Here is a 57,671-nt window from a genome sequence, read left to right as displayed (position 1 = left end):
GGCAATAAGTCATTTCGCGACGTCTTCTGAAAAATATCTTTCTAGGCGAAGCATAGCCTCATAGGCGGTAATCCGTGGACCGTTTCTGTCGCGTTTTTTCAAGAAACCTCTCACACCAAGGATGCGTTTCAATCAGCAGATTGCAGGTAGTCGGCCCAAGCATTCATCACCTCGCGTCTTCGATCAAGCGCATTTCCACGGCGATAAGCTCGTTCGGCTTTGTTTTGAATTGTGTGGGCTAGAGCCTGCTCGATTATCTCACGAGGAAAGTTGGTTTGGTCGCCAGCCCAGTCTCGGAAAGTAGAACGGAACCCGTGAGTTGTAACGTGGCCAAAGCCCATTCGACGGAGTAACATTGCCATCGCCATGTTGGAACGTTGCGCGCCGTTGATCGAGAATACTAGATCGGTAGCCTTGAAACTTTGCGGAATTAAGCTTTTCAAAACATCGATCGCAGCGGGGGAGAGCGGGACGACGTGTTCTTGTGCCGCTTTCATACGCGTCGCCGGGACGGTCCACGTCGCGACATCTGGGTCAAATTCGGCCCACGTAGCTCCTAGTGCCTCGCCACTTCTGGCTGCAGTAAGGATAGTGAACTCGAGGCATCTTGCAGCAGTCGCTGTCCTGACTTTTAGTTGAGAGAAGAATGCGGGAGCTTCGGAATAAGGGAGCGCTGCATGATGTCCCGTGGGACCTTTGATTGGCTTGGTAGCACAAGCGCCAAGTGCCCTCGCCAAGCCGCAGGGTTCACGGAATCAGAAGGTCGTAAGCCGCGAACTTTTGCCGCATCTAATACCTTTTCGATCCGCCCCCGAACGCGCTTTGCGGTTTCGGCTTTGGTCAGCCAAATCGGTCGTAGAACGGCGAGAAGTGCGTCGGTATCAACGGCCTCAATAGGCAGCGGGTTGAGGGCGAAGGCATGATCGCGAAGGCTGTTGCGCCATTGTTTGCGATGCACCTCGCTTTTCCATCCGTCTTCGACCGTGCTGATATATTCGTCAGCGAAGGCGCCAAACGTGACAGGCTTCTCACTGTCCGCGGGAGCCACACGCTTGGCGGATGCCAGTACGCCGCGTGGGTCGCGACCCACCGCCACCGCTTCTCGCATGTCGTTTGCTATCTTCCTCGCCATTGCGAGCGTGAGGGCCAATGCGGAGCCCAGTCCAAGCTCGGTTCGCTTACCGGCATTCACATACATAAAAGCCCACGATCGGGCACCGGACGAGGAGATGCGAAGGTACAACCCCCCTCCGTCAGCATGCCGGCCGGGGGTTTTGAGTGCAGCCACCTCGCGGACGGTAAGCCTATTCATTCCTCGTGCCATGATACCGCCTCTAATGTGTTGCCCACTCCGTCCCCACTTTTTTGCCCACTTGTCGTACGGCTGTCAGCGAGCAGCGGTGAATAAGTACGAACGATCAACCTGCGGTCCTCACCCTTAGCTGGCTGTGAGGAGACCATTATTGCACATCGGCGACCTTTCGCGAACGATGGAGCAGCGGTGGCTCTAAGGACTCCGTCTCCGCCAGCCGGTCTGCTCTGACAGCGATCGTATCGCCCTCCGGGCCGAGGCGTCTGATTTGCGGGCTATCTTCGGCAGCAGCGATAGCGTGATGCAGCGGATGCTTGCCCGACGCTGTTGTGGAGCGTGTGGGCTTTCAGCACGCCGGACCTACCATTTCGTCCGCAGCGTCAGCCCGTAGGTGCGTGGGTCGCCCAGCGTGCCGGTGATCGCGCCGGTATTCGCCGCCGACCGTGACAGGAAATAGGCCGCGTCGGTGATGTTGCGGCCCCAGAGCTGGATGTCGAACCGGCCGTCGAGCGCGCGGATGCCGAAGCGGACGTTGACGAGACCATAGCTCGGGATGGTCGAATAGCGGCTGAGGCTCGCGCTGGTGTTGGTGCTGCTGCGATAGCTGTAATCCGATCCCAGATAGAGTTCGGTGTCATGGCCTTCGGTCGGTGCGATCGGCACCTTCACCTCGCCGCCCGTCGACGCCGCCCATTTCGAGACGCCGGGCAGGCGGCGGCCGCTGAGATCGCAGATCGTCTGGCCGGTGATCTCGATCGGGCAGGGCGCGTTGGCATAAGAGACATAGCGCGCATCGTCATAGGTGCCCGAAGCATAGGCCGACAGCCAGCTCGCCGGTGCGATGCGCACGTCGCCCTCGAAACCACGGGTGCGGACCTTGGCGGCGTTGGTGAAGAAGCTGACGCCGTTGCGCTCGATGTCGACGATCGTCGTCTGATAATCCTTCACGTCGGTCCAGAAAGCGGCGGCATTGGCGGTGACGCGACCGCCCGCCCAAGCCGTCTTCAGCCCGGCCTCGTAGCTGTCGATCGTCTCGGGGCGGATCACCGGATTGGCGGCGAACTGGCCGGTGGTGGTGATGTTCGCCAGATTGAGGCCGCCGAATTTGTTGCCGCGCGCGTAGGTGACATAAGCGAGTACCGGGCTGGCGACCTTCCACGACAGCGTTGCCTGACCCGACAGACGCCCTGCCTCGGTCGATGCCGCATAGGCATTGGCGACACCGTAGCGTGCCCGGATCGTCTGTGCCGCCGCCTGTTGCGCCGGCGTCAGCGCGGCCAGCGAGGCGCCGGTCGCGCGCTGGTCGAAATAACCCGACTTCGTCTCATAGGTATAGCGCAGTCCGGTGGTCAGATCGACCGCGCCCGTGACGTGCCAAGTCGTCTGCGCGAACGCCGCATAGCTGTCGGTGACCGGTCGCGAGTGGCTGACGACGTCATAGCCGTTGAGCGCGGCGGCGCCGACCGCGGCATTGGTGGTCGGCGCGAGGAACCAGTCCGCCGCGCGGCTGCCGTACAGATTGACCGCCTCCGCTGCGATCGACTGATAGAGATAATAGAGACCCGCGACGTAATCGATCCGGCGGTCGCGGTTCGAGGCGATGCGTAATTCCTCGCTGACCTGCTTCTGGTTGTTGCTCTGATGGAAATCGGCGCCGGCGTCGAGCGACGTGCTGTCGCCGTCATTGTGCGGATACCAGTTCCAGGCGCGATATGCGGTGACCGAGGTCAGCGTCGCGTCGCCGAGATCGAAATCGGCGGTGACGTTGATGCCGTGCTGGTTCATCTTGTAACGCGGATCGGCATTGGCGTCGGTGGTGCGCGCCGCAATGTCGGTCGACACCGGCGAATAGCCGAGCCGGGCGGCGCGGTCGTAGTAATTGTTCGCGAAGACCGTGCCATTGTCATAGGTGCGGATCGCACCGAGCAGGATGCTGCCGGCGGTGAACGAGGATTGCCGTCCCCAATCGGCGATCAGGCGCAGCTTGACGCGGTCGGTCGGCTGGAACAGCAATTGACCGCGCAGATTGAGGTCGTGGAAGTCCTGGCCATAGCGGCCGTCGAAGCGGTTGAAGGTGAACCCGTCGCGATCGGTCTTCGACAGGAACAGCCGCCCCGCCAGCGTATCGGTCAGAGGCCCTGCGATATAGGCGTGGACCTGGCGAAAGTCGTAATTGCCCAGCGATGCGTCGCCGCCGGCCTCGAGATCGAAGGTCGGCGCTTTGGTGGCGACGACGATCGCGCCGGCCGACGTGTTCTTGCCGAACAACGTGCCCTGCGGGCCGCGCAACACCTCGATCCGATCGAGATCGGCAAGATCGAAGACGGTCTGCCCGGGCCGCGCGAGATAGACGCCGTCGAGATAGACGCCCACCGCCGGTTCGAGCCCGTCGTTATAGACCGCGACATTGTTGCCCAGCCCGCGGATGTTGATGCTGGTGTTGCGCGGATTGGTGTTGGTGACGACCAGACTGGGGGTGAGCTGCTGGAGGTCGCGCAAGTTGTAGGTGCGGGTCGCCTCGATCTGCGCGGCGCCGAACGCGTTGATGGCGATCGGCACGTCCTGGCTGCGTTCCGGTCGCCGGCGCGCGGTGACGAGGATGTCGCCGGTCGCACCGCTGCCCGCTTCGTCGTCCTGTCGTTCGGTGTCCGGTGTGGCGGCTTGCTGCTGCGCGAAGACGGGAGCGGCGGTCAGTACGGCACTGGCGAGAAGGAAGGACCGGACGAAGGGCGTGGACATGGGGCGGCTGTGCTTTCGTGGCGCTGGCGCGGCGGCTGCCGCATCCCCTTTGGGTAGAAAGATCACCGGCTGTAACGAAAAGCATGAATCCCCATCGGCTTGGTAGGAAATCTTTATTGAGGCTTCGGGGGCGGTGGCTATGCGTGCGTGGACCATCGCAAGGGAGCAAGCATGACCGTCAGACAGATCCTCGCAGCGACGTCGGCGTTGGTCGCGGTGGCGGGCGCCGCGCCCGGCGTTGCGGCCGGGCAGGCCACGTCCGCTGCCGTGTCGCCGGCCCCGGCGGCGCAGCGCCAGCCCAACTTCCTCGTCATCGTCGCGGATGATCTCGGCTGGTCGGATCTCGGCGCGTTCGGCGGCGAGATCCAGACGCCCAATCTCGATACATTGGCGCTGTCGGGCGTGCGCTTCACCGGCTTCCATACCGCGCCGACCTGTTCGCCGACGCGATCGATGCTGATGAGCGGCGTCGACAATCACGAGGCGGGGCTCGGTACGATGGCCGAGTTGCTCGGCGATGCGACGCGCGGGCGGCCGGGATATGAAGGCTATCTCAACGACCGCGTCGCCTCGATCGCCGAATTGTTGCACGCCGGCGGCTATGTGACGGTGATGGCGGGGAAATGGCATCTCGGGCTGACCCCCGAGCGCGAACCCGCCGCGCGCGGATTCGAACATAGCTTCGCCCTGCTCCAGGGGCTGTCGAACCATTTCGGCGAGGATCAGAACGCCGCCTGGGCCGCCGCCGGCTATGCGCCGAGTTATCGCGACGACGGCAAGCCGGCGGCGCTGCCGAAGGGCAGCTATTCGGCGGATTATTTTGCAGATCGGTTGATCGGCTATCTCGACGGTGCGGCGCGGGCCGGCGATGCGCGCCCGTTCTTCGCCTATCTGCCGTTCACGACGCCGCACTGGCCGCTGCAGGCGCCGGCGGAGACGATCGCCAAATACAAGGGACGGTACGACGCGGGCTATGAGGCGTTGCGTGACGCGCGGCTCGCACGCCAGAAGCAGCTCGGCCTCGTGCCCGCCGATGCCGTCGCGCATGCGAAGGAAAAGGTGCCCGCCTGGTCGTCGCTCGGCGCCGAGGGGAAGGCGATCGAGGCGCGGAAGATGGAAGTCTATGCGGCGATGGTCGACCGGATGGATCAGAACGTCGGCCGGGTGATCGCTGCGCTCAAGCGGCTCGGCCGCTATGACGATACGATCATCCTGTTCTTCGCCGACAATGGTCCCGAGGGCAATGTCATCGAGGCGCCGAGCCCGCGGTTCAAACCGGCGACGCCCGGCGCAGCCGCGGCCGACGCCCCGAAGCAGCCCGAACCTGCATTGGGCATCGACAACAGTCTCGCCAATATCGGCAGGGGCAGCAGCTACGTCGGCTACGGACCGGGCTGGGCGCAGGCCAATTCGACGCCGTCGTGGCTGGTCAAGGGCTATCCGACCGAGGGCGGCATCCGGGTCAGCGCGTTCGCGGCGGGACGCGGTGTCAAGGGCGGCGGCCGCATCGCCAACGCCAATCTCGACGTCCGCGACGTCGCGCCGACGCTGCTCGATTATGCGGGGCTGCGCCAGCCGCAGCACTTCGCCGGCCATCCGATTCTGCCGCACGAGGGGCACAGCCTGCGCCCGGTGCTCGCCGCGGAGGCGGCCAGCGTGCGCACCGCGCAGGAGCCCGTCGGCTACGAATTGTTCTTCCGGCGCGCGCTGCGCAAGGGCGACTGGAAGGCAGTCTACCTGCCGGCGGGTACCAACCGGTATACGCGGCAGGGGGTGAGTACGGGACGCTGGCAGCTCTTCAACGTCGCCGCCGATCCCGGCGAGACCAGGGATCTCGCGGTGGCGGAGCCGGGCAGATTGACCGAGCTGGTCGCCGCTTATGATGCCTATGCCAAGGCGAAGGGGGTGGTGCCGTTGCCCGCGGCGGAAACCGCCGCCGCTCCGGCGGCGCGGCCGTGACGCGCGGGGGTGCGCTGCTGCTGGCGCTGGTCGCGCTGACCGGGATCGGCGCGCGTGCGCCGGCGGTGACGGCGCGCTGCCTGACCGGGGACGCCCGCGTCTTCATCCCGGCGGGTGCGGTCCTGCTCGGCGAGGATGGCGACGGGCGGCCGGGGCAGGCGACCCCGGTCGCCGCCTTCTGGATCGATGCGCATGAGGTGACCAACCGCCAGTTCGCCGCCTTCGTCGCGGCGACCGGCTATCGCACCCGCGCCGAGCGCGACGGCGCGTCCGCGCTGTTCGTGTCACCGGCGCAGCCGGTGTCGCTCGACGACGCATCGCGCTGGTGGCGGTTCGTCAAGGGCGCCGACTGGCGGCATCCGCAGGGGCCGGGCAGCGACCTGTCGGGCAAGGCGGACGAGCCGGTCGTCCATGTCGACCGCGACGATGCGGTCGCTTATGCCGGTTGGGCCGGCGGCGCGCTGCCGACCACCGAGCAATGGGAACGCGCCGCGCGGGGCCGTCAATATGCCGGTCGCGCGCCGATGGATTGGGCGTTCCCCGGCGGCAAGCCGCGCGCGAACGTGTGGGAAGGCGTCTTTCCGGTCCGCGATACCGCGGACGACGGCTATGCCGGCCTCGCCCCGGTCGGATGTTTCGACGCCAACGACTTCGGCGTGTACGACATGGTCGGCAACGTATGGGAATGGGTCGCCGGGCAGGATGCCGTCGGACTGGTGAAAGGCGGCAGTTTCCTGTGCGCGGTCAATTACTGCGCGAATTTCCGCCCGGCGGCCTATCAGGCGCAGGAGCATGATCTACCGACATCGCATATCGGCTTCCGCATCGCGTATCGGAGTGAGCGGGCATTCTGAATACTGACGTGAAGGGGCGATATATGCCGACCCAAAAGTCGTCGGTTTGATCGCCTAAGCCGCGTCTCGCAGCGTCTGCAGCACGGTATGGATCACCGCCTTCTCACTACCCGCTGCCGCCGTCTCCAATTGCTCCTCGAGTTCTGCCGCACGTACGCCGAGGTCCTTTTGCCCGAACATCGCAGCGGAGCCCGCCAGCTTGTGGAGCAGTCCGGCAAGCTGCTTGACCCCCTCGTCATCCACCCGATCGTCGTCGTCGAGCCGCTTGGCGAAGGCGAGCAGTTCCGCCATGCGCGCGTCGAAGCGCGCTTGCAGCGCCGGACTGATCTTGAACGTCGGCGTGACGAGGACCTTGGCGGGCACGGAGCGCGTCCATTTCTGGACGGCGCGAGTGAGGATCGCCAGATCGAGCGGCTTGGCGAGATGATCCTGCATCCCGGCGTCGAGGCATGCGGCGACGTCGTCGGCATAGGCATTTGCGGTCAGCGCCACGATCGGTAGTCGATCGGCGGTGATCCCCGCGGACCGTATCGCCCTGGCGGCGTCCAGCCCGTCCATGACGGGCATCTGCACATCCATCAGCAGCAGATCGAAGCGCGCATCGGCGGCGGTCGCCGCCTGTACGGCGCGCAGACCGTTGTCGACGATGACGCAGTCGTGGCCGAGCCGCGACAGCATCGCCTTCATCAGGACCTGATTGACGTCGTGATCTTCGGCGAGAAGGATGCGGAGCGGGCGCTGCTCGGTCGTTCGGGCGGCGATCGGCATCGCTTCCCGCTCGTCGGATTGCGTTGGCAGCAGCGGCAGGCGAAGCGTGAACGTCGTGCCGATCCCCTCGTCGCTGGTCAGTTCCAGGCTGCCGCTCATCAACGCCGCGAGCTGCTTGCTGATCGCCAGGCCGAGACCGGTCCCGCCGAACCGCTTCGCCGTGGAATGTTCGGCCTGGGTGAACTGGTCGAATACCGCAGCCTGCCGATGCGCGGGAATGCCGATGCCGGTATCCTCCACGGCGACCTCGAACATCGGCCGCCCCTGTCCCTCGACACCGTATGCGCGCAGGCACACGCTGCCTGCCGGCGTGAATTTCACCGCGTTCGCCAGCAGGTTCAGCGTGACCTGGCGTAACCGCAGGCCATCGAGCAGCACGCAGACCGGCAGCGCATCGTCGATCTCGACATCGAGCTGAAGACCTTTCTGGGAGGCGGCGGGCTGTACGAGCTTGATGCAGTTGCGCAGGGCATGGCGCAGATCGATGGGCTCGGGTGAGATCTGCATTTGCCCTGCCTCGATCTTGGAGAGATCGAGAATGTCGTTGAGCAGCCGCATCATCGCCTTGGCGGAGTCGACGATCAACTGCGCCTGATGGCGTTGCTCCGTCGATATCTCGCTGTTGAGCAGCAGGTCGGCGAAGCCGAGAACACCGTTCATCGGCGTTCGTATCTCGTGACTCATATTGGCGAGGAAGCTCGACTTGGCGCGGACGGCGGCTTCCGCATGCTCGCGCGCCGCCTCCAGTTCGGCTTCGAGGCGCTTGCGCTCGGTGACGTCGCGCAGCGACGTGATGATCTCGCGTGGTTCGCCGGTCGCGGGATCGCGGACGAGGCCGGAATGCGCCTCGATCCATAGCTCGTAGGCGGGCGTATCGATCCGCTTCGCGCGGTAGGCACGCACGCCGCGATCGACGGTGCCGGTGACGAGCGCGCTATGGAACGACTGCATTTCCGCGCGATCGTCGGGATGAACCGAGGCGCCGAGCCGCTGCCCGACCAGCACGCTGGCCTTGATCCCGAACAGCTGCTCGACCGATGGCGACGCGTAGATGCAGCGGCCTTTGAGGTCGACGCGCAGCACGGCATCGGTGGCGTTCTGCGCGAGGAGCGACAATTCCGACTCGGCCATCTGACGACGCAGGATGTCTGCCTCGAGCCGCTCGTTCACGATGCGCAAGGCGTTAAGCCGCCTCCAGCGGTCGTGGTAGACGAGCACGGCGAGCAGCACGATGAGCAAGCCGCTGACCATCAGCCCCGCCTGGATCGGTGCGCGGAAATTTTCGGCGTGCTTCAGCCGGATGGCGAGCAGGCGCCGCTCTTCCGCACTGATGCGCTTGATCAGGTCGATCAGGGCGGCGGTCGCCACATGGCTCTCGGGGCTCGCCATGATCCTGGCCGCGTCGCTCGCCTTGCCCTGCCGGGTCAAGGCGATGGTCTCGCCGATGTCCTTCAGCCTGGTGTTGGCGATCTTGGCGAACGCCTCGACCCGCGCATGCTGATCAGGATTGTCGTTCGTCGATCGGCGAAGCGTCGCCAATTGCCGCGGCACCTTGCGCGAGATTTCGGCGAGCGTGTCGCCGGCCTGCGCGTCGCCGAGGACGAGGGCACGCCGATACACTTCCGCCCGCAGCAGGTCGACGCGGACGTCGGACAGATGCTCCTTGACGACATAGGTATGGCGAACCCAGGCGTCGGCCTTCTGCTTCTCATGGACCAGCCAGAGCCCGGAACCCGCACAGCAGATCAGCAGGACGAGCGCGACGACGAGCGCGACCTGCGACCTGATCCTCTCCGTGTACATGCCCGCGCCTCCCGTGAGACGTCGTCTCTATGGCGGGATTGGTTAAGGCCTTGTTGAACCATTGCTTCTTAATGATGGACGCGCGGGTTCAGGGTGGCGCGTCACTTTGAACCCCCAATGTCGAAACCTGGAGCGAGACACGAATGGCCCGGATTATCATCGCCGACGACGACGAGATCGTCGGTGAAATCGCCCGCGATGCGCTCATCTCGGCCGGCCACGGCGCCGGGCTCGTCCTCGATGGTGGCGAAGCGCTCAAGATCATCAAAGCGAGAAAGCCCGATCTGGTGATCCTCGATTGCAACATGCCGGGGCTGGCGGGCGTCTTGCTGGTGCAGGAGCTGCGCAAGAGCGCTGCCTTCGCCGATCTGCCCGTCATGATGCTCACCGGGCGTCAGGGCCAGCGCGACGAGGAGCTCGCGCGCTTCGCAGGCGCCAACGATTATATGAAGAAGCCGTTTGACCCCGACGAACTGGTGTTCCGGGTCGAGCAGCTTCTTGCCAAGGCATAGGACCCGGGCTCGGATTCTCCATGTCGGAAATGACGAACGTGTCGCCACGCGGGCACGACGGGTCTCATCGCGGTTCGCCACGTCACGACGTGTCTTTCATGCCCGCTAAGCTTCGGGGCCATATGGCGTTTGCCGTGATACGGACGGTCTCGTGCCATCCATTGACACAAATCGCGCACATGCGCAGGGCCGGATCATGACTTCGCGCCTCTCCTGCAACGTATCGCTGACGCCCGAGCTGAAGAGCTTCATTTCGAGCAGTTTGGCCACGGGCGATTATGCCAACGTCAGCGAAGTCGTCAGGGCGGGCCTTCGCGCCCTGCGCGATGGCCAGGGGCCGATCGCTCGACCTGCGATACAGGGTTGGCCGGTGGCCGGAGGTGAGTGCGGGACGCTGATCCGCAATCGCGATTGGAGCCGTACCACGCTTGGCGCGCCCGAAGGTTGGCCGCACGAGATGCGCGCGACCATCTCCAACCTCGTCAATTCGCCGATCGCAAAGGTCCTGATGTGGGGACCAGATCACATCATGTTCTACAACGATGCCTATCGGGAGATCGCCGGTGATCGGCACCCGCTCGCGCTCGGTACGCCGGTGGCGGAGGCCTTCCCCGAGGTTTGGGACTGGAATGGCCCGGTGCTGGCCGCCGTCCTCAAGGGCGAAACGCAGTCCTATCTCGATCAGCCGATCGTCTTCGAGCGTCCCGGTGGCACACAGACACTGATGCTCGGCCTGTTCTACACCCCCGTGTACGATGCCGATGGCACGCCCGGCGGGGTGCTCTGCACGATCATCGACAACAGTGCGCGCGTCGCCACCGAACGCAAGCTGGCGGCGAGCGAGGCCGAACTGCGCCGCATCGCGGACGCGGTGCCGATGTTGGTATCCTACGTCGATCGCGAGCATGTCTACCGCTTCGCCAATGCCGACTATGAGGCCTGGTTCGGCATCGCTCCCGAAGCGATGATCGGCAAGCACGTCCGGGAGGTGATCGGCGAGGAGGCGTATCGTTCGCGCGCGGCAGACCTCGATCGGTCTCTGGCGGGCCATGCGGTGATCGCCGAAACGGTGCTTCATCACCGTGACCTCGGCCCGCGCCAGACCGAGATCCGCTACGTGCCCCACGTTGGCGACAACGATACGACGGTCGGCGTCTACATCCTCGGCATCGACGTCAGTGACCGCGCCGAGCGCGAGCTGGAGATCAAGGCCAGCAACAGCCGGTTCCGCACTGCCATGGAAGCGGTTCACGGCGTGCTCTGGACGAACAGCGCCGACGGTCGCATGGTCGGCGAACAACCCGGCTGGAGCGCGCTGACCGGGCAGAGTCCGGATCAATATCAGGGCTTCGGCTGGGCATCGGCCGTCCACCCAGACGACTCGGCAGGGACGGTCATCGCCTGGAACCAGGCGGTGACGACCCGCAGCATGTTTGTGCACGAGCATCGGGTGTGCCGCTACGATGGCGAATGGCGGACCTTCGCCATTCGGGCATTGCCCATTCTCGATGGTGCCGGCGAGATCAGGGAGTGGGTGGGAGTCCACACCGACATCTCGCACCAGCGCGCAGCGGAGGCGAGCCTGCGGGAGCATGCGGAGAGTCTGGCACGCCAGGTCCGGCATCGCGAGCGCGCCGAGGATCAGCTTCGGCAACTCAACGAAACGCTCGAAAGCCGCGTCATCGATGAGATCGCGGAACGCCGCCAGGCAGAGGTCAAGCTCGCCCAGGCGCAGAAGATGGAGACCGTCGGCAAGCTGACGGGCGGCGTCGCGCACGACTTCAACAATCTGCTCCAGGTCGTCGGCGGCAATCTCCAGCTGCTCATGCGGGATGTGGCGGGCAACGAGCGTGCCGAAAAGCGCGTCGCAAACGCGATGGCCGGCGTTGCGCGCGGCGCGAAGCTCGCGGCCCAACTGCTCGCCTTCGGCCGCCGTCAGGCACTCGAGCCCAAGGTCGTCAACGTCACTCGCTTCGTGCAGGGGATGGACGACATGCTGCGTCGCGCGATCGGTGAGGCGATCGAAGTGGAGACCGTCTTCTCCGGCGGGCTGTGGAACACCTTCATCGATCCCGCGCAGATCGAGAACGCGCTGCTCAACCTTGCGATCAACGCACGCGATGCGATGGAAGGCCGCGGCAAGCTGACCATCGAATTGGCCAATGCTCACCTCGACGACGCCTATGCGCGCTCCCACGACGAAGTAACGCCGGGCCAATATGTCATGCTGGCGGTCAGCGATACGGGGTCGGGCATGTCGCCCGAGATCATCGCCAAGGTGTTCGAGCCGTTCTTCTCGACGAAGGCCGAGGGCAAGGGGTCGGGCCTCGGCCTTTCCATGGTCTATGGCTTCGTCAAGCAGTCGGGCGGCCACGTGAAGATCTACTCGGAAGTCGGCGAGGGCACCACGATCCGGCTCTATCTGCCGCGGGCGACCGAGGTCGAAGACGTCGAGGTCGTCAGCGATGCAGGACCGATCACGGGCGGCACGGAAACGGTATTGGTGGTGGAGGACGACGAAGAGGTTCGCGCCACCGTCGTCGAGATGCTGACCGATCTCGGCTACCGGGTCCTCAAGGCACCGGAAGCGACGAGCGCGCTCGCGGTCATCGAGAGCGGGGTTGCGATCGACATGCTCTTCACCGACGTGGTCATGCCGGGGCCGCTGAAGAGCCCGGAACTCGCCCGCAAGGCGCGCCAGCGCCTGCCCGACCTCGCCGTGCTGTTCACCAGTGGATATACCGAGAATTCGATCGTGCACGGCGGCAAACTCGACAAGGGTGTCGAACTGCTGTCCAAGCCATATACCCGCGATGCGTTGGCTCGGAAGTTTCGCCATGTGCTGGCCAATCAGCGCCAGCGGGGGCAGGCGTCTATCCCGACGGCTGCCGTTCCCGAGCTCGTCACCGCCTGCTCGGCACCGATCGCCTCGACGCCGACGCTACGTCGGACGGCGCTGCTGGTCGAAGACGACGACCTGATCCGCGGGAACACCGGCGAGATGCTGGAGCAGGCCGGCTTCGTCGTGGTAGAAGCCGCCAGCGCCGAGGAGGCGTTGATGGCGCTGCAGACCGCCCCCGTCGACGTGCTCGTGACCGACCTCAATCTCCCGGGAGCGTCCGGGCGTGAGCTCGCCGAAAAGGCCCGCGCATTGCGCCCCGACGCTACCGTCGTGTTCGCGACCGGCGATCCCGGAGCGGTTGCCAACGAGATCGACTGTGTCGTTCTGGCCAAGCCGTACAACGCCGAAGCGTTGATCGCGGCCATCGCCACCCACCCCGGCACTGAGCCTGCCGCGAGCGCCCTCACGGACATGGCCGCTCGCTGATGTGCCTGATGCCCGGGTGTTCCCCGACTTTGAACGCTCGTCCATCTTCGCAAGCGATCGGCTGGTCCCCATGTCATTGGCACCTGCCGCCTTTCCCAAAGGCCTCTTCTAAGACGGTTTGAGCCGGTTGGCGCGGCTCACCTGAATCCCCTCTTTCGCCCATCCCGCCCGTGATTTGCATATGTCCTTCGATGGGCCGGGTTGAGGCATTGCCGCGGGCAGGTCAGCGAAGAATTTGATACAATAGACGTCCCGGCGCTGATCATACTGCGCCTTATAGTCGTCCGTTATGGTCGTGATCCGGCGTGGCATAGCCGCGGCGCCGGTCGATAGCGATGCGATCAGCGTGACCGCCGCAAAAGCCTTGCTCGTGTTGGTCGGTATCATATCCGGCCCCCCGTAAACGCCCGCCACCAGTCCGCGGCGGCTCTGTCCAGAGGTGCAAAATGTGTGTCATACGAGTAACACACCTCGTCTCTCGGGGGGATGGGACCGTGCCTCGTCGCTAGCCACTATTATATGACGAAAAACGCCAAGCTTTGGCGTGCATGCCATCTACTGCAAAGGTGGATCGACGTCAGGAGCCGCTACAATCACGATGTGATCCCGAGCTACCATCATGCCTCGCCTTCCCCCCGCCGAGGCGGGCGTAGAGGGTCGGCAGCACGAACAAGGTCAGCAGCGTCGCCGAAACGAGGCCGCCGATCACGACGGTGGCCAGCGGCTTCTGCACCTCCGCACCCGCACCATGGCCCAGCGCCATCGGCACGAAGCCGAGGGACGCCACCAGCGCCGTCATCGCGACCGGGCGAAGCCGGGCGAGCGCACCGTCATGCGCGGCCTGAACCCGGTCCATGCCCCGGGCCATCAGGTCGTGGATCGACGACACCATCACGAGGCCATTGAGGACGGCGATCCCCGACAGCGCGATGAAGCCGACCGCCGCGGACACCGAAAACGGCATACCCCGCAAGGTCAGGGCCAGCACGCCGCCGACCAGCGCCAGCGGCACGCCGGTGAAAACGATCGCTGCGTCGCGTACCGAGCCGAGCGCGCCGTAGAGCAGCAGCATGATGGCGGCGAAACAGACGGGTATGACAAGCAGCAGCCGGTCGCGGGCCGAGGCGAGGTTCTCGAACTGCCCGCCCCATGTGACGTAGGTCCCCGGCGGCATCTTCACCTGCGCGTCGATCGCCGCCCGCGCCTCCGCGACGACGCCGGCGACGTCGCGGTCGCGGACGTTCGCCTGGACGACGACGCGGCGCTTGCCGTTCTCGCGGCTGATCTGGTTCGGCCTGTCGACGACCGCGATATCGGCCACCGTCGACAGCGGCACGAAGCCGCCGGCCGACGTCGGCACCGGCACCTGCGCCACCTCGGTCAGGTCCGACCGGGACGCGTCCGACAGGCGGATCACGACCGGGAAGCGCCGGTCGCCCTCGAAGATCACGCCCGCCTCGCGACCGCCGATCGCGGCGCTGACGGTATCCTGCACGTCGCCGGCGGTGACGCCGATCCGCGCCATCGCCATGCGGTTGGGGCGGATGTCGAGCATCGGCAGCCCTTCGGTCTGTTCGACCCGCACGTCGACGGCGCCGCGCGTCTTGCGCAGGATAGCGGCGATGCGGCCGGCGGCGTCGGTCATGCCGCCGAAGTCGTCGCCGAAGACCTTCACCGCGATGTCGCCCCGCACGCCTGCGATCAGTTCGTTGAAGCGCATCTGGATCGGCTGGGTGATCTCATAGGCGTTGCCGGGCAGCGTCGAGAGCCGCTGCGCCATGCGCTCCACCAGCTTTTCCTTGCCGAGACCGGGGTCGGGCCACTCGGCACGCGGCTTCAGGATGACGAAAGTGTCGGTCGCGTTCGGCGGCATCGGGTCCGAGGCGATCTCCGACGTCCCCGTCCGCGAGAAAGCGAAGCGCACCTCGGGCTGGCGGGCGAGCATCTTCTCGATCCGAAACTGCATCGCCTGGCTCTGGTCGACCGAGGTGCCGGGGATGCGCACCGCCTGAACGAGGATGTTGCCCTCGTCGAGCTGCGGCAGGAATTCCTGTCCCAACGTGGTGAAGGCGACGCCGGCGAGCGCGAGCGTACCGATGGCGACGCCGAGCGTGGCCCCCGGTCGCCCCATCGCCTTGCCGAGGCCCGGCTCGTAGCGGCGACGCAGCCAGCCGATGATCCGGCTCTCCTTCTCGTCGACCGGTCGGCCGAGCAGACAAGCGATCGCCGCCGGTACGAAGGTCATCGACAGGATGAACGCGAAGACGAGCGCGATCATGACGGTGAGCGCCATCGGCTCGAACATCTTGCCCTCGACGCCGGTGAAGGTGAGCAGCGGCGCGTAGACGAGGATGATGATCGCCTGACCGTAGACGGACGGGCGGATCATCTCGCGCGCCGATGCCGCGACGAGGTCGAGGCGCTGCCGGAGCGGCAGCGGCGCGGGGCGGCCGTGCTGGGCATCGCCGAGCCGTCGCAGCGCGTTCTCGACGATGATGACGGCGCCGTCGACGATCAGGCCGAAGTCGAGCGCGCCGAGGCTCATCAGATTGGCCGAGACGCCGGCGCGCAGCATGCCGACGCTGGTCAGCAGCATGGTGATCGGGATCACCAGCGCCGCGATCAGCGCCGCGCGGACATTGCCGAGCAGCGCGAACAGCACGACGATGACGAGCAGCGCGCCCTCCGCCAGGTTGCGCGCTACGGTGGCGATGGTCGCGTTGACCAGCTCGGTGCGGTCGAGCACCGGCTTGACGACGACATCGACGGGCAGCGCCCGGCCGATCTGCTTCAGCCGTTCGCCGACCCCGGTGGAGACGGTGCGGCTGTTCTCGCCGATCCGCATCACCGCGGTGCCGACGACGACCTCATGGCCGTTCTCGGATGCCGACCCCATACGCAACGCCTGTCCGGTACGAACGGTGGCGATCTGGCTGAGCAGGATCGGCACGCTTTCGCGCGTGGCGATCACCGTGCGCGCCAGTTCGTCGGCGTTGCGGACGCGCCCGTCCACGCGAACGGCAAGGCCTTCGCCGTTGCGGTTCACGACGCCAGCACCGGCGCTGCTGTTGTTGCGCTCCAGCGCGGTGGCGAGATCCTGCAGCGTGATCCGCATCGCCGCCATCCGCTGGATGTCGGGGACGACGAGATATTGTTTGGTGTAGCCGCCGAGACTGTCGACCCCGGCGAGGCCGGCGCTGCTCTTCAGCTGCGGCGTGACGATCCAGTCCTGGACGGTGCGCAGGTAGGTCGCCTTGTCGGCGGCCGTGACGAGGTGGTCGCCCTCGGGCGTGATATAGCTGCCGTCCTTCTGGAGCCCGGGTTCGCCGTTGCGGTGATTGACCTCGTCGAGCTCGCGATACTCGACCGTCCACATGACGATGTCGCCGAGTCCGGTGGCGATCGGTCCCATCTCCGGGTTCACCCCGTCGGGCAGGGTCTCCGCGGCGGTGCGCAACCGCTCGCCGACCTGCGCCCTCGCGAAATAGATGTCGGTCCCCTCGTCGAAGACGGCGGTGACCTGCGCGAAACCGTTGCGGCTGAGCGACCGGGTGTATGCGAGGCCGGGAATGCCGGCGAGCGCGGTCTCGACGGTGAAGGCGACCTGCTTCTCGATCTGGTCGGGCGAGAGGGCGGGCGCGACGACGTTGATCTGTACCTGATTGTTGGTGATGTCGGGGACGGCGTCGATCGGCAGCCGCTGGATCGCGAACACCCCGGCGAGTGCCGCGGCGACGGTCAGCAGCAGGACGAGCCAGCGCTTTTCGACGGCGAAGGTGACGATGCCGGCGAGGACGGGGCGGGCGATCATGGCCTAGTCCTCGTCCTTCGCTTGCGCCTTGCCGAGTTCGGCCTTGAGCGTGAACGAGTTGGTCGAGGCGATGCGCTCCTCCCCGGTCAGCCCGGCGGTGACGCTGACCGAGCCACCGTTGGTGCGGCCGAGCGTCACCGGCATCGCCTTGAACCCGGACGGGGTCCGCACGAAGACGTGCGGCCTGTCGCCGATCATCTGCACCGCGGCCGACGGCACGGCGACGCTGCGATCGCTTTTGGCGGGCAGCAGCACGGAGACGCTGGCGGTCTCGCCGACGCGCCAGATGCCACCGGCGTTGTCGATGGTGGCGATCACCGGCACGAGACGGGTGGTTTCGTCGAGGATCGGCGAGACGAAGGTCACGCGGCCGTCCTGACGCCGTCCGGCAGACGTGACCTCGACGCGGGTGCCCGGCGCGACGTGACCGGCATCGGCCGGTACCAGCGACATGGTCACCGACACTCTGGCCAGGTCCGCGACCCGGAAGATCTCGGCGTCGGCGGCGATCTGCTGGCCGAGCGTCGCGGAGCGGGCGATCACCCGGCCGGAGATCGGCGAGCGCACCGTGATGCGGTTGAGGGCGCCCCCGCCCCCGCCCGTGGCCGACAGCTGCTGATTGGCGAGACGCAGCGCGATGTCCGCCTCGGTCGCGGCGGTGCGGGCGGCGACGAGGTCCTGTTCGGGCGACACGCGTTCGGCGAACAGCCGCTGCTCGCGGCGCAGATTCGATCGTGCGAGGGCGGAGCGAGCCCGCGCGGCTGCCACTTCGGCGTTGAGGCTTGCTGCCTCCCGGCTCTCGATAACGGCCAGCGTCTCGCCGCGGCGGACCGGCTGGCCGAGGTTGCGGGTCAGCGCGACCAGGCGGCCGCCGATCGCGGCCGACACGACCTGCACGCCTTGCGGGTCGCCCTCGATGGTCGCGGGAAGCTCGATCGCCCCGGCGACGCCGCCGACGGTCGGACGGGTGACCTCGATGCCGGCGTCGGCGATCTGCTGCGCCGAGAGCGTGGCGGTCGTCGGATCGCCGCTGGCCGCTCCCTTCGTCTCGCCTGCCTCACTGGCGTTCTCGGCGGGCTCGGCCGAGCGGCCGCAGCCGGTGACGGCGAGGGTCAGGACCGCCGGCATCGCGGTCTTCAGGATGCGGTTCATCGGTGATCGTCCTTGGAAAGCGGCGCGGCGGCGGTCAGCCGTTCCAGCCGTGCCTGCGCATCGTGATGGGCGGCGAGCGCGTTGATCGCGGCCGTGCGGGTTTCGAGCAGCGTGCGCTCGGCATCGAGCAGGTCGAGCTGTCCGAACTTGCCCTCGCGGTAGCCGATGCGGGCGATCCGGGCGGCCTCGGTCGCGGCGGCGAGTGCGGGTCCGGTGGCGTTGCGCGCCGTCGTCGCGGCGTTCTCCGCCTCGGCCTGCGCCGTGGCCACGTCCTGCTCGGCGTCGAGCAGCGCGACGCGCCGCCGTGCGTCCGACTGCTCGCGCTGCGCTTCGGCGAGGGCTATGCTCGCTCGCCCGTTGTTGAAGACGTTCAGCGGGATGGAGATGCCGAACACGGCCGCGACGTCGTTGGTCTGTTCCAGCCGGCGGGCACTGGCACTGACCGTCAGATCGGGCACGCGCTGGCTGCGCGCGAGGCGGACCTGAGCCGTGGCCGTGTCGAGGTCGGCACGCGCCGCGGCGACGGTCAGCGATGCCGACGGCGTCATGGGCCGCGACGGGCCGACCGAAGACACCGCGTCGAACCAGCCGCCATCGAGCCGGCCGACCGGCACGCCGACCAGCCGGGCGAGATTGTCGGAGGCCACCGCCGCCGACCGGCGTGCCCGTTCGAGCGTCCCCGCGGCGGCGATGCGCGCCACGTCGGCGCGCTGCTCCTCGAGCGGTGATGCGCGACCGGCCTGCACCCGGACGCGGGCGGCGCGCAGGACCTCGGCGGCGATGCCGACCTGATCCTCCGCGATCCCCACCCGACGCTGGGCGGCGGCGGCGGCGGTGTAGGTCTGCGTCACCCGCAACCGCAAGTCGGCGCGCGCGATCTCCGCCTGCAGGCCGGCACGTCCGATCTGCGCGTCGGCGACGGCGATGCGGGCGCCACGCTTGCCGCCGCGCTCCACCGGCAGCGCGAGGCCGAGCGTCGTCTCCGACGAGCGCAGTCCCCGATAGAGGCCGGTGCCCGCGACGTTCTCCGCCTCGCCCACGATCGACGGATTGGGGCGGAGGCCGGCGAGGCGGCGCTGCGCTTCGGCGGCACGGACACCCGCGGCCGCCGCGTCCCGGAACGGCGACGACGCGCCCGACCGGTCGATCGCTTCGGACAGCGTGAGGATCGGCATTGCGGCGGCGCTCTGTTCGGTCTGGGCCTGCGACGACGATGCGCAGGCACCGGCGGCCAGAACGGCCGCGATGATGCGATGCATGAATTGCTCCCGACGGTAGTGACCCGGACGCGCATGCGCGCGCGCCCGATCGACGCGTCAGGCCTGCGGCGGTCGGAGGCCGGCTTCCGTGTCGTGTCCGCTCAGCGCACGGCTGCGCACTGCGAGCGGTATCGTCGATGCGACGAGCGTCCGGCCGATCATCGTCCCGACGACGGGCGTGTCCGCGTGGTGCTCGTGGCAGCTGGCGTGATGGTGGGGGTAGGCCTTGTCCGCGTCGGCAGGCACCTCGTCGCCATCGCCCGGTGCATGGACGGCCGTCTCGGTCCTGCTCATCTCGACGCCGCCTGCTTCCGCGGCATGCGCCATCCCGGCCCAGGCCGTCAGGACCAGCATCAGGCACGCCAGGAGGGGCACGAGCTTGCGCATGGCTGTGCCTAGCATTCTGCCGGCACCGTGTAACCCTGTTCGGCAGCCACCCTCTCGTCCGAGGTTCTGCCGCAACCGCCGCAAGCCATGGCCGTCGTCCTTCGCGAAGTGCGTCCGACAGGCTATATGCACCCTGTAGCTACTACAGGGTCAAGCGAATGATGTGGTTCGTCGTGAAGTCGCTGCTCTCGGGTGTGATCGTCGCCACTGTATCCGAGGTAGCGCGTCGCAGCCCGGGGTTCGGCGCTCTCGTCGCTTCGCTGCCGCTCGTCTCGATCCTCGGCATGATGTGGCTGTGGCACGACACGGGTGATCCCGATCGCCTGGCAGCCCATGCGAGCGCGACCTTCTGGTATGTGCTGCCATCGTTGCCGATGTTCCTCGTCATCCCGTTCCTGATCCGCAGCGGCGTGCCTGTCTGGTGGGCTCTGGCCGCCGGGTGCGCGGTGACGGTACTGCTCTACTCAGCGATGACGGTGTCCGCCTCGAAGCTGGGGATCGCGCTGTGACCCATTTGACGATCGGCAAGCTCGCCAGGGAGACCGGTACGACGGTCGAGACGATCCGCTATTACGAGCGGGTCGGGCTGATCGCCGCCCCGGCGCGGACCGACGGAAACTATCGGTCCTTCCGTCCCGATGATCTGGAGCGGCTTCGCTTCATCCGGCGGACACGGGACCTTGGCTTCTCGCTGGAGGAGGTCCGCGCATTGCTGGACATGGCGGTAGAGCGGGATCAGGATTGCGGCGAGGTCGACGAACTGGCCAAACGGCATTTGAACGCGATCGACCAAAAGATCGCGGACCTCGTCGCGTTGCGACGCGACCTCGCCAGCGTCATCGCGCGCTGCGCCGGGGGCACGGTGGCGGATTGCCAGATCCTCCAGACCTTCTTGCCACGGCTCCCCGGCAAGAGCGGGCCGGGCACGGCGAGTTGACCGTCACTGTCCTGACATCGGTCGGGACATCGCCCGATCTCGAAACACCTAACGCTTCGCCACGCCGGTCGATTGCCGGATGATGAGCTCGTGGCGATGGCTCCGGCATAGGATCGGGGGCGTGTCCTTGAGCTGGGCGACGACCATATCGGCGGCGGCGACCGCCATGTCGAACACCGGCTGGCGGACGGTCGTGATCGCCGGCCAGGCGATGCGCGCGACTTCCGAGTCATCGAAGCCGGTGATCGACACGTCGCCCGGCACCGTCAGCCCGGCCTCCAGCGCCGCGATCAACGCGCCGACCGCCATGTCGTCGTTCTGCGCCAGGATCGCGGTCGGCCGATCGGCGCGGGCGAGCAGCGTCGTCGCGGCGGCATGGCCGCTTTCATAGGTGTAGAAGCCCGTCGCGATCCGCTCCGGGGCGATGGTGATGCCGGCCGCGGCGAATGCCTCGGCGAAGCCCTGCATGCGCGCGTCGGCCGAGGCATGGGTGGGATCACCGGTGATGATCGCGATGTCGCGATGGCCGAGGCCGATGACATGGGCGGCGATCTCGCGCGCGGCGGTGACGTCGTCGATCAGGTTGCTCGGTCCCGCCTCGATCAGGCGGGTGGGTGCGATCCGCGCGAAGCGGATGCTCGCCGCGGTCAGATCGGCCATGATCCGTTCGCTGTCGGAGGCCGGCGGCGCCAGCACGACGCCATCCAGCGCCGCCGAGCGGAGCAGCCCGACCACGTCCGCTTCGTGCGCCGAGATCGATGCGATCGGAATGACGACGAGCCGGTAATGTTCGTCACGCAACCGCTCGAGCACGCCCTTCTGCAGATCGACGACGTAACTGGGCGAGGGGTTTTCGTAGACCAGGCCGATCAGGTGCGAACGGCGCTGAACCAGCGCGCGCGCGAGCATGTTGGGATGGTAATTGACCGCCGCCGCGGCTTCCTTGACCCGGCGGATGATGTCTTCGGTCACATGCGGCTGGCCGTTGAGCACGCGCGATACCGTCTTGATCGACACGCCGGCGTGGCGGGCGACGTCGACGATCGTCGTGCGGTGATGTCCCTTGACCATGAGGCGGTGTACGAAGCGTCGTCGCTTTGGTCCACTCTGGATGGCGCCGCTTGGATGGCGGCATGCTGTTGACAACGTCGGACAAATTGTATCGAATTGTCTCTGCCGCCAACGAGCGGGACGGGGAGAGAGACCATCCACTACGTCGACTTGCAGACGTTGCAGCGGACGCCCGGCGCGACCTGGTATGAGGAAGTCGTCCGCCGCAAGCCGATCGTATGAGGCGTGGCATGGCATTCGCCATCGCGGATGACGCGCGGCTGACCGCCTCGGCGATCGGCGCAGAACGCGAACCGCTGCTCGATGCCGCGGGGCTGCTCGCCGATCCCGCCGCGCTGGTCGATGTCGCGGCGGCGAGCCGCTTCACCCCGGCTTATGGCCCGACCGGCGGCTATCCCGGCCTGCGGGCGGCATTGCCGGACGCCTATATCCGGTCGGTCGTCGACGTGCTGGTCGGCCCGATCGCCGAGGCGTTCGGGCTGGGCGCGGTTCGTCCGAGCCGCGCACAGGGGGCGTTCTCGCTGGTGACGCTGGCGCCGACGGCCCTGACACCACCGCAGCGGTCGCCGCACGTCGACTCGGTCGACCCGGCGCAATTCGCGATCCTCCATTATCTGTGCGACGCCGGCGTCGGTGGCACCGCCTTTTATCGCCATAAGGCGACGGGGTTCGAGCGGCTCGATGATCGCCGGCTCGCCTCCTATCGGGCGGCACGCGCGACCGAGGCCGCCCCGGACGGCTATGTCGACGACGGCGCACCCTGGTTCGAGCGGACGATGCAGGTCGGCGCCGCGTTCAACCGGGTGATCGTCTATCGCAGCTGCATCCTCCATTCGGGAACGGTGCCGACGCCGGATCGGTTGAGCGCCAATCCACGCAGCGGGAGGCTCACCGCCAACATCTTTTTGACTCTGGCTTCGGTCTGATCCGTCCGCGGCCGATGACGCCCAATGTTGTTTTGTCGCACATAACAAAATCGCAACAAAACGTCGCGATTTGGTATACTTTTATTGCTATTGACAACGTAGGACACGACAGTAGGTCTTGGCCCCGAGGCAAGCCAGGGTCGCCGACGACAGGCGGCTGCTTGACCGTAAAGGGGAGGAAGCATGAGGGGATTTTCGCCATTGAGGGCGCTCGTCTGCACGACATCGGTCGGCGCGATCGCATTGTGTCTCACCACGCCCGCATCGGCCCAGGTCGTCGGCGGCGGTGACGACAGCAACGCGCCCGCCACCAATGCGCAGCCGGGGTCCGAAGACGCGCCGCGTGCCGCGCAGGACGGTGCCACCACCGCCACCGCGGAAGGGTCGGGCGAGGACATCGTCGTCACCGGTATCCGCGCGTCGCTCAATCGCGCGATCGACATCAAGCGCAACTCGAACGGCATCGTCGACGCGATCTCGGCCGAGGACATCGGCAAATTCCCGGACACCAACCTCGCCGAATCCCTGCAGCGGGTCAGCGGCGTGTCAATCAACCGCGTCAACGGCGAGGGCGCCGAGGTGACCGCCCGCGGCTTCGGCGGTGGCTTCAACCTCGTGACGCTCAACGGCCGGCAGTTGCCCGCGACCAATTTGCAGGGGGTCGGCGGCGACCAGAGCGTCGACTTCGCCACCGCGACCGGCCGTTCGTTCGACTTCGGCAACCTCGCGTCGGAAGGCGTCAGCACGCTCGAAGTCTACAAGACCGGGCGCGCCGCCATCCCGACCGGCGGCATCGGCGCGACGATCAACGTCATCACCCGCAAGCCGCTCGATTCGCGGCAGTCGGGCCTGTCGGGGTCGATCGGTGCGAAGGCGTCGTACGATACCAGCATCTCCAAGGACGAAGACGGCCTGGCGAAAGTCACGCCGGAAGTGTCCGGTCTTTTGAACTGGAAAAATGATAGCGATACCTTCGGTGTCGCGCTGTTCGGCAGCTACCAGAAGCGCAACTCGGCCGCCGCCAGCTCGACGTCGAACGCCTGGAACATCCGGACGATCGACAATCCCGGCGACATCTTCGGCGCCAATACGGTGATCAACAACCGCCCGCCCGCGGGCAGCCTGATCGCCTTCCCGAACGATGCGCGCTACCATTTCTCCGAATCGACCCGCGAGCGCATCAACGCCTCGGGCGTCATGCAATTCCGCCCGGTGGAAAGCCTGCTGCTGACCGCGGACGTGCTGTGGGCGCAGAACCGCCAGAACGAGGCGCGGCAGGATCAGACGAACTGGCTCAACCGGCCGTTCGGCACCGTCACCTTCGACAACAGCCCGGTGCCGACCGCGACGGTCATCTCGCAGGCGGTGCCCGATCCCAAGGACACCGGCTACGAGCAGCAGTTCCGCGCCACCAAGGACAAGCTGGAGGAATATGGCCTCAACGCGGCGTGGGACGTCAGCGACAAGTTCAAGCTGGTCGCCGACATCCAGCATTCCAAGTCGCAGGCGCTCCCCGACGCATCGAACGGCGCGAGCTCGACCCTGTTCTCTATGGGTGCGAACGTCGTCAATGGGCAGACGATCGACTGGTCGCGCGGCTTCCCGCAGGTCAGCGAGACGATAAACGACTGTAATGCACTGTCTTCCAACGCCGGACCGGGCCGCGTGATCGGCAATTGCAACGGCCAGCTCGACGCCGGCGATCTCGGCACCCAGGTCGCCCGCACCAACTCCGCGCGGCAGATCCAGACGATCAATCAGGCGCAGCTCGGCCTCGGCTGGGATCTCGGCGGCGGCAGCAAGGCCGAATTCGGCGGCAGCTACATCGATTCGAAGCTCCGTTCAACGCGGACCCAGACCACGCAGACGCTGGGTGACTGGAGCATCAGCAATCCCGGCGAGGTCGAGGCGCAGGCCGCAGGCCTGATCAAGACCTTCTGCCTCGTCTGCAAGTTCGATCACTTCAAGCCCGGCGTCACCGGCCCTGGCCTCAATGCCTTCCGCGGCAATGCGGTGGCGCTGAACAACATCTTCTCGCCGCTCTACGCCGCGCGCGGCAATCCCGTCACCGCCGGCTCGGCGAATGACGACAGGATCGAGGAGAAGATCGCCTCGGCCTATGGCCAGCTGACCTGGAAGGGCCAGATCGCCGGTGCGGATGCGACCATGGTCGTCGGCGCACGCTACGAAGTCACCAAGGTGAGGGCGTTCTCGCTGGTCAACGGACCGTCGGCGATCATCTGGACGTCGGACAACGACTTCAACGTGCCGGGCTCGTCGGCGGCGACGCCGCTGTCCGGCCGCGGCAGCTACGACAATCTGCTGCCCGCGATCGATTTCCAGATCTCGCCGTTCGAGAACGTCATCACCCGCGTCTCGTTCAGCAAGACGATCGCACGCCCGTCCTACGGCGATCAGTTCGTCAGCTCGACCGCCGCTGCCGGCAGCCGCGCGACGCTGTTCGGCGGCCAGCCGAATGGCACGACGGGCAACCCGAACCTGCGCCCGCTCGTGTCGGACAATTTCGACATATCCGCGGAATGGTACTTCAAGTCGTCGAGCTACCTGTCGGCGGGCTTCTTCGACAAACGGGTGCGCAACTTCGTCGGAACGGGCTTGTCGAACGGCAATCTGTTCGGCCTGCGCGACGCCACCACCGGAGCGGCAGGCTCGCGATCCGGCACGGCGGCCGAGGCGCTCGGCCGGCTCGGCCTCGACCGGACCGACATCAACCTGTTCAGCTATACGGCCCGGCTGGTCCAGAACGGCGGCAACGTCGCGCAAACCGACGCCGATATCCGCGCCAACAGTTCGGGCACCTCGGTCAACGGCGGCTATTTCGACCAGCTGTCGCGCTCGGTCGACATCACGCCCGACGCCAACGATCCGCTGGCGATCTTCTCGATCGCCTCGCCGATCAACAACCGCGACGCGGAAATCTACGGTGCCGAGTTCGCCGGCCAGTATTTCTTCGGCCGGACCGGCATCGGCGTCGCGGCGTCCTACACGTTGGTGCGCGGCAATGTCGGCATCGACGTGCTGGCCGCGCCGACCGCGGATCAATTCGCCTTGCTCGGCCTGTCCGACACGGCGAACGCCTCGCTGATCTACGACAAGAACGGTCTGTCGGCGCGCCTGACCTACAATTGGCGCGCCAAATACCTGTCGGAGATCGGCCGTGGCGGCACCACCGATCGCAATCCCGTCTTCTTCGCGCCGTATAGCAGCGTCGATGTCAACGTCAGCTGGGACATCAATCAACAGATCGCCGTCTCGCTCGAAGGTATCAACCTGACCAGCGAATCGGTGCGCAGCTACGGACGCTCGGAAAACCAGACCTTCTTCGCGCAGGAAAACAAACCGAGACTATTGCTCGGCGCGCGCTATCGGTTCTGAACTTATCATCGATTATGTCTCCCCTTGGGGTCGCTCTTCGGAGCGGCCCATTTTTTTGGAAGACGCTTGCTGACCCGGACGATGCACGGTACGCCATCGGCAGGGACAGGATCACGATTTACCAAGAGAGATGCTGACGGCGATGAACCGCGTGCTGCTCAACAATATCGATCATGCCGATCTGCGCGTCGCGATCCGCGCTGGCGCGGCGTTCGGCGATGGCGTCAACCAACTGCCGATCTTCCCGTCCGAATTCGAGGAGGCGCAGCGCGTCTTCCCGATCATCTTCCGCGAGGAGAACGGGGCTCTACAGCCGTATGCGCTGCTGGGTCTCGACCGTGACGAAAACCTGTTCCTCGCGGGTGATCGCTGGACGAGCGACTATGTCCCCGTCTTCCAGCGCCGCGGGCCGTTCTCGATCGCCGTCGGCAAGACGGCCACGGGCGGCGACGACGAACCGATGGTGCATGTCGATCTGGACGATCCGCGGGTCGGCGCGCCCGACGGCCTGCCCCTGTTCAAGGAGCATGGCGGCAACGCGCCGCTGCTCGACCATATGACCGACGTGCTGCGGACGATCTTCCAGGGTATGGAAACGACCGCGGCGATCTGCGCGGCGTGGCGCGACGCGGGACTGTTGCGCGCGATCACGCTGCAGATCTCGCTCGACGAGGATCGGACCTACGAGGTGCCCGATATCCTCACCGTCGACCGTCAGGCACTCGCCGGTCTGTCCGGTGAAGCGCTGGAGCGTCTGCACCGTCACGGCCTGCTCGAAGGCGCGATATTCGCCGCGGCATCGCTCGGCAACGTCCAGCGGCTGATCGCGCTGAAGGCCGCGCGGCAGGCGGGCCGGTGAGCGCCGCCGCCATCACCGACCGGCGCGTGGCGGAGGTGGCGGCCACGGACGCCGCTTTCGATCCCGACGCCCTCGTCCGGCGCGGCGAGCCGGTGATCGTGCGCGGCCTGGTGCGCGACTGGCCGCTCGTCGCCGCCGGCCGCCAGGGCAATGCGGCGGCGGCGGACTATCTGCTGTCCTTCTACAGCGGTCGACCGGGTGTCGGCTACACCGCGCCGGCGGAAGCGGGCGGCCGCTATTTCTACGACGAGAGCCTGACGCGCCTCGATTTCGCGGCGGAGCGCGTCGATCTCGCCGCCTATCTCCGCCGCATGCTCGCCGGCACGGAGGCGGGCCCCGCATTCTATGTCGGCTCGACCGATCTCGGCCAGTTCTTTCCCGGCCTCGCAGCGGCCGGCAACGACCTGGCGCTGGACGAGGCGGCGTTCGGGCAGGCGTTGCGCAGCATCTGGATCGGCACGCGCACGACCGCCTCGGCGCATTACGACATGTCGAACAACATCGCCTGCGTCGCCGTCGGCAGGCGGCGGTTCACGCTCTTCCCTCCCGACCAGATCGCGAACCTCTATCCCGGTCCGCTCGAGCCCACGCCGGGCGGGCAGGTCGTCTCGCTGGTCGACTTTCGTGCGCCCGATCTCGATCGCTTCCCGGCCTTTGCCGAAGCGCGGCGGCATGCCCGCGTCGCCGAGCTGGAGCCGGGTGACGCCGTCGTCTACCCCGCTTTGTGGTGGCATCACGTCGAGGCGCTGTCCGACTTCAACGTCATGATCAATTATTGGTGGAATACGGCGCCGGCTTTCATGGACTCGCCGATGACGACGATCCTGCACGCGATGCTAAGCCTGCGCGACCGCCCGGCCGCCGAAAAGGCGGCCTGGGCGGCGATGTTCGACTATTACGTCTTCGGCGAATCCGGTCGTGCCGCCGCGCATCTGCCCGCGCCGGCGCAAGGCGCGCTTGCCCCGCTCGACACGCGTGCGGCGCGCCTGCTGCGCGCCCAATTGCTGCAACGGATCAACCGATGAACGGGCCGGCGACGCGCCGCCGCATCGTCATCGCCGGCGGCGGCACCGCAGGCTGGCTGGCGGCCGCGATCCTGACCCGCCAGCTCGGTCCCTTCGCCGACGTCACGCTGGTCGAATCGGACGAGATCGGCACCGTCGGGGTCGGTGAATCGACCATCCCGACCGTCCGCGCCTTCCACGCGCTGATCGGCGTCGACGAACGCGAATTCATGCAGGCGACCGGCGCCAGCTTCAAACTGGGGATCTCGTTCGAAAATTGGGCGCGCGAGGGGGACCGCTACATCCATTCGTTCGGCGATGTCGGCCAATCGACATGGATGAGCGATTTCCACCATTTCTGGCTGGAGGCGCAGGCGCGCGGCGTCGCCGAACCGTTCGGGTCCTATTGCTACGAGCATGAGGCCGCCGCGGCCGACCGCTTCGCCGTCGGCGGGACGCCGGCGCTCAACTACGCCTATCATTTCGATGCCGGCCGCTATGCGCGCTTTCTCCGCGGCAAGGCGGAGGCGAACGGCCTGCGCCGGCTCGAAGGCAAGATCGACCGGGTCGTCCGCGATACTGAAAGCGGCGATATCACCACGCTGATCCTCGACGACGGCACGGCCGTCGCCGGCGATCTGTTCTTCGATTGCACCGGCTTTCGCGCGCTGCTGATCGGCGAGGCGCTCGGCGTCGGGTTCGAGGATTGGGGCGACTGGCTGCCGACGAACCGCGCGCTGGCGATGCAGACCGAGGCAACCGGCCCGGCGCGTCCCTACACGCGGGCGATCGCGCACGATGCCGGCTGGCGGTGGAAGATCCCGCTGCACCATCGCGTCGGCAACGGGCTGGTCTATTGCGCCGACTATCTCAGCGACGACGCCGCGCACGCGCGCCTGTTGGCGACGGTCGAGGGCGCGGCGCTGATCGAGCCACGGCTGATCCGCTTCCGCACCGGCCGGCGCAAGGCGGCGTGGCAGCACAATTGCGTCGCGCTCAGCCTGGCGAGCGGGTTCGTCGAACCGCTCGAATCGACGAGCATCCACCTCATCATGATCGCGCTGACCCGCTTCCTGCAATTGCTGCCGAGCGAGCGGCCAAGCGCCGCGGCGATCGCCCGCTTCAACGTTCAGGCCGCGCAGGAGATCGAGGGCGTGCGCGACTTCATCATCCTCCACTATCATCTCACCGACCGCGACGAGCCTTTCTGGCGCGACCGGCGAGCGATGACGATCCCTGAGAGTCTGTCCGACCGCATCGCACTCTTCCGCGACAGCGCCAACGCCTATCAGGCTGATCACGACCTCTTCCGCGTCGCGTCGTGGCTGCAGGTCATGCTCGGCCAGCGCCTTGCCGCCGCGAGCCATCACCCGCTGGTCCGATTGATGCCGTCTGATCAACTGCGATCCGCCTTGCGGGATATGCACACGGCGATCGCGCGGTCCGTCGACGGTTTGCCATCGCATCAGGTTTTTCTGGATGGCTACGTTCGAACAGCAGCTCATTGAGGTGAGAAACACCTAATCGGCTCGATGCAACTCGAGCCAATTAGATGCGCTGGGTGATGAGTGTCCGATCGGGATCGTCTTAGCATCCGACACCTCCGTGGGGTCGGATGCCTATCAACAGTCGGGGCGCAGCGATTAACCGTGCGGGCGCATGACCACTTTGATGACGCCATCTTCCTTGTCGCGGAACTTGGCGTACATTTCGGGTGCGTCCTCCAGACTGGCCGGATGGGTCACGACGAAGCTCGGGTCGATCTCGCCGGCCACGATCTTCTCCAGCAGCGGCTTGGTGTAGCGCTGCACGTGGGTCTGGCCGAGCTTGATGGTCAGGCCCTTGTTCATCGCCGCACCGATCGGCAGCTTGTCGCCCATGCCGACATAGACGCCGGGCACCGAGACGGTGCCTCCCTTGCGGCAGCTCATGATCGCCTGGCGCAGGACGTGAACGCGATCGGTGGCGAGCATCATGCTGGCCTTGACCTTGTCCATGACGGCATCGGCTGCGCCATGTCCCGCCGCCTCGCAGCCGACCGCATCGATGCAGCTGTCGGGGCCGCGTCCCTTGGTCCGTGCCTGCAGTTCGTCGTAAACGTCGGTCTCGGCGAAGTTGATCGTCTCGGCGCCGCCAGCTTCCGCCATGGCGAGCCGTTCGGGCAGCTCGTCGATCGCGATCACGCGGCCCGCACCCATCATCAGGGCAGAGCGAATGGCGAACTGACCGACCGGGCCGCAGCCCCAGATGGCGACGGTGTCGCCCGGTTCGATCTGCGCATTCTCGGCGGCCATGTAGCCGGTCGGGAAGATGTCCGAGAGGAACAGCGCCTGATCGTCGGTGACGGTGTCGGGGATCTTGATCGGGCCGATGTCCGCCATGGGTACCCGGAGGTATTCGGCCTGACCACCGCAATAACCGCCCAGCATGTGGCTGAAGCCGAACAGGCCGGCGGGCGAATGGCCCATCGCCTTGGCGGCCATCTCGGCATTGGGGTTGGTCCGGTCGCAGGCGGCGAACAGACCCTTGCGACAGAACCAGCAGTCACCGCAGCTGATCGTGAACGGCACCACGACGCGGTCGCCGATCCTGAGATTGGTGACTTCCGAGCCCAATGCGACGACCTCGCCCATATTCTCGTGGCCGAGGATGTCGCCGGCTTCCATCGTGGGTTGATAGCCGTCGAGCAGATGGAGGTCCGACCCGCAGATCGCACAGGCCGTGACCTTGATGATCGCATCGCGCGGATGTTTGATCTCGGGGTCCGCGACGGTATCGACGCGGACATCGCCCTTACCGTGCCAGCATAATGCGCGCATGATTCTTCTCCGTATGACCAGGAGCTCCGCCCGGATCGGAAAAGCGACTGTGCAACCCCAACGCGTTGGTTCGCGGAATGGACCCGGCGGTAATGTCCGTAAGAAGAAACGTCCGCTGTTCCGGTCGAGGCCGACGTCGCCGCGCGCGCTGAACGCCGTCAAAGAGCATCCGGGCCGGACTTAAAACGCCGTCTCTCTGATCCGAAAGGTCAAAGCCAGTTCGCCGCGTGCTGTCAGGATTTTAAACAGCCTTGCCGGCAGCACAAGGTGGCCGTTCTGCCGCCGCAACCGGGGCAAGCCGCGCATGCGCTGCCGTCCAGAACCCGACTGGGGTCAGCATGGCGGACCGCAGCAAGGCCCGGCGCGTGTTGAGAAAGTGCAGGTCAGCCCCCTGTCGCGGATTCATATCGTCCTTAAAAGGCGGGGCATTCCATGTCGATTGATCCGCCCCGCCCATTCCACGCTTGTCGCTACACGTCGGGAAACAGGGAGATGGGGGTGCGGCCCCGAAATGCGCCGGGGGTCACGTTGACCGCGTTGGGGGCAGATTGCACAGCATGACCTGACGAATAGGAAAGGGCGGCCCCGTGCATCCAGCGGCGAACTTCGAGCTGATCATCGGCATGTTCCTGGTGGTAGTCGGGCTTCACTATCTGGCTCGTCGCGTGTCGCTGCCGCCGGCAGCCGCACTGATCGTCGGCGGATGCGCGGTGGCCTTCGTTCCGGGCGTGCAGGGGATCGCGATCGACCCGGAACTGGTCCTCGTCCTGTTTCTTCCGCCGCTGCTGATGGACGGTGCGTGGTTCACCGCCATCGCACCGTTCCGAAGGCACATGGCCGGCATCCTGTCGCTCGCGGTCGGTGCGGTCTTCTTCACGACCGCGGTCGTGGCCATCGTGACCAAGGTGCTGATGCCCCATTTGCCATGGGCCGCCTGCGTCGCTTTGGGTGCGATCCTGTCGCCTCCCGACGCGGTATCGGCACGCGCCGTGTTGCAGCGGGTCAGGCTGCCGCGGCGGCTGACCACGCTGCTCGAAGGCGAAAGCCTGTTGAACGATGCCGCCGGGCTGGTCCTGTTTCGGTTCGCAGTGGCGGCGGTGCTGACCGGCGGCTTCCATCTGGGGGCGGCGACCGGGACCTTCTTCCTGCTGGTCGCAGGCGGCATCGCGGTGGGGGCGGCGATCGGCGGGTTGTGGGTGGCCCTGCTTCGCCGGCTCGGCGACGATACGCTGATGATCGCGGCGACCGTGCTGGTCTGCTGGAGCGCCTATATCGCGGCCGAACGGCTGCACGTCTCCGGTGTCATCGCGGTCGTCACCGCGGGCCTGACCTGCGGCTGGTTCCAGCACGTCGTCTTCGACGCGCGCGTGCGCATCCGGGCGCTGGCGTTCTGGCAGGTGCTCGTGTTTCTTCTCGAAGCTGCCGTCTTTCTGCTTATCGGCCTGTCGTTCCGGGGCTTGCTCGACCGCGTGGGCGGGCTCGGCATGGTGGTGGATACGATGGCACGGCCCGTGCTGCTCATCGTCGCGGCGGTGATCGTCGCGCGCTTCCTGTGGATCTTCGGTGTCGACGCCGGCCTCCAGATCCTTCGTCGCATCGGGTGGACGCGCCGGCAACCGCTCGGGCCACGCGCGGCGGTGGTGATGAGCTGGGCGGGAATGCGCGGCGTGGTGACGCTGGCGGTCGCGCTGTCGCTGCCCGAGTCGATGCCGGCGCGGGACCTGATGCTCGTCACCGCCTTTGCCGTGATCCTGGTCACCGTGCTGGTGCAGGGCACCTCGCTCGGCTGGATCATCCGGAGGATGAAGCCGGCGGAAGACGGCAGCACGCGACCGCCGCTCGATCTTCATGCCGCCGAGACGATGCTGTTCCGGGCGCAACTGGCCGTCGTGGAACGCGAGGCGGTGGCGGCCGATGGCACGGTCATCCACCCACAGCTGTTGCGGCGCTACCGGACCCGCGCGACGGCAGCGGATGCCTTCGATGGCACGGCCGAAGAGCGCGACGTGGCGATCGCGAGCCATTTCGACGTCATCATCGCCGCTGTCACCGCAGGCCGCGCCGAACTGGTCCGGCTGCACCGCGCCGGGCGTATCGACGACGAAACGCTTCACGACCTCGAACATGACCTCGATCTCGAGGAACTCGCCGCCACCGCCGCGAAGGGCTGATCGAACGACGGACGCTGCGCGGCGATCCTCGCGGCAGACGGGATCCCGTTTACTTGCGGATCGTGACCATGGCGACCGGGTTATCCTTGGTGGACGCGTTGGCGGCGATCGTCTTGACCTTCACGGCCTTGGGTTTGCGGGCTTCCTTGTTCGACTTGTGCTGGCTTTTGGCCATTGTCATCATCCTTCGGGCGAGGCGCCCGGTCCTGCGGTACACCCTTCCACCTGGATCGTTGCACGCCATTTCGGTCCGCCCTCGGGATCGGCTGCCGAATCCATGCCTTGGACGTTGGAGAGCGGAACAGGAGAGCCTTATGCCCGACGACAAGCAGACGACTGGACGCGCGAAGGCGGACGACCGCGGCGAGGCTATCGACAAGGCCGCACCTCGTTCGGAACACCGCACGAGCGCCGGCAAGGCGGATGATGGCAGGGGGCAGAGTGATACCGGCCGTGCCGACCAGACGGACGACAAGGCCGAAGCAAGCGACGAGGCGGCTGGGAAGGCCTTCGACCCGGACGAGGAACAGGCGTAGGCACGTCATCATCTTGCAGGGGCCGGCAGAATGGCTAGGTTCCGCCGATGGCTGATTTCGACGACACGTTCGATCCGGAACTGGGTGCGGCATGCAACCGCCTGGCCGCCTTCGTCGAGCCTCTGCCCGAGGGTGCGGTGATCGATCCCGTATCGCACCTCACGGAGCGCGACCTCGCTCTGATCCTCCGCCGTCTGTACGCCACGCGCCATGGCGAGGCGGTCGACGCCGGTGCGACGCAGGCCAGGCCGCGACGGGAAGGTCGCGTGTCCGTGCCCATCACCGCCAAGACATGACCTGATACGGATGCGTGGGCTGCCCGGTTTTATGGGTCGGTAGAGGAGCATCGCATCGATGCGATCTTGGGTCTATTTGACGGATTCGGGCGGTATCGATCATCAAAGTGGCTATTTAACCACTGGATAATCTCGATCATCAACGATGCATGCGTCACCGGGAGAGACGTGTGCCAAGCGAAGAATCGAGAGCCCTTCGGATCTATCACGAAACGCGGTGCGCACAGGAGAAGGCGCATATGCGTCGCGCGCGTTGCGCCAGGTCCGCGATCGCCCACGCGCATCTCTTCAGCCTGCACCGGATGCGAAGCATCGATCTGACGTATCGTGATCCAGACCGTCGCGACGATGGATGACAACGGGCATGCCGCACATAGCGGACGCAAGTTGTTTCTCGTGACTCCGCCGCGCGTGATCCGGTGATCGTCGCAATCGCCGCGTTCAATGTAGCCGGCGGTAGAGATCGCGGCGGTCGGCATCCTCTTCTGGACTTCTCGAAGCTGTGGCGGCGGGTGAACTTAGTATATCCGCTGACGCCTATAGTGCTTCTCGATCATTGCTGGCGGTCGTTGCAGCGATCATCATCGCCTCGGCTGCGCGATTCCCCCTAATGAGCCGTAGCCCGCGTCCTGTTGCTCTTTTGACCCAGCGTGGCAGGACGCGTCCTATCGATTGCCATCACCCGAAAGGCCCGCGCTCGAGGCGAAGCTGAACCGCGTCCGTCCGGCGCGTTCACGACCGATGCAATCGTCAGCGGTCATGAAGTGGCATGGCTCGCCGACCAACCAGCAACCGCGCGCGGCGCAACACCGAACAGAAGCGTGTACCCAAGCACGAACGCCCCAAGTGGAGGCAACGGCTCAGACGCTGGTGGCAGATCATCAGCGGCGGCTTCTGACGGGCTAAGATTGGTCGCATCGAACACCGCTTCTTCGCGTGATCTTAATCCGACGATGCGATGAGAGCGATCCGGAGCGCAGACTCCCTGTTGCGTACTGGAGAGTGTGCCGGCGCTTCGTCCGTTTCCCCACCTGACAGGCGGACGGAGCGCCACGCGCCGGCTTGGGTGCCTCCTTCCCGAGCAATTCGGCACGACCGACGGTCAGGCCACATTGCGAGATCCCTGTCGCCAACCGGCCATAAGATGTTGCGGGGCCTCGATCGTAGCTGGCGCCCGCAGCGCAAGGCGGATAGGCGCGAGCAATGGGTGAGATCGAAAGGCTGGTCCCGTCAGGGGTCATCGAGCAATGGGTGTTTCACCTGCGGCGGCAACGTTCGCGGGCGCAGGATGCCTTATGGTTGCTCGACCAGGGTTTCACGATCCACGACGGCCGCGACGGTGTCCCGACGGCGGACGTGAGTGATCGCTGGCGACGTGAGCAGGCGACGGTGATCGACGAGGTCAATCACCTGCTGGAACTGTACGACCGCATCAACCTGCGATCGTCGGAGTTCGTCGCGGCCGAGCGCAAAGCGGGCCGCAGGTCGACCGATGCGCCAGGCTTGCAGACCGAGCCAACCATTTGACCGACCTATCGGGGATAAGCGACCAGAGCCTATGAACAGGGACAATGAGATCGGCACCATCGAGCGCGCCTTCCAGCTCGCCCGGTCCGGGGCCTGCCATTCGGTTGCCGACATCCGCGCGCAGTTGAGCGCGGAAGGACGGGATGGCGTCCACGGCCACCTCAACGGGGCGAGTATCCAGCGACAGCTGCGCGAGGCGCTGGCTGCGCGCGGCATCGACGCCAAATCGGACGATGAAGACTAAAGGGCTGCGGCACGAGCTGAGAGGCTCTGAGCGTCTGGTCGTGGGGCAGCGTATCCCGCCCGAGTCATAGTGCAGGTAAGCGGCGCTGCCGGCGCCGAAATCGTCGATCTTGGTAGATGAACGACGGCTCGACTTTGGCAGGATTGTCGGTAGCCTTTCCGGCAGGGTGCATGCGCGACGTGCCATGCTCGTAAGGGAGCCGGTCTCGGACATCCATCCCACTGGTCCCGCATGCGGAGAGAGCCATGATTTCCCGCCGATCTGTTCTATTGGGCATGTCGACGCTGCCGGCCTGGCCTGCGCTCGCCCGGGAGGCGCAGGATCGGATCGACGACCTCATCGGGCGCATGACGATCGAGGAGAAAGCGGGGCAGTTGTCCTGCTTCTCCGATACCATCCGGCCGCTCGGACGCCCGACCAATCCGGGTGAGGCTGCGCGCGACGCCGCTGCGATGTTGGCGGCGATCCGCGCGGGGCAGATCGGCATGCTGTTCAACGGCCATGGCGTCGCGGGCGCCCGCAAGGCGCAACGGGCGGCGTTGCAGAGCCGGCTCGGCATTCCACTGGTCTTCGCGGCCGACGTCATCCACGGCTATGAGACGATCTTCCCGATCCCGCTGGGCGAGGCGGCGGCGTTTGATGCTGCCTTGTCGGAACGGATCGCACGGGCGGTGGCATCCGAAGCGACCGCGGGCGGCCTCCACTGGACGTTCGCACCGATGGTCGACGTCGCTCGCGATCAGCGCTGGGGCCGGGTTGCCGAAGGCGCCGGCGAAGACGTCCATCTCGGCTGCGTGCTGGCCGCGGCGCGCGTACGAGGGTTTCAGGGCGACGATCTGTCGGCGGACGATGCGCTTTGCGCCACCCCCAAGCATTTCGCGGGTTATGGCGCCGTCGCCGGAGGCATGGAATATGGCGCGGTGGACGTGTCGCCTGCGACGCTGCGAGCCGTCCATGTCCCGCCGTTCGCCGCGGCGTTTGCAGCCGGTGCCGGTGCGGTGATGGCGAGCTTTACCGACGTCAACGGCATACCCGCCACCGCCAACCGCCCGCTGCTGACCGGTTTGCTGCGCGACGAGCTGGCGTTCCGCGGGCCGTGCGTCTCGGACTATCAAGCGGATCTCGAGCTGATCGCGCATGGCGCCGCCAGCGACGGAGCCGACGCGACGCGGCGGGCCATTCTGGCGGGTACGGACGTCAGCATGCAAAGCGGCCTCTACAATGCGCATCTGCCCGCATTGGTGGCGGCAGGACGGGTGCCGATTGCGCGGGTCGATGAGGCGGTAAGGCGCGTCTTGGGGCTGAAGATGCGGCTGGGGCTGTTCGATCGACCATTTCGCTCGCTCGACCGTGCCGCGGAACGGACGCGGATCGGCACGTCGGCAACGCGCGCGCTGGCACGGGAAGCCGCCACGCGCGCGGTCGTTCTGCTCCGCAACGATGGCGACCTGCTGCCGCTGTCGTCCGCAACCAAGCGTATCGCATTGATCGGACCGTTCGGTGACGACCCGGCGCAACTCGACGGACCCTGGAGCTTCGCCGGCTACCGGCGCACGGGCATCGATCTGGCCGCCGCGCTGCGTGGCAGGATCACCGATCCCAACCGTTTGATTGTGGAACCGGGCAGCGGGATCGAGGCGCCGATCCCCGGCGGGATCGATCGCGCCGTCGCGGCTGCGCGGGGCGCCGATATCGTGTTGCTCGCGATCGGCGAAGGCGGTGACATGTCGGGGGAGGCGAACAGCCGCACATCGATCACCATACCGGTTGCCCAACAGGCGCTGGCCGATGCCGTCGCCGCGACGGACAGACCCATCGTCGTGCTGCTGCGCCATGGCCGGGCGCTCGCGCTGCAGGGAGCGGTGGCGGCAGCGCCTGCGATCCTGGCGACCTGGTTTCTCGGCTGCGAGACGGGGCCGGCGCTGGCCGACATCCTGTTCGGCGACGTCGAGCCTACCGGCCGGCTGCCGGTGAGTTTCCCGTTCGCAACCGGTCAGGAGCCCTGGTCCTACGATCGGCTCCCCACGGGGCGGCCGCCACCAGCCGAACCGCAGCCACAGGGTGGTACGGGCAGGTGGCGCGATGCACCGGATGCCGCGCGTTATGCGTTCGGCCATGGCATCGGTTACACGCGCTTCGCGCTCGAGACCGTCATCGCCCCGCCCGTGCTGGCGGACGCGAGCGACGTGGTCGTCACCGTCCGCAACATCGGCGCACGTCGAGGGACGCATCTCGTGCAGCTGTACGTGCGTCAGCGCGTCGCCAGTCTCGCCCGGCCGGTGCGGCAGTTGAAGCGCTTCGCCCATGTGACCCTCGACGCAGGCGAAAGCCGGGCCGTCGCCTTGCCCCTCGGCCCGGCGGATCTGGCGATAGTGGATGGCACGGGCGCGCGACGGATCGAGCCCGGTGATGTCGACATCTGGATTGCATCCAGCTCCGCCGATCCGGGCTTGCACGCGGTGACACGGCTGGTGTGACAGACGACCGGGCCATATCGCGCGTGGGTCATCGTACGGCGTCGTCAGCCGGCCGCCTTCGGTGGTGCCGTCGAGCCGCGGACGGCCAGCCCGACCGGGACGATGGTCGGGCCGTCCGGCAGCGTGCGGCCGGCCTGTTCGGCGATGATCAGTTCCACCGCGCGCGCCGTCACGTCGGCGATCGGCTGGACGACCGCGGTCAGCGCCGGATGCGTGAAGCGGACGATCGGCGTGTCGTCGAAGCTGACGATCGACACGTCGGAGGGCACGTCGAGGCGACGCTCGCGCAGCAGCTCCAGCGTCGCGAGCGACATCTGATCGTTGCTCGCGATGATCGCGGTGGGAGGCAGCGGCGCGTCGAGCAAGGCGGCGGCGGCGCGGCGGCCCGAGGCGAAGCTGAAATCGCCCTCGGCGAGCAGGTCGCCGATCGGCAGACCGGCGGCGGCCATCGCGTTGCGCCAACCGGTGACCCGCCAGCCGCTGAGTTCGTATTCGGCCGGGCCGGCGATGAAGCCGATCCGCGCGTGGCCGAGCGCGATCAGATGTTCGGTGGCGAGGCGCGCCGCGCCCTCGTCATCCATGGTCAAGGCGAAGCCGCCGCCCGGCCTGAGCGAGCCGATGCGGGCGAAGCTGATGCCATGGTCCTCGAGCAGGCGGGTGATCAGCAGGTTTTCCGAATGCGGCGGCGTCAGGATGACGCCATCGGGTTGCAGCGCGGCGATCGCCGCGAGCAATTCGCGCTCGATATGGTCGCTGTGCGTGTCGACCAGTTCGACGATCATGCGATAGCCGTGTTTGGCGCAGGTCAGCATGCCGCCCAATAGCATCTGATCGACCCAATCCGCGCCCTCGCGGCTGCGCCAGTCGGCGATCGTCCGTTCGCGGTCGTTGAGCGCCAGAATCAAGTGCGAGCGCGATCCCGCCATGCGCTGCGCGGCGATCGAGGGCACGTAGCCGAGCTTGGCGATCGACGCCTGCACGCGCTGCGTCATCTCGGGCCGGACGTTCGGCTCCTTGTTGATGACGCGGCTGACGGTCTGCAACGAGACGCCCGCGTCGGCCGCGACGTGGCGGATCGTGACGGCCTGGCGACGGCGGACCATCAGGCGGCGTCGGGCGCCACGCCGCAATATTGCGCGACGTAGGCGGCATGGGGCGGCAGGCCGCGGACCGTGGTCGCGACGTTCTGGCGCAATGTCGAGAGCAAGCGCGCCATGTCGTCGTCGCCGAGCTTGGCGGCGATCGGGTGGTGGCTGCGCGGCACGATACCCTGGCCCAGCATCACCTGCACCCAGCTGTTCTCGGCGAACAATTCCTCGTTCTTGCGGAAGACGCGGCCGGTCTCGCGGAACAGCTCGATCTTCTGCGCGAGACTGTCCGGAATCTCCATCGTCGCGCACTGCCGCCAGAACGGACTGTCCCGACGCTCGGTCACCTTATAGTGGAGGATCAGGAAGTCGCGGATCTGCAGCATGTCGGTATGCTGCTGGTCGTTGAATTCGGCGATGTCGCGGGGGCTGACGTCGCCTGCCGGCATCATCCGGATCAGCCGCAGGATCGCCCGCTGGATCAGGTGGATGCTGGTCGATTCCAGCGGCTCCATGAACCCGCCCGACAGGCCCAGCGCGATACAATTGCGATGCCATTGCTTGCGTCGCGCGCCGGTGACGAAGCGGATGCGGTTGGGCTGGGTCAGCACGCGCCCCTCGACATTGCCGAGCAGGCGGTCGAGTGCGGCGTCGTGATCGAGATAGCGGCTGCAATAGACGATGCCGTTGCCGACGCGATGCTGGAGCGGGATGCGCCATTGCCAGCCGGCGTCATGCGCCATCGCGCGGGTGAACGGCACCGCCGGGGCGACGCTTTCGGTCTGCACCGCGATCGCGGCGTCGCAGGGCAGGTAATGCGTCCAGTCGTCGAAGCCGGTGTGCAAAGCCTGTTCGATCAGCAGCGCGCGAAAGCCGGTGCAGTCGAGGAACAGGTCGCCCTCGATCCGCGTGCCCGACTCGAGCCGCAACGCCGCGATGTCGCCGCTGGCACCGTCGAGCTCGACCTGCGCGATCTTGCCCTCGATGCGGCGGGCGCCGTCGGCCTCGGCCATCCGGCGCAGGAAGCGGCCGTACAGCGCCGAATCGAGCTGATAGGCGTAGTTCATGCGCTCGTCGGGCAGATGCGCGAACTTGCCCTCGCGCGCGGCGATCAGTTCGAGGCAGTAATCGTCATAGGGCTGGCCGTGGCCGCGGGTCTGGCCGTCGAGCCAATAATGCTGGAAGCCCGCGGCCCAATGGTCGGTGCCGGTCAGACCGAAGGAATGGAAATAGCTGTCGCCGGCCTGCTTCCATCCGTCGAAGGCGATGCCGAGTTTGAACGTCGCCTGCGTCGCGCGCATGAACTCGGCTTCGTTGATGCCGAGCAGGCGGTTGAAGGTGATGAGCGGCGGGATCGTCGATTCGCCGACGCCGACGGTGCCGATCGTGTCGGATTCGACCAGAGTGACCTCGGCGGCGCGGCCCATGACGCGGGCGATCGCGGCGGCGGCCATCCAGCCCGCGGTGCCGCCGCCGGCGATGACGATGCGGCGCGCCTTCATCGGCCCAGCGCCCGCAGCAGGAAGGCGCGCAGCCGTCCGGCGGTGTCGGGGGTCAACGGCGCGAGGATGCTGCGCGCGCCTTCCGGGATATGCGCCGAGACGGCCGCGTCATCCTCGAAAACATAATGGTCGAACATGTCGCGCCAATGCCTCTTCTGGTCTTCGGGAAGGTCGCGGATGGCGAGGATCGCATGGTTGAGCGCATCCTGCGGCTGGCCGAGCCAGCGCGGGCTCGACCGCCACCAGTAATTGACCAGCACGTTGAACGACGCCAGCCCCTCGACGTGATGCCACCACATCGCCGGCACGTAGAGCGCGTCGCCGGCGTCGAGGTCGGCGACCATCGCATGGTCGAGCGCGTCGCGGAACCGCGGATGCGCGGCGAAATCGGGCGCGTGGAAATCGACCATGCTGACCGAGCGGCCCGCGGGCGTGTTGTCGATCGGACCGAGATACAGATTGCGGAACTGCTCGCGCGGGAAGAGCGTGAAGCGGCGCCGACCGACCGCGACGCAGGCGAGATTGTCGGGTACGTCGTTATGCGCCGCGATGCGCGTCCGCGTTCCCATCCAGATGCTGACGAGCGGGTCGCGGGTGCCGAGGTCGACGTGGTTCGCCTCGTGCAGGCCGTGGAAGAAGTTGAGCAGGTCGATCGACGCGAGATAGATGGTGCGGGCGTCGTCGTTGGCGTCGATATGCGCGAAGATTTCGTCGAGCTTCGACTGGAAGGTCGCGAAGTTCATCCCCATCGCATCGTCGTAGAACAGCCGGCCGTCGCTGCCCGGTGCGCCGACCGACACGGTGAACGGCACGTCGCGGCGGTGCGCGAGGATATAGCGGCGCGCGTCCTGCGCGGAGCGGCGACCGGCCTGGACCAACGGCCAGTCGCCGACGAGGTTGCGGACGACGAACGGCCGGTCGGCGGCGCGCAGCCTCGCGTCGAGGTCGGCGGCATCGACCACCGCCACCTCGGGGACGCGGGGCAGCGCCGCGAAGATGTCAGCCATGCGCCAGCGTCGCGTTCTTGCGGGCGATCAGCGCCGGCAGATTGCCCTGCGACGCCAACGCCATGAAGATCGGCAGCAAATGCCCGTCGCGATGCAGATCGTCGAGCGCCGACCCCGACAGGCCGCGCAGCCGATCCTCGTCGATGACGTGGAAGCCGACCAGCCGATTGATCGATCCGTCGTCGAGCGGGACTTCGAGGGTCAGCGGCTCGAGCAGCTCGTGGCGATCGAGCGCGGCGAAGAAGCCGGCGCTCTCGCGATAACCGGCGTCGAGCGCGCCCAGCTGCTCGATCATCGCGGCGAGGCGGGGGGAGGGCTGGCCATCGGCGTCGAACAGCAGGTCGCCGTCGCCGATCCGCGGGCTGGCCATGTCGATATGGACCTGCGGCCCCTGCGCGCTCGCGCCGATCAGCAGCGGCTGGATCGCCATCGCCAGGGGCACGTAGCGCGCATCCCAGCGGCCATCGGCCAGGTAGAGGTTCTCGTCATTCTCGAACCCGAACATGGCGAGCGCGAGCGTGCTGCCGTCGGCGAGGTTGCGGCGGAAGAGGATGAGATAGTCGTTCTGCACGCGACGGAATTCGTCGGGGACGATCAGGCAGCTCATCTGCGCATCGCCCAGCGCGGCGCTGCGTTCGCGGCGGATACGGGTGCCGGCATGCGTGGCGGCGGTAAGGATGGCATGGTCGGGCATAATCGATCCAATCCCGTGAAACAGGCGCCTTGGCGGCGCGGGCGCGCACGCTTCGTCCTATCTGTCGACGCGGCGCCGACAAGACGAAAAGAGCCACCTCTTCACAGAGATGGCTCTTTCCTTCAGCACCGGTCGATCAGAAGTTGAACCGGACGCCGCCCGAGTAGCGCGCGTCCTGCTTTGCCACGAAGGTGACGTTGCGGTCCGAGCGGCGATGCCCGCGGCGATCGGCGCCGGTCAGGTTGATCGCCTCGGCGAACACGGTCAGGCCGGGCACGAACTGCCAGCTGATCGTGCCGTCGAGCTGGCCGTAGCCTTCCGTATAATAGGGATTGATGCCGCCGCCCGACAGGAATTCCGCCCGCCAGTTGTACGACGCGCGCGCCTGGAAGCCGTTCTTGTCGTAATAGAGCGTTGCATTCGCACTGTCGGACAGGCCGTTGATCGCGAATTGCGACGTGCTCGCCGGCAGCAGGTTGTTGTAGTCGCGATTGCCGTTGACGATCGTATAGTTGAGCTGCGTGCCGAAGCCGGTCTGCCAGAAGCTGTGCTGGATCGCGAATTCGAAGCCGTTGATCGTCGCGGTCTCGTCGCTGTTGAACGGCGTCGAGATGACGAAATTGACCGGTGCGTCCGCGGCGGTGCCGAGGATCGTGCCGTTGACCACGCTGCCCGGGTAGTTGGTGCCGATATAGTTGCGGATGTCGGCGAAGGTCGCATTGGCGCCGAGCGCGGCGATCGCGGCCTGATAGCGCGGGCCGTTGGCCGGGTTGGTCAGGTTGAACGCCGGGCCGTTGAGCTGGGTGACGCCGATGTAGTTCGACACCTGTTTGCGGAAATAGCCGACCGACATGTAGCTTTCGGGCGTGTAATACCATTCCGCCGACAGATCGATGTTCTTCGACTTGTAGGGCACGAGGTTGGGATTGCCCTGCGCACCGGTGCCGCCGCCGACGCGGAACAACTGGTCGAGCGTCAGGCCGCCCTGCAGCGAGCCGTAATCGGCACGCGTGATCGTGTGGCTGTACGAGGCGCGCAGCTTGACGTTGCGGATCGGCTGGACGTCGAAGTCGATCGACGGCAACCATTCGTCATAGCCGCCCGAGAAGGTGGTGAAGGCGCTGTCGCCGGAATAGACGATGTTGAATTCGTTCTGCGAATTCTGCCGCGTCCCGGTCGGGATCGGCACCAGCGCCGACGATTTCACCGTCGTGTTCTCGTAGCGCAGGCCGGCGATCAGATGCGCCGGGTTCGAGAACAGATCGAACTTGTTGTTGATCTGCAGATAGGGCGCGACGGTCTTTTCACGGATGCGGCGATCGGTGGTGTAGGGGGTGAGGCAATTGCCGTCGCCGCCGCAGATGCCATAGGTCGAATCGAGCAGGCCGACGACCTGTTCGAAATTGTAGCCGTAGAATTGCTTGGCGATGTCCGAGCTGCCGACGCCGCCGATGCCCTTGAACTTGCTGGGGATGTCGATCAGCTTGAAGATGTCGTCGGGCAGCAGCGCCGCCGCTGCCGCGCGCTGCGCCGCGCTGTCGCCGCCGGTGCCGCCCCAGGTGTCGTTCTGCAACACGCCATAGGCCGAGCGCACCTTGTTGTCGGTGAAGGTGAAGCCGAAATCGATCGAATCGAGGAAGCTGCCCTCGTGGTCGTAATGCCCCTTCAGCTGCGCCTGGTTGATCCGGTCGCGGAAGTAGGAATTGCGGAAGGCGTTGCCGGTCGGCACGATCAGCGACGCGTTCAGCGGGTTGATCCCGGGCTGCATCTGGTAGGAGATCACCGGCAGATCGTTGTCGAAGTTGATCGTCTGGTTGGCGACGCCGAAGATCGCGGTGCCCAGCGAATTGCTGTTGCCGTATTTGTTGGTCGGCTTCGATTCGGCGGTCGAATGATGCGCGTCGAGGCCGACGGTGACGCCGCCGGGCGCTTCCCAGGTGAGGTTGGCGCCGAGCGACTTGTTCTCGGTCCGGTACGCAGTCAGCGCGCTGGAATAGGACAGGTCCTTGGCTTCCGCCGCGGTGAAGCGCTCGGTGTAGAAGCGCGGGCCGGCGACCGGGCCGTCGGTCCATGCCGACGAGGTGTCATTGTGGTTGAACCAGATGCCGACGTTGGCGTTGCGCGTCTTCACCTCGTTGCGCGAATAGGTGTAGTCGATCGTCGCGACCAGCGTGTCGGTCGGCTTCGCCTGCAGCACCAACTGGCCGTTGATGCGCTCGCGGCTGATGTCGTTGACGTCGTAGGAGGCGTTCTGCGGCACTTCGTAGACGCTGGTGGCGCTCGGGCGGTTGGTGATGTTCGCCGCACGCGGATCGCCGGGCTGCGCGAGCGAGCCCCAATTGTTCTCCGAGCCGAGATAGCCGTCGCGCCAGCCGACGTTGGCCTGGTTCACCGATGCGCGGCGCTTCTGGTAGACGCCGTTCGCCAGGATGCCGATCCGGTCGTCGGCGAAGGTGGTCGAGAAGATGCCCGACACTTCGGGCGTGATGTCGTTCTTGCCGTTCTGCGAGGTGTCGATGACGCCGCGCGCCGCGACCGAGCCGCGCGTGCCGACCTTGTCGAACGGACGCGGCGTGCGGATGTTGATCGTCGCACCGATGCCGCCCGAGGGGACGCTGGCGCGGCCGGATTTGTAGACTTCGAGCGCGGCGATGCCTTCGGAGGCGAGGTTGGCGAAGTCGAACGCGCGCGAGCCGGGCGCGCTGTTGCCGTCGCCGATCACCGCGGTCGGCAGCTGACGGCCGTTGAGGACGACGAGATTATACTCGGGGCCGAGGCCGCGGACGGTGACGAACGAGCCTTCGCCGTTCGACCGGTCGATCGACACGCCGGTGATGCGCTGGAGCGATTCGGCGAGGTTGGTATCGGGGAATTTGCCGATATCCTCCGCCGAGATCGCGTCGACGATACCCTGGCCGTCGCGCTTGATGTCCGCGGAGGCGCGCAGCGAGGCGCGGATGCCGGTCACGACGATGTCGCCGGTGGTATCCGGTGCGTCCGACGGCGTCGCCGCCTGCGGTTCGATCTGCGCGGGGCCGGTGTTGCCGAGCGTGGCGGCGGCGTCCTGCGCGGCAGCGGCACCCGGCAGGGTGACGAGAGCGGCGGTCGAAACCCCGATGGCGAATTGCGAAAGCAGGCGAGCCCTGACGCGGCGCATGGTAATCCTCCCCGATGACAGGCGCGGCGATCCCGCGCTCTTGAGAACGTTCACTTCACGGATAAGCCGTTGTCTGTCAAGCGCATCCTGTCGAACGACCGTCACCGTTGTGAACGTTCTCTTAATATGCTTTGAAGGGCGTCATGCCTGCAAAGGGCGACAGGCCGGCGCGGCGAATGCGTCGGCGACGGGAGGATTGCATGAAGCGGTTTTGGAAGACGTGTGCCTCGGCGACGGTATTGGCGACGGTCGTGCTGACGGCCGGTGCACCCGCCGCGGGCGGTCGCGTGGACGGGGCGGCACCGGCGTCGGCGCAGGCGACGGCGGCGCGGGCGCGGGCGCGTGCCGATGCGATCGTCGCGCGGATGACGATCGACGAGAAGATCGCGCTGCTCCACGGGCTGTTCCCGCCGATGGCGGCGGGCAAGTCGGCCAACGAGCTGATCCCGTCGGCGGGCCATATCGACGGCATCGCGCGGCTCGGCGTGCCGCTGGTGCGCGAGAGCGACGCCTCGCTCGGCGTCGCCAACCAGGTCGAGCAGCGCAAGGGCGACGTCGCTACCGCGCTGCCGTCCGGCCTCGCCACCGCGGCGAGCTTCGATCCCGCCATCGCCCGGGCCGGCGGCACGATGATCGGTGCCGAGGCGCGCGCGAAGCGGTTCAACGTGCTGCTCGCCGGTGGCGTCAACCTGACGCGCGACCCGTGGAACGGGCGCAATTTCGAATATCTCGGCGAGGACCCGCTGCTCGCGGGGACGCTGGCCGGCGAGCATATCGCGGGGGTGCAGAGCAACCGCATCGTCTCCACCGTCAAGCATTTCGCGCTCAACGCGCAGGAGACCGGGCGCACCGTCGTCGATGCGCGGATCGGCGAGGCGGCGTTCCGGATGAGCGACCTGCTCGCCTTCGAGATCGCGATCGAGAAGGGGCAGCCGGGATCGGTGATGTGCGCCTACAACAAGGTCGGCGGCGACTGGGCGTGCGAGAACGGCCATCTGCTCAACGACGTGCTGAAGCGCGACTGGGGCTATCACGGCTGGGTGATGAGCGACTGGGGGGCGGTGCATTCGACGGTGAAGGCGGCGAACGGCGGGCTCGACCAGCAATCCGGGCAGGAGCTGGACAAGGCGATATATTTCGGGGCGCCGCTCAAGGCGGCGGTGGCGGCGGGGCAGGTGTCGGGCAAGCGGCTCGACGACATGGTCGCGCGCTATCTGACCGGGCTGATCGCGACCGGCGCCTATGACACGCCGGTCCCCGCCACCGCGCAGACCCCGCCCTATGCCGCGCACGCCGAGGTCGCGCAGCGCGCCGCCGAGGCGGGCATCGTGCTGCTCAAGAACGAGGGCGACGTGCTGCCGATCGCGCGCAGTGCCAAGCGGATCGTGGTGATCGGCGGCAATGCCGACGTCGGCGTGCTGTCGGGCGGCGGCTCGTCGCAGGTGCGCTCGGTCGGCGGCGCGCCGGTCGAGATCCCGCTCGCCACCGGCGGATCGGCGTCGTTCGCGCGGATCACCTATCACGCCTCCTCGCCGCTCGCCGCCTTGCGCAAGGCGCTGCCGGGGGCGCAGGTGACGTGGGTGGATGGCCGCAACTTCAACGCGACGATCGACGCGGCGAAGGGCGCCGATCTGGCGATCGTCTTCGCCACGCAATGGACGACCGAGGCGGAGGACGTGCCCGACCTGCGCCTGCCCAACCAGCAGGACGCGCTGATCGCCGCGATCGCCGCCGCGCAGCCGCATACCGTCGCGGTGATGGAAACCGGCGGCCCCGTGCTGATGCCGTGGATCAAGGCGGTGCCCGCGGTGGTACAGGCCTGGTATCCCGGCCAGCGCGGCGGCGAGGCGCTGGCGGCGATCCTGACCGGCGCGGTCAATCCGTCGGGGCGGTTGCCGATCACCTTCCCCGCCGACGCCTCGCAGCCGCCGCGCCCGCGGCCCGTCGGGCTTGACCGCCTTACCGGGCTGGAGGCGGAGGCCGCGGCCAATCCGGCGGTGGCATCGCAGAAGACGCTGGAAAGCTTTCCGGCGGACTATGTCGAGGGCGCCGACGTCGGCTATCGCTGGTATGAGAAGAAGGGGCTGACGCCGCTGTTCCGCTTCGGCCATGGGCTGAGCTACACCAGCTTCGCCTATCGCAACCCGGTGGTCACCGGCGGTGCGCGGCTGAGCGTGACGTTCGACGTCGTCAATACCGGCCAGCGGGCGGGTGCCGACGTGCCGCAGATGTACGTAGCACGCGAGGGCGGAGGGGCGCGCGAGGACGGGGGCACGCCGATGCGGCTCGCGGCGTTCACCCGCGTGACGCTGAAGCCGGGCGAGACGCGTCGCGTGACGCTGACCGCCGAACCGCGCATCGTCGCCGACTATGACACGAAGCTGCCGGGCTGGCGGATCGCGGCGGGGCGCTATCGCGTGGCGCTGGCCCGCGACGCGGGCGACCGCACGATCGTGTCGAGCGCGACGCTGCAGGCGACGACGATGAAGCCGTAGGGAAACAACGAGGCAAAGCATAAGGTTGTCGCCGGGAGGCATCGCGGGCAGGATCGCCGCGCCACGATGCCCGACGCCACCGCCACCTTGCCCCGCCGCCTGTTCCTGATCGTCTTCGCGCTGGCGAACGTCGGCGGGGTGATCGCCTATCTGCCGCTGCTGACGCTGCTGTTGCCGCTCAAGGTGGAAGCGCTGAGCGGTGCGGCACGGATCGGGGTGTTCACCGCCTGCATCACCGCGGGCGCATTGTCGGCGAGCGGCGCCAACGTGCTGTTCGGCTGGCTGAGCGATCGCTCGCTACGCCGCGGCGGCGGCCGGCGGCGGTGGATGGTCGGCGGCATCGTCGCCACCGCGGCGAGCTATGCCGCGGTGGCGTTCGCCCAGACGCCGGTCGCGCTCGTCGCCGCGATCGTCGTCTTCCAATTCGCCGTCAACGCGCTGCTCGCACCGATGATGGCGATCATGGCGGAGGAGGTGCCCGACGCGCAGAAGGGCATCGCCGGCGGGCTGCTGTCGCTCGGCAGCCCGGTGGCGTCGGCCTTCTCGGCGATGCTGGTCGGCAGCGCGGTCCTGCCGGAGGCGGCGCGGCTGGCGCTGGTGCCGGCGGTCGTCGCCGCCTGCGTGCTGCCGCTGCTGCTCGTGCGCGGCGCGCCCTCGGCGGCGGTCGTGGTGCGGACGCCGGTGCCGTCGTCGCGGCGCGACCTCGTGATCGCCGGCCTGTCGCGCTTGCTGGTGCAGGTCGCCGCGGTCGTGACGCAGGCCTATCTGCTCTATTATTTCGAGAGCATCGTCGGCGGTGCGGCGCGCGGCGATCTGCCGGCGCAAATCGGCGGCCTGCTGGTCCTCGTCTTCGTGATTCCGTTGCCGATCGCCGTGCTGCTCGGCCGCCTCTCGGACCTGACGGCGCGGCGCAAGCCGTTCCTGCTGATCGCCGCCGCCGTCGCGGTCGCGGGGCTGCTCGGCATGGCGGCGGCGCGGGACTGGACCGGCGGCGCGACCGCCTTCGGCGTCTACGTCACCGGTTCGTCGGTGTTCGTCGCGCTCCACGCCGCCTTCGCGATGCAGCTGCTGCCCAACCCGGCGCACCGCGGACGCGACCTCGGCCTCTTCAACCTCGCCAACACGCTGCCGTCGCTGCTCGGCCCGCCGCTGACCTGGATGCTCGCGGCACCGCATGATTTCACCGCCGTCCTCTTGCTGCTCGCCTTCCTCGCCGGCTGCGGCGGGCTCGGGATGCTGCGCGTGCGGGCGTGGCAGTGACCGTCGTCGCACGTCATCCGCGCGTGCCGAAGCCCGGTTGGCGACGCGCTGGACGGCGTGATACGTCGCCGATACGCTGCGATCGCATGTCCCGTTTCTCATCCCTCGTCGTGGTGGCGACGCTCGCCGGTTGCTCGCCGACCGCAGCGGTCGAGGGGCCGGTCGCGCTCGGCCAGACCGCGCTGGTCGGCGGGCCGCGGGTACGGCCCGATCATGTCGTCGAGGACAGCCGCTGCCCGGTCGGCACCCGCTGCGTCTGGGCGGGTCGGGTGGTGGTGCGCGCCACCGTGTCGGGCGGCGCCTGGTCGAAAAGCGTCGACCTAATCCTGGGCGTGCCGGTCGATGTCGCCGACGGCAAGCTGACGCTCACCGCGGTGACGCCGGCGCGCAGGGCGGGCCAGTCGGCGAAGACGACGCCGTCGCGCTTCACCTTCGCCTTCCAGGGCGGGCTGTAGCGGGAAACGCCCGTTAACTAGGTCATTTTACCGGATAATCAGTTCCCTGCGCCTATCCTTCGCGCGACGGACATGCCGTCGAGGGGGATCTTCATGCGGTGCTTGCACATCTTGGCGCTCGGCTGCGCCTTGCCGACGATCGCGGCGGCGCAAAATGCGCCCGCCGACGTGGTGATGGTGCCGGCGCATACCCAGATCGCCTTCCGCCTCGACGAGGAGGTCAGCTCGCAGCGCGCCCGCGTCGGGCAGCTCGTGCCGGTGTCGGTCGCGCGTGACGTGATCGTCGACGGTGCAGTGCTGATCCCGCACGGCGCGGCGGGCACCGGCCTGGTCACCGCGCGCACCGGCAAGGGCGCGTTCGGCAAGTCGGGCAAGGTCGATATCGCGCTGCGCTCGGTGGAGATCGCCGGGCGGCAGGTCGCGGTCACCGGCCGCTTCCACGCCGCGGGCGAGGGCCGCGCCGGCGAGACGGTCGGCTCGATCCTCATCGGCGGCGTCGTCGCGGGCGCGTTCGTTACCGGGCGGCACGCGGTGTTCGAAGCGGGTCGCGAGTTCGTCGCCTACACCACCGATGCCGCCAGCATCCCAAAATCCGCGGTCCGGCCGGTGCGGCCGGCGCCTGTCCTCGTCTATGCGAGCACCCTGCCCGCGCGCGCGGGGGCGTATCGGACGCCGATGCCGGTGCAACTGGTCGACATGCCCGGCGATGCCGCCACCGGTTCGTCGCGCTTCGACACGATGCAGCAGCTCGATCGCCGCATCGCCCAGGCGCAGCCGATCCGCGGCCGCGACGCGCGGCAGGGCTGGACGATCAGCGATTGAGCCGGCGCGGCGTCACAGCCCGAGGCGCAGACCCAATGCGAAATAATGCGGTCCCGCGTTGCCCTTCAGGCTGATCGCCGGCAGCAGCGGCAGCGCCACCGTACCATAAGGGCGCAGGTCGTCGCCGGCGCGAATGCCGGCGCCGACCGTCGCGACGAGGGGAATCGCATAGGTCGCCTCGATCCGGCCATACGGTTTGACCGCATCGTCGTCGCCGCGATCGACGAGCGCGCCGACCATCGGCGTCAGGCGGAAGCCCGCCGCCCCGAAGCCGTAGCCGGCGCCCAATTCGCCGCCCCAGCGGCCATCCGCGCGCGCACCATTGGCTTCCAGCACGATCTGCGCCGACGCCGGCGTGGCGCTGGCGAGGGCGGCGGCGATGGCGGCGCCGATCAATGGGATTCGGGTCATACGCTCTCCGTACGGATCGCCGGACCGGCGACGTGGCGGGCGCTCTACGAACCGGCGGCGGCCGGCACAAGCCGCGACCATGGCCGCGCCCGCCGCATGTCGAGCCGGCAGAGGCCGTGTAGGCGATGGCGCCGCGCGTAAGCAGCGACGCGCGTGTCATAGTCCGCCGCCAAGGGGCTGGCGAAATTCCAGTCGGGCGGGTTGAACGTGGAGATGCCGTTGATCGTCGGCACCCGCCACAGTTCGGCGAGCAGCATCGCATCGGCGTTGTGCGGATAGAGGCCTTGCTTGAAGGCGCTGAGGTACAGCGGCTCGTCGCGCCGGGTGACCACGGCGTAGAAGCTGGCACAGGCGGCGGGCGGCGGCGGGATGGCCGACACGGCGGCCTGCTGTTCGTCGTGGTGCAGCTGGGCCGGCGTTTCGGCACTCAGATTCTCCGCGACGAGCAGCACGGCGAAGGTCGCGGCGAGCCACGGCCGCGACCGGGTCAGCCGCGTCGCCCGCTGCCGCCAGACGGCGACGACGAGCAGCAGGAAGGGCAGCACCAGCCAGAGCTGATAGCGCGACACCACGCGCAGCCCCTTGCCGCCGGGTACCAGCGCGTACACCAGGCCCCAGGGCGACACCGACCAGAATTGCAGCGTGAGCAGCCAGCCGATGATCGTCGCGAGCGCGAAGGCGCGCAATTCGCGCGATACCGGCAGGCCGTCGATCCGGCGGCGGACGATGATCTGCCATGCGGCGGTGACGACCAGCACGAACAGGATCGGCGGGATGCCCGTTTCATGCTCGCCGCCGAGCACGCGCCGGGGCAGCATCGGGTCGGCGGGCATTTCGGCGTGGATCAGCGCGAACAACGGCCGGAACAGCCAGCCCCACAGGTAATTGTCCGGCCCGACGTTGATCATGTCGATCAGCGGCGTGACGAGATAGCCCAGCATCTCCTCATAGGGGTGACCGCCGGTTTCGCCTGCCTTGGGAAGGTAGATGGCAAGGAACGGCAGGACGAGGATCGCGAACGCGCCCGCGCCGCAGAGCCACGTTGCGGCATGGCGGCGGGCCAAAGCGAGGGCGGCGGCGGGACGCCAACGGTCGCTCAGCACGCACCAGCAGGCGACGAACAGGGCGGCGGAAAAAATTGTGAACCAGGCCATGTAATAGGCCGTCAGCAGCCATGCCGCGATCAGCGCCGCCAGCGCGACGGCGAGCGTCCGCGCGCGACCGCGGCGCCCGTCCTGTTCGGCGCGCACGGCGGCGATCGCGAGCATCATCGCCACCGGCAGCAGGGCGACGCTTTGCAACTGCACGTGCACGGCCTGCAGCGAGATGCCGCTCGCCACCGTCCACAGCAGCGCCACCAGCGTCGCCGCAACGCGCCCCCAGCCGAGCGTGCGCGCGACCAGCAGATAGGCCGCGACGAAGCCGATCGTCTTGAAGGTCAGGACGTTGAGCATGTCGGCATGGAAGGGATCGGCGAACAGCCGCCAGAAGGAGTAACTGAGCCCATACAGCAGATAGCCGTCGTTATAGCCGAGCGTCCCGCGATACGGATGGAAATAGCCGGTGGTGTCCCAGGCGGCGGCGCCGTCCAGCACGTTGCGCCAGTGTTCGAGGATGCTGATCTCGATCACCGCATCGCCGCGATCGCCGAAGCCGAGATCGAAGCCGCTGAGGATCGGGACGCGGAAGAACAGCAGCATCGCGACGACGAACGCGCCGGCGACCATCGCCCCATGCGCCAGCCGATCGCGGCCGGACGACCGGTCGCGCGCATCCGTCACGGCATTGGTGTCGGCGACGTCGGCACGGTCCATCGCCTCCGCCTAATTGTGGCGGTGGGTGCTGTCCAGACGCGCGCGCCGGCACGTCCGGCGATCAGTAGGTGACGGCCTTCACCATCAACCCGGTCTTGACCTTGTAGGCGACGGGGCGGGCGGGATCGATCGGCTGCGACCAGGTCGCGCCGGCATAGAGCCGCTTGGCGGGGAGCGGGCGGCAGTCGCCGCCGGCGGCGGTGCATTGCCGGCCTTCGTACAGTTCGACGCTGGTGCTGCCGGTGTTGGTCAGCGCGAGCGTCGTGCCGTCGCGACGGCCGGCGACCTCGCCGGCCATCACCGCGGGGCGGACGATGACCAGCATGTCGTAGCCGACCAGCACCTTGAGCGCCGAGCCCGCGGCCGAGACATCGCCCGCCACCGGCTTGACCGTGACGCGATAGACGCGATCGCGCGCCGCCCGCGGCGCCACCGCGGCGATGCGGATCAGCTTGCGCTCGCCCGGTTCGAGGATCATCTTCTGCGGCGTCACCAGCAGGCCGCTTTCGGCCGGATCGGCGCTGGCGACACGCCGCTCCGCCGGGGTGCCGGGATCGACGATGCTGGCGGGTTCGGCGACGACGTACATGCGCTCGGCCCCGGTGTTCCACGCCTCGACATCGGCGCGCGGCGGCCCGGCAGGCGTGAGGTCGACGACGACCTGGCTGAGCACGAGATTGGCGGCGGCGGGCTGCGCGCCCAGGCCGGCGACGGCGGCGACGATGGTCGCGAGGCTCCGGCGCATCCGGGTCATGGTCATGATCCTCTCCTTCTTCACGGCCGCAGGTCGGCGATCTGGTTGACGAACGACGCGCCGACGCAGGCGAGCGTTCCGAGCGCGGCATAGCCGTCGGGCGTCGCCGCGGCGTGGACCGGCAATTGGCAGGACCGGCCGTCGGGCGCCTGGATCTTCAGCACGGCATTGCGGATCGTCTCGATCTGGAAATAGCCCGCGGCATCGGTGTCGCCGATCGCGCCGGCGGCGTGGATCGCCGCATTGGCGACCGGCGTGCCGTCGTGCCACAGCAGCCGCCCGAACATCGCGACGACGTGGCGCGTCTTCCATTCGAGCCGCGCGACGGTGCCGGGATAGACGCTCACCTTGCGCGTGCCGCCATCCAGATGCATCAGCTCTTCGCCGGTCGAGCGCAGGCGCACGGCATATTGGCGATAGGCCGGCACCGACACCGCCAGCGTCTCGCCGAGCCGAACGGTGCCGCGCGTGCCATTGTCGACCAGCACCTCGAACGGGGCGCCGGCGGGGCCCTTGCGGCGGGGCTCGCCATCCTCCTGCACCGAGACGACGATGATCGCGTCGTTGCGCTCGCGGCCTTGCAGGACGAGCGCGCGATGCGTCGCCGCGGCGGTCGTCTGGAAGCCGAAACTATATTGGGTGGCGCCGTTGCTGCCCGCGAGCGGCTGCGCGACATCGGCATAGAGCGCGGCGGCGCGGGTGCGCAGATCGGCATGGCCGCGCGCCAGCGTGCCGCCGACCTCGCGCTCCACGCCGCCCGACAGTGCCAGCTCGCCGCCGAGCACGCGATCGCGCTGCCACGCCCCTGCGATGCCACCGACCGCCGCGACGCCACGCTGCGTGCCGCCGACATCGCTGGCGCGCAGGCCGGTGCTGGCGCTCCAGGCGGCGGTGCCGCGCAGCCGCTGGAGACTGATGCCGAGGAACGCCACGCGCCCCTGGTTGGTGATCGTCGCGTCGCCACGCACCGTCACCTGCAAGCCGCCGCGCTGGATCAAGGGGATGGTGAGGCTCGGCCCGAGGCCGTAGGAGGCGCGCGCACGCTGATCCCGGCGGTAGAAACCCGACAGGGCGAACTGGCCGCGGGGCAGCGCATAGTTGATCGTGCCGTTGACCTGGGTGAAGCCGCCGGTCGAGACGCGCGCCGCCGGGTCGGCGCGGAGGATCATCGCGGTCGCGACGCTGTCGCCGAGCGGGATCAGCGGCCGTCCCCCCGGGCTCCACACCCGCCGCAGATCGACCGCATAATTGAGCCGCGCGGTGCCCGACGAGGTGGCCTGGGCCAGCACGCCGAACTGGCCGTGGAGGGAGGCGAGCCCGGCGGCGCGCCATTGCGCGGCGTGGCCGAGCCAATAGCCACCCAGTTCGATCAGCGCGTTGCGATCGGTGCCGAGCACGGTCGCGTCGAGCGCGAGCTGCGGCGTCAGCCGGCGCGCGATGCCCGCTTCGTAGAAGGGCGTGCGCGACGTTGCGATGAAGGTGCCGACGCGGTCGTTGGCGAGCAGCCCGGCATAAGCGAAGACGATCGGGTCGCCGATCGCCGCGATCGCGGCGTTCTTGGTGAAGAAGCGCCGCTCGTCGCGCACCGCGCCGCCGGCCTCGGTGACGTGCAGCACCAGTTCGTAGGCGCCGTCCGGCAGGCTGGAGGTGTCGAGCGCCTGATTGCCCGCGTCATAGGTTCGCGAGGTTAGCAAGCGGCCGTCGCGCAGCACGTCGACGCGCGCCCGCGCCGCCAGCGAGACGACGAGCGGACTGCCGGCGATCAGCGTGCGATCGAGCCGGGTATCGATCTGGCTCTGCACGCCGACGCCGAAGATCCGCCGCCGGCCGGTGAGGTCGATCCCCGGCGTCCATTGCACGCCCGCCGCATAGCGATAGCCGGGCGTGTCGAGCTCGGCCGCGAGCGTATCGGCGAGCAGGCCGTAGCGCGACGAATAGGACATCTCGCTGCGCACGCGGGCATGGCCGTAGCCGAGGATGGCGCGGTTGAGCAGCGTATAGTCGACATAGCCGCCGCTGCCCGCGACGGTGCCGCCGATCTGGTCGACCAGCGACAGGCGCGCCTCGGGCGGCGGCAGATAGCGGCGCTCGCTTGCCGGATGCACCGCCAGCAGCTTCGGATTGAAGAAGAGATCGATACGGAAGCGTGCCGCATCGAGGATCACGCCGGCATCGGCGGGCGTCAGCGTCCGGCAGCCTGCCGGATCGGCATCGGCCGGGCAGACCAGCCCGGGATGCGCATCGAGATCCGGCGCGGCGAGCGCGGCGCGCGCGGTGGCGACGTCGACCAGATCGGGGACGAGGGCGAGCAGCGCGTCGACCTCAAGAAGGGTGACCCGGCCCGAACCGTAGCGCAGCCGCGTCTGGCCGATCGCGCGGCCGCCGACGAAGACGTCGACCATCGCCTCCTGCGGCTTGAGCAACTGGTCGAAGCCCGCTGGCGCGCCGACGTGGAGCTGCGGCGCATCCGCCGGCCGATCCGCACGCGCGCCCGCAGAGCAGCAGAGCGCCGCCGCCGCGGCCAGCGCCAGCCGCCAGCCCCTTCTGGGACGGCACCGGGGAACGGAAGCGCCGGACATGGCGTCGCGCCGCTATTCGGCCGCGATCAGCAGCGTCAGCGTGCCCGTATAGGGACCCGCCGTCGCCTTGCTCAGCTCGCTCGACCGCAGCAGGACGATCAGGCTGGCGCTGTCGTTGCCGAGCACGCAGCCGAGATTGAGGCCGAGGCCGGTCGTCGTCAGTCCGGTGGTGGCCACCCCGGCGACCAGCGCGGTACCGGTCGCCCGGCCCGGCGTGCCGCTCCATTGCACCTCATAGGCCAAAGGCGCACCAGCGCCGGCGAGCGTGAAGGCGCGGTTGATGCCGCTGCCGCTCGCGACCACATTGTAGCGGCCGAGCACACCGGACGATGAGATGCACACGTCCTTGCTGCTGCTGATGTCCGCATCGACCCCGACCGTGCCGAAGGCAAAGTCGGCGAGCCGGGTGATCTGGACCTGCTGCGCGGCAGCGGGCGCGGCGCCGGCGAGCGCCACGGCCAGCATCATGCCGCCGGACAGGGCGCGCGGACATCCGATGGCCACGCTCCCGCCGTCCGTCAGAGCGGGTTGACGAGCAGCGTCAGCGTGCCTGTGTAGCTGGTCAGCGACGGCATCGCCTGCAACTGCGACTGCGCGATGGTGACGATCAGGCTCGACGTCGAGCTGGGCGTCGTCGCGCAGGTCGGCACCGCGGCGGTCGAGACGAAGCCGCTCGACGCGGTCGATGCGACCAGCGCGGTGCCGGAGGTCTGGCCCGAGCTCTGGTTCCACTGCACGGCATAGGACACCGGCGTCAGCGCGCCCGAGGCGAGTGTGAACGCGCCGCCGGTGCCGCTGCCCGTCGCGGTGATCGTATAGCCCTTGGTCGCGGTGTTGCTCCACACGCAATTGTTCTGCGCGCTCAGCGCCTGGGCGTTGGGCTCGGCATTGGCGAAGCTGATGTCGCTGAGGCCGGTGATCTGCACGCGGCTCGGCACCGAGACGGTGATCTGGACGCTGCCCGTCGAGGTTGCGCCGAGTGCGCCGTTGGTCGCGGCCGCAGCCGGCGTCGCGGCGAGTGCGGTGAGGCCGAGCAACGCCGCCGCGCGACCCGGCAGGAACTTTCCGAAAGCAATGATGTTGAGCTTCATGTTGCGCCACCCAAGTTGACCGACGATCAAAGTGCCGGTGAATGTGCCGCCGGACCGCTCGATTGCTCGAACCGTCCAAATAGTTCGGCGTTGATCCGCTGATCTCATGGCGCCGTTAACATTGCGTGTAACATTTTAACCACTTTGATGTGGGTTATGGGCGATTAGAACCACAACTGTTCTATGGGAACGGTGGTTTTATCTATCGTATATGATTTCGTGGTGCGGTTGTGGTTGGGTCGCGCGGTTCGGGCGGTCCGATCATGCCGGGAACCTCATCGGCGCTGCGGAATTGTGGGGAGCAGCGCGTGGGCGAACGCCCCGTGTCATCGATCTGAGGACATTATGAATCGTATCAAGCTGGGCCTGTTCGGGGCCGCCCGTCCGTCGAGCGT

Annotated in this window: 47 protein-coding genes (1 of these 47 only partly in view); 23 read left to right on the top strand and 24 right to left on the bottom strand. The window is 67.4% G+C overall.

From position 1 onward, the window contains the following. Window positions 1-128: 128 nt before the first annotated feature. From AC07UH_RS17545 to AC07UH_RS17535, 3 genes are all read right to left on the bottom strand, one after another. Complete coding sequence (locus AC07UH_RS17545) at window positions 129-737, bottom strand: tyrosine-type recombinase/integrase (protein WP_495181205.1); 609 nt, start codon at window positions 735-737, stop codon at window positions 129-131. Further along, window positions 632-1,312, bottom strand: coding sequence for a tyrosine-type recombinase/integrase (locus AC07UH_RS17540; protein ID WP_495189924.1), 681 nt, complete (start codon window positions 1,310-1,312; stop codon window positions 632-634). Before AC07UH_RS17540 ends, AC07UH_RS17545 begins: the two co-directional genes overlap by 106 nt. A 360-nt stretch (window positions 1,313-1,672) precedes the next feature. Next, entirely contained in the window at window positions 1,673-4,051 is a 2,379-nt protein-coding gene (locus AC07UH_RS17535; RefSeq protein ID WP_495181207.1) for a TonB-dependent receptor, read from the bottom strand. A gap of 171 nt (window positions 4,052-4,222) precedes the next feature. Here AC07UH_RS17535 and AC07UH_RS17530 point away from each other — a divergent pair, with 171 nt between their 5' ends. Next, window positions 4,223-6,010 carry an arylsulfatase gene (locus AC07UH_RS17530; protein WP_495181208.1) on the top strand — a complete coding sequence of 596 codons (1,788 nt, stop codon included), beginning with the start codon at window positions 4,223-4,225 and terminating at the stop codon, window positions 6,008-6,010. Then, a complete protein-coding gene (locus AC07UH_RS17525; protein WP_495181209.1) occupies window positions 6,007-6,864 on the top strand; it encodes an SUMF1/EgtB/PvdO family nonheme iron enzyme in 858 nt (285 codons plus the stop codon). The genes AC07UH_RS17530 and AC07UH_RS17525 overlap by 4 nt, the downstream gene beginning before the upstream one ends. 54 nt (window positions 6,865-6,918) lie before the next feature. On the opposite strand, the gene AC07UH_RS17520 is transcribed toward AC07UH_RS17525, so the two are convergent. After that, window positions 6,919-9,435, bottom strand: a complete 2,517-nt coding sequence (locus AC07UH_RS17520; RefSeq protein WP_495181210.1) for an ATP-binding protein — start codon at window positions 9,433-9,435, stop codon at window positions 6,919-6,921. A 143-nt stretch (window positions 9,436-9,578) separates the two neighbouring features. On the opposite strand from AC07UH_RS17520, the gene AC07UH_RS17515 reads away from it, so the two are divergent. Both AC07UH_RS17515 and AC07UH_RS17510 read left to right on the top strand, forming a co-directional pair. Beyond that, window positions 9,579-9,947 carry a response regulator gene (locus AC07UH_RS17515; protein ID WP_038665254.1) on the top strand — a complete coding sequence of 123 codons (369 nt, stop codon included), beginning with the start codon at window positions 9,579-9,581 and terminating at the stop codon, window positions 9,945-9,947. Window positions 9,948-10,143: 196 nt separating this feature from the next. Next, complete coding sequence (locus AC07UH_RS17510) at window positions 10,144-13,275, top strand: hybrid sensor histidine kinase/response regulator (RefSeq protein WP_495181211.1); 3,132 nt, start codon at window positions 10,144-10,146, stop codon at window positions 13,273-13,275. A 108-nt stretch (window positions 13,276-13,383) separates the two neighbouring features. On the opposite strand, the gene AC07UH_RS17505 is transcribed toward AC07UH_RS17510, so the two are convergent. The 5 genes from AC07UH_RS17505 to AC07UH_RS17485 all read right to left on the bottom strand — a co-directional run bounded on the left by AC07UH_RS17505 (window position 13,384) and on the right by AC07UH_RS17485 (window position 19,884). Then, window positions 13,384-13,662, bottom strand: a complete 279-nt coding sequence (locus tag AC07UH_RS17505) for a hypothetical protein (protein ID WP_495181212.1) — start codon at window positions 13,660-13,662, stop codon at window positions 13,384-13,386. Window positions 13,663-13,852: 190 nt separating this feature from the next. Further along, window positions 13,853-17,086 carry an efflux RND transporter permease subunit gene (locus AC07UH_RS17500; RefSeq protein ID WP_495181213.1) on the bottom strand — a complete coding sequence of 1,078 codons (3,234 nt, stop codon included), beginning with the start codon at window positions 17,084-17,086 and terminating at the stop codon, window positions 13,853-13,855. A gap of 3 nt (window positions 17,087-17,089) precedes the next feature. Beyond that, entirely contained in the window at window positions 17,090-18,238 is a 1,149-nt protein-coding gene (locus AC07UH_RS17495; protein ID WP_495181214.1) for an efflux RND transporter periplasmic adaptor subunit, read from the bottom strand. Beyond that, window positions 18,235-19,497: a TolC family protein gene (locus tag AC07UH_RS17490; RefSeq protein WP_495181215.1), complete on the bottom strand. Its 1,263-nt coding sequence runs from the start codon at window positions 19,495-19,497 to the stop codon at window positions 18,235-18,237. Before AC07UH_RS17490 ends, AC07UH_RS17495 begins: the two co-directional genes overlap by 4 nt. Window positions 19,498-19,554: 57 nt before the next feature. Further along, complete coding sequence (locus AC07UH_RS17485) at window positions 19,555-19,884, bottom strand: hypothetical protein (RefSeq protein ID WP_495181216.1); 330 nt, start codon at window positions 19,882-19,884, stop codon at window positions 19,555-19,557. Window positions 19,885-20,042: 158 nt separating this feature from the next. On the opposite strand from AC07UH_RS17485, the gene AC07UH_RS17480 reads away from it, so the two are divergent. Both AC07UH_RS17480 and AC07UH_RS17475 read left to right on the top strand, forming a co-directional pair. Further along, entirely contained in the window at window positions 20,043-20,393 is a 351-nt protein-coding gene (locus tag AC07UH_RS17480) for a DUF3147 family protein (protein WP_495181217.1), read from the top strand. Further along, window positions 20,390-20,821 carry a MerR family transcriptional regulator gene (locus tag AC07UH_RS17475; RefSeq protein ID WP_495181218.1) on the top strand — a complete coding sequence of 144 codons (432 nt, stop codon included), beginning with the start codon at window positions 20,390-20,392 and terminating at the stop codon, window positions 20,819-20,821. The genes AC07UH_RS17480 and AC07UH_RS17475 overlap by 4 nt, the downstream gene beginning before the upstream one ends. A gap of 48 nt (window positions 20,822-20,869) precedes the next feature. Here the strand turns inward: AC07UH_RS17475 and AC07UH_RS17470 are convergent, their stop codons facing one another. Beyond that, a complete protein-coding gene (locus AC07UH_RS17470; protein WP_038665272.1) occupies window positions 20,870-21,892 on the bottom strand; it encodes a LacI family DNA-binding transcriptional regulator in 1,023 nt (340 codons plus the stop codon). A gap of 230 nt (window positions 21,893-22,122) precedes the next feature. Here AC07UH_RS17470 and AC07UH_RS17465 point away from each other — a divergent pair, with 230 nt between their 5' ends. The 5 genes from AC07UH_RS17465 to AC07UH_RS17445 all read left to right on the top strand — a co-directional run bounded on the left by AC07UH_RS17465 (window position 22,123) and on the right by AC07UH_RS17445 (window position 29,585). After that, entirely contained in the window at window positions 22,123-22,818 is a 696-nt protein-coding gene (locus tag AC07UH_RS17465) for a DUF6445 family protein (protein ID WP_495181219.1), read from the top strand. 183 nt (window positions 22,819-23,001) lie between these two features. Beyond that, window positions 23,002-26,214, top strand: coding sequence for a TonB-dependent receptor (locus AC07UH_RS17460; protein WP_038665278.1), 3,213 nt, complete (start codon window positions 23,002-23,004; stop codon window positions 26,212-26,214). A 142-nt stretch (window positions 26,215-26,356) separates the two neighbouring features. Continuing rightward, window positions 26,357-27,073, top strand: coding sequence for a SapC family protein (locus AC07UH_RS17455; protein ID WP_495189923.1), 717 nt, complete (start codon window positions 26,357-26,359; stop codon window positions 27,071-27,073). Next, window positions 27,070-28,098: a cupin-like domain-containing protein gene (locus tag AC07UH_RS17450; RefSeq protein ID WP_495181221.1), complete on the top strand. Its 1,029-nt coding sequence runs from the start codon at window positions 27,070-27,072 to the stop codon at window positions 28,096-28,098. The genes AC07UH_RS17455 and AC07UH_RS17450 overlap by 4 nt, the downstream gene beginning before the upstream one ends. Continuing rightward, window positions 28,095-29,585: a tryptophan halogenase family protein gene (locus AC07UH_RS17445; protein WP_495181222.1), complete on the top strand. Its 1,491-nt coding sequence runs from the start codon at window positions 28,095-28,097 to the stop codon at window positions 29,583-29,585. Before AC07UH_RS17450 ends, AC07UH_RS17445 begins: the two co-directional genes overlap by 4 nt. A 135-nt stretch (window positions 29,586-29,720) precedes the next feature. On the opposite strand, the gene AC07UH_RS17440 is transcribed toward AC07UH_RS17445, so the two are convergent. Further along, on the bottom strand, window positions 29,721-30,896 hold the full coding sequence (locus AC07UH_RS17440) for a zinc-dependent alcohol dehydrogenase (RefSeq protein WP_038665288.1): 1,176 nt from the start codon (window positions 30,894-30,896) through the stop codon (window positions 29,721-29,723). A 587-nt stretch (window positions 30,897-31,483) separates the two neighbouring features. Here AC07UH_RS17440 and AC07UH_RS17435 point away from each other — a divergent pair. Continuing rightward, window positions 31,484-33,067, top strand: a complete 1,584-nt coding sequence (locus AC07UH_RS17435; RefSeq protein ID WP_495181223.1) for a Na+/H+ antiporter — start codon at window positions 31,484-31,486, stop codon at window positions 33,065-33,067. Window positions 33,068-33,116: 49 nt separating this feature from the next. On the opposite strand, the gene AC07UH_RS17430 is transcribed toward AC07UH_RS17435, so the two are convergent. Next, complete coding sequence (locus AC07UH_RS17430; RefSeq protein WP_257015405.1) at window positions 33,117-33,242, bottom strand: hypothetical protein; 126 nt, start codon at window positions 33,240-33,242, stop codon at window positions 33,117-33,119. Window positions 33,243-33,381: 139 nt separating this feature from the next. On the opposite strand from AC07UH_RS17430, the gene AC07UH_RS17425 reads away from it, so the two are divergent. Both AC07UH_RS17425 and AC07UH_RS17420 read left to right on the top strand, forming a co-directional pair. Continuing rightward, window positions 33,382-33,603, top strand: a complete 222-nt coding sequence (locus AC07UH_RS17425) for a hypothetical protein (RefSeq protein WP_495181224.1) — start codon at window positions 33,382-33,384, stop codon at window positions 33,601-33,603. A 47-nt stretch (window positions 33,604-33,650) separates the two neighbouring features. Continuing rightward, window positions 33,651-33,899: a hypothetical protein gene (locus AC07UH_RS17420; protein WP_495181225.1), complete on the top strand. Its 249-nt coding sequence runs from the start codon at window positions 33,651-33,653 to the stop codon at window positions 33,897-33,899. 29 nt (window positions 33,900-33,928) lie between these two features. Here AC07UH_RS17420 and AC07UH_RS17415 read toward each other — a convergent pair whose 3' ends face one another. After that, window positions 33,929-34,378, bottom strand: a complete 450-nt coding sequence (locus tag AC07UH_RS17415) for a hypothetical protein (RefSeq protein ID WP_495181226.1) — start codon at window positions 34,376-34,378, stop codon at window positions 33,929-33,931. Window positions 34,379-34,668: 290 nt separating this feature from the next. Here AC07UH_RS17415 and AC07UH_RS17410 point away from each other — a divergent pair, with 290 nt between their 5' ends. The 4 genes from AC07UH_RS17410 (at window position 34,669) to AC07UH_RS17395 (ending at window position 38,147) form a co-directional block, all read left to right on the top strand. After that, a complete protein-coding gene (locus AC07UH_RS17410; RefSeq protein WP_495181227.1) occupies window positions 34,669-34,797 on the top strand; it encodes a hypothetical protein in 129 nt (42 codons plus the stop codon). Window positions 34,798-35,102: 305 nt separating this feature from the next. Continuing rightward, the gene (locus AC07UH_RS17405; protein WP_495181228.1) at window positions 35,103-35,426 is read left to right on the top strand and encodes a hypothetical protein; all 324 of its coding nucleotides are present in this window, start codon (window positions 35,103-35,105) and stop codon (window positions 35,424-35,426) included. Window positions 35,427-35,457: 31 nt separating this feature from the next. Beyond that, entirely contained in the window at window positions 35,458-35,670 is a 213-nt protein-coding gene (locus AC07UH_RS17400; protein ID WP_038665299.1) for a hypothetical protein, read from the top strand. Between the two features lie 275 nt (window positions 35,671-35,945). Next, on the top strand, window positions 35,946-38,147 hold the full coding sequence (locus AC07UH_RS17395) for a glycoside hydrolase family 3 N-terminal domain-containing protein (RefSeq protein ID WP_495181229.1): 2,202 nt from the start codon (window positions 35,946-35,948) through the stop codon (window positions 38,145-38,147). A gap of 44 nt (window positions 38,148-38,191) precedes the next feature. Here AC07UH_RS17395 and AC07UH_RS17390 read toward each other — a convergent pair whose 3' ends face one another. The 5 genes from AC07UH_RS17390 to AC07UH_RS17370 form a co-directional block, all read right to left on the bottom strand. Further along, window positions 38,192-39,250, bottom strand: a complete 1,059-nt coding sequence (locus tag AC07UH_RS17390) for a LacI family DNA-binding transcriptional regulator (RefSeq protein ID WP_495181230.1) — start codon at window positions 39,248-39,250, stop codon at window positions 38,192-38,194. Continuing rightward, window positions 39,250-40,737, bottom strand: coding sequence for a tryptophan halogenase family protein (locus AC07UH_RS17385; protein ID WP_495181231.1), 1,488 nt, complete (start codon window positions 40,735-40,737; stop codon window positions 39,250-39,252). The genes AC07UH_RS17390 and AC07UH_RS17385 overlap by 1 nt, the downstream gene beginning before the upstream one ends. Beyond that, a complete protein-coding gene (locus AC07UH_RS17380; RefSeq protein WP_495181232.1) occupies window positions 40,734-41,744 on the bottom strand; it encodes a cupin-like domain-containing protein in 1,011 nt (336 codons plus the stop codon). The genes AC07UH_RS17385 and AC07UH_RS17380 overlap by 4 nt, the downstream gene beginning before the upstream one ends. Further along, window positions 41,737-42,438, bottom strand: coding sequence for a SapC family protein (locus tag AC07UH_RS17375; protein ID WP_137898472.1), 702 nt, complete (start codon window positions 42,436-42,438; stop codon window positions 41,737-41,739). The genes AC07UH_RS17380 and AC07UH_RS17375 overlap by 8 nt, the downstream gene beginning before the upstream one ends. A gap of 136 nt (window positions 42,439-42,574) precedes the next feature. Continuing rightward, window positions 42,575-45,595: a TonB-dependent receptor gene (locus AC07UH_RS17370; RefSeq protein ID WP_137898471.1), complete on the bottom strand. Its 3,021-nt coding sequence runs from the start codon at window positions 45,593-45,595 to the stop codon at window positions 42,575-42,577. Window positions 45,596-45,795: 200 nt separating this feature from the next. On the opposite strand from AC07UH_RS17370, the gene AC07UH_RS17365 reads away from it, so the two are divergent. From AC07UH_RS17365 to AC07UH_RS17350, 4 genes are all read left to right on the top strand, one after another. After that, window positions 45,796-48,090, top strand: coding sequence for a beta-glucosidase (locus AC07UH_RS17365; protein ID WP_495181233.1), 2,295 nt, complete (start codon window positions 45,796-45,798; stop codon window positions 48,088-48,090). Window positions 48,091-48,156: 66 nt separating this feature from the next. Next, window positions 48,157-49,350 (top strand): MFS transporter, encoded by a 1,194-nt coding sequence (locus AC07UH_RS17360; RefSeq protein ID WP_495181234.1) that lies wholly within the window; start codon window positions 48,157-48,159, stop codon window positions 49,348-49,350. An 86-nt stretch (window positions 49,351-49,436) separates the two neighbouring features. Next, on the top strand, window positions 49,437-49,805 hold the full coding sequence (locus AC07UH_RS17355; protein WP_495181235.1) for a hypothetical protein: 369 nt from the start codon (window positions 49,437-49,439) through the stop codon (window positions 49,803-49,805). A gap of 93 nt (window positions 49,806-49,898) precedes the next feature. Next, entirely contained in the window at window positions 49,899-50,627 is a 729-nt protein-coding gene (locus AC07UH_RS17350) for a hypothetical protein (protein WP_495189921.1), read from the top strand. Between the two features lie 12 nt (window positions 50,628-50,639). Here AC07UH_RS17350 and AC07UH_RS17345 read toward each other — a convergent pair whose 3' ends face one another. From AC07UH_RS17345 to AC07UH_RS17320, 6 genes are all read right to left on the bottom strand, one after another. Then, window positions 50,640-51,038, bottom strand: a complete 399-nt coding sequence (locus tag AC07UH_RS17345; RefSeq protein ID WP_495181237.1) for a hypothetical protein — start codon at window positions 51,036-51,038, stop codon at window positions 50,640-50,642. A gap of 44 nt (window positions 51,039-51,082) precedes the next feature. Further along, entirely contained in the window at window positions 51,083-52,852 is a 1,770-nt protein-coding gene (locus AC07UH_RS17340) for a hypothetical protein (RefSeq protein ID WP_495181238.1), read from the bottom strand. Window positions 52,853-52,913: 61 nt separating this feature from the next. Then, the gene (locus AC07UH_RS17335; protein WP_495181239.1) at window positions 52,914-53,612 is read right to left on the bottom strand and encodes a fimbrial biogenesis chaperone; all 699 of its coding nucleotides are present in this window, start codon (window positions 53,610-53,612) and stop codon (window positions 52,914-52,916) included. A 14-nt stretch (window positions 53,613-53,626) separates the two neighbouring features. Further along, window positions 53,627-56,185 (bottom strand): TcfC E-set like domain-containing protein, encoded by a 2,559-nt coding sequence (locus AC07UH_RS17330; protein ID WP_495181240.1) that lies wholly within the window; start codon window positions 56,183-56,185, stop codon window positions 53,627-53,629. 12 nt (window positions 56,186-56,197) lie between these two features. Then, a complete protein-coding gene (locus AC07UH_RS17325) occupies window positions 56,198-56,689 on the bottom strand; it encodes a hypothetical protein (protein WP_495189920.1) in 492 nt (163 codons plus the stop codon). Between the two features lie 14 nt (window positions 56,690-56,703). Further along, a complete protein-coding gene (locus AC07UH_RS17320; RefSeq protein ID WP_137898462.1) occupies window positions 56,704-57,276 on the bottom strand; it encodes a hypothetical protein in 573 nt (190 codons plus the stop codon). 345 nt (window positions 57,277-57,621) lie between these two features. Here AC07UH_RS17320 and AC07UH_RS17315 point away from each other — a divergent pair, with 345 nt between their 5' ends. Beyond that, window positions 57,622-57,671, top strand: the 5' portion of a protein-coding gene (locus AC07UH_RS17315; RefSeq protein WP_495181242.1) for a hypothetical protein. Its footprint extends 136 nt past the window's final position; the window shows 50 of its 186 coding nt (coding positions 1-50); it begins with the start codon at window positions 57,622-57,624; its stop codon lies beyond the right edge, outside the window.

This window comes from Sphingomonas sp. GW821-FHT04B01, assembly GCF_059420425.1.
Note: the sequence above shows the minus strand (reverse complement) of the source record. Positions and strands in the feature narration are given on the sequence as shown.

Bases quoted from the DNA above. Each gene is read 5' to 3' on its own strand.
- AC07UH_RS17540 (WP_495189924.1), bottom strand. From the start codon at position 1,312: ATGAATAGGCTTACCGTCCGCGAGGTGGCTGCACTCAAAACCCCCGGC.
- AC07UH_RS17535 (WP_495181207.1), bottom strand. From the start codon at position 4,051: ATGTCCACGCCCTTCGTCCGGTCCTTCCTTCTCGCCAGTGCCGTACTG.
- AC07UH_RS17530 (WP_495181208.1), top strand. From the start codon at position 4,223: ATGACCGTCAGACAGATCCTCGCAGCGACGTCGGCGTTGGTCGCGGTG.
- AC07UH_RS17520 (WP_495181210.1), bottom strand. From the start codon at position 9,435: ATGTACACGGAGAGGATCAGGTCGCAGGTCGCGCTCGTCGTCGCGCTC.
- AC07UH_RS17515 (WP_038665254.1), top strand. From the start codon at position 9,579: ATGGCCCGGATTATCATCGCCGACGACGACGAGATCGTCGGTGAAATC.
- AC07UH_RS17510 (WP_495181211.1), top strand. From the start codon at position 10,144: ATGACTTCGCGCCTCTCCTGCAACGTATCGCTGACGCCCGAGCTGAAG.
- AC07UH_RS17505 (WP_495181212.1), bottom strand. From the start codon at position 13,662: ATGATACCGACCAACACGAGCAAGGCTTTTGCGGCGGTCACGCTGATC.
- AC07UH_RS17500 (WP_495181213.1), bottom strand. From the start codon at position 17,086: ATGATCGCCCGCCCCGTCCTCGCCGGCATCGTCACCTTCGCCGTCGAA.
- AC07UH_RS17495 (WP_495181214.1), bottom strand. From the start codon at position 18,238: ATGAACCGCATCCTGAAGACCGCGATGCCGGCGGTCCTGACCCTCGCC.
- AC07UH_RS17490 (WP_495181215.1), bottom strand. From the start codon at position 19,497: ATGCATCGCATCATCGCGGCCGTTCTGGCCGCCGGTGCCTGCGCATCG.
- AC07UH_RS17485 (WP_495181216.1), bottom strand. From the start codon at position 19,884: ATGCGCAAGCTCGTGCCCCTCCTGGCGTGCCTGATGCTGGTCCTGACG.
- AC07UH_RS17480 (WP_495181217.1), top strand. From the start codon at position 20,043: ATGATGTGGTTCGTCGTGAAGTCGCTGCTCTCGGGTGTGATCGTCGCC.
- AC07UH_RS17470 (WP_038665272.1), bottom strand. From the start codon at position 21,892: ATGGTCAAGGGACATCACCGCACGACGATCGTCGACGTCGCCCGCCAC.
- AC07UH_RS17465 (WP_495181219.1), top strand. From the start codon at position 22,123: ATGGCATTCGCCATCGCGGATGACGCGCGGCTGACCGCCTCGGCGATC.
- AC07UH_RS17460 (WP_038665278.1), top strand. From the start codon at position 23,002: ATGAGGGGATTTTCGCCATTGAGGGCGCTCGTCTGCACGACATCGGTC.
- AC07UH_RS17455 (WP_495189923.1), top strand. From the start codon at position 26,357: ATGAACCGCGTGCTGCTCAACAATATCGATCATGCCGATCTGCGCGTC.
- AC07UH_RS17445 (WP_495181222.1), top strand. From the start codon at position 28,095: ATGAACGGGCCGGCGACGCGCCGCCGCATCGTCATCGCCGGCGGCGGC.
- AC07UH_RS17440 (WP_038665288.1), bottom strand. From the start codon at position 30,896: ATGCGCGCATTATGCTGGCACGGTAAGGGCGATGTCCGCGTCGATACC.
- AC07UH_RS17430 (WP_257015405.1), bottom strand. From the start codon at position 33,242: ATGGCCAAAAGCCAGCACAAGTCGAACAAGGAAGCCCGCAAACCCAAG.
- AC07UH_RS17425 (WP_495181224.1), top strand. From the start codon at position 33,382: ATGCCCGACGACAAGCAGACGACTGGACGCGCGAAGGCGGACGACCGC.
- AC07UH_RS17420 (WP_495181225.1), top strand. From the start codon at position 33,651: ATGGCTGATTTCGACGACACGTTCGATCCGGAACTGGGTGCGGCATGC.
- AC07UH_RS17415 (WP_495181226.1), bottom strand. From the start codon at position 34,378: ATGCCGACCGCCGCGATCTCTACCGCCGGCTACATTGAACGCGGCGAT.
- AC07UH_RS17410 (WP_495181227.1), top strand. From the start codon at position 34,669: ATGGCTCGCCGACCAACCAGCAACCGCGCGCGGCGCAACACCGAACAG.
- AC07UH_RS17405 (WP_495181228.1), top strand. From the start codon at position 35,103: ATGGGTGAGATCGAAAGGCTGGTCCCGTCAGGGGTCATCGAGCAATGG.
- AC07UH_RS17400 (WP_038665299.1), top strand. From the start codon at position 35,458: ATGAACAGGGACAATGAGATCGGCACCATCGAGCGCGCCTTCCAGCTC.
- AC07UH_RS17395 (WP_495181229.1), top strand. From the start codon at position 35,946: ATGTCGACGCTGCCGGCCTGGCCTGCGCTCGCCCGGGAGGCGCAGGAT.
- AC07UH_RS17390 (WP_495181230.1), bottom strand. From the start codon at position 39,250: ATGGTCCGCCGTCGCCAGGCCGTCACGATCCGCCACGTCGCGGCCGAC.
- AC07UH_RS17385 (WP_495181231.1), bottom strand. From the start codon at position 40,737: ATGAAGGCGCGCCGCATCGTCATCGCCGGCGGCGGCACCGCGGGCTGG.
- AC07UH_RS17380 (WP_495181232.1), bottom strand. From the start codon at position 41,744: ATGGCTGACATCTTCGCGGCGCTGCCCCGCGTCCCCGAGGTGGCGGTG.
- AC07UH_RS17375 (WP_137898472.1), bottom strand. From the start codon at position 42,438: ATGCCCGACCATGCCATCCTTACCGCCGCCACGCATGCCGGCACCCGT.
- AC07UH_RS17370 (WP_137898471.1), bottom strand. From the start codon at position 45,595: ATGCGCCGCGTCAGGGCTCGCCTGCTTTCGCAATTCGCCATCGGGGTT.
- AC07UH_RS17365 (WP_495181233.1), top strand. From the start codon at position 45,796: ATGAAGCGGTTTTGGAAGACGTGTGCCTCGGCGACGGTATTGGCGACG.
- AC07UH_RS17360 (WP_495181234.1), top strand. From the start codon at position 48,157: ATGCCCGACGCCACCGCCACCTTGCCCCGCCGCCTGTTCCTGATCGTC.
- AC07UH_RS17355 (WP_495181235.1), top strand. From the start codon at position 49,437: ATGTCCCGTTTCTCATCCCTCGTCGTGGTGGCGACGCTCGCCGGTTGC.
- AC07UH_RS17350 (WP_495189921.1), top strand. From the start codon at position 49,899: ATGCGGTGCTTGCACATCTTGGCGCTCGGCTGCGCCTTGCCGACGATC.
- AC07UH_RS17345 (WP_495181237.1), bottom strand. From the start codon at position 51,038: ATGACCCGAATCCCATTGATCGGCGCCGCCATCGCCGCCGCCCTCGCC.
- AC07UH_RS17340 (WP_495181238.1), bottom strand. From the start codon at position 52,852: ATGGACCGTGCCGACGTCGCCGACACCAATGCCGTGACGGATGCGCGC.
- AC07UH_RS17335 (WP_495181239.1), bottom strand. From the start codon at position 53,612: ATGACCATGACCCGGATGCGCCGGAGCCTCGCGACCATCGTCGCCGCC.
- AC07UH_RS17330 (WP_495181240.1), bottom strand. From the start codon at position 56,185: ATGTCCGGCGCTTCCGTTCCCCGGTGCCGTCCCAGAAGGGGCTGGCGG.
- AC07UH_RS17320 (WP_137898462.1), bottom strand. From the start codon at position 57,276: ATGAAGCTCAACATCATTGCTTTCGGAAAGTTCCTGCCGGGTCGCGCG.